Annotated in this window: 47 protein-coding genes and 11 pseudogenes (1 of these 58 running past the window's edge); 37 read left to right on the top strand and 21 right to left on the bottom strand. The window is 58.9% G+C overall.

The features are described from left to right. The 29 genes and pseudogenes from B4968_RS11155 to B4968_RS11015 form a co-directional block, all read left to right on the top strand. Positions 1 to 439 (top strand): annotated as a pseudogene (locus B4968_RS11155) (AMP-binding protein) (it extends 1,089 nt beyond the left edge of the window). 1 nt (position 440) lies between these two features. Beyond that, positions 441 to 1,316, top strand: a complete 876-nt coding sequence (locus B4968_RS11150; RefSeq protein ID WP_083099094.1) for a hypothetical protein — start codon at positions 441 to 443, stop codon at positions 1,314 to 1,316. A 1-nt stretch (position 1,317) separates the two neighbouring features. Then, positions 1,318 to 2,921 (top strand): annotated as a pseudogene (locus B4968_RS11145) (carboxyl transferase domain-containing protein). Between the two features lie 86 nt (positions 2,922 to 3,007). Further along, the gene (locus tag B4968_RS11140; RefSeq protein WP_083099092.1) at positions 3,008 to 4,942 is read left to right on the top strand and encodes an acetyl-CoA carboxylase biotin carboxylase subunit; all 1,935 of its coding nucleotides are present in this window, start codon (positions 3,008 to 3,010) and stop codon (positions 4,940 to 4,942) included. A gap of 82 nt (positions 4,943 to 5,024) precedes the next feature. Further along, the gene (locus tag B4968_RS11135) at positions 5,025 to 5,876 is read left to right on the top strand and encodes a hydroxymethylglutaryl-CoA lyase (RefSeq protein WP_083099090.1); all 852 of its coding nucleotides are present in this window, start codon (positions 5,025 to 5,027) and stop codon (positions 5,874 to 5,876) included. Between the two features lie 92 nt (positions 5,877 to 5,968). Then, positions 5,969 to 6,751 (top strand): crotonase/enoyl-CoA hydratase family protein, encoded by a 783-nt coding sequence (locus tag B4968_RS11130; RefSeq protein ID WP_083099153.1) that lies wholly within the window; start codon positions 5,969 to 5,971, stop codon positions 6,749 to 6,751. 272 nt (positions 6,752 to 7,023) lie between these two features. Continuing rightward, complete coding sequence (locus B4968_RS11125) at positions 7,024 to 7,389, top strand: NADH-quinone oxidoreductase subunit A (protein ID WP_083099088.1); 366 nt, start codon at positions 7,024 to 7,026, stop codon at positions 7,387 to 7,389. Beyond that, a complete protein-coding gene (locus tag B4968_RS11120) occupies positions 7,380 to 7,913 on the top strand; it encodes a NuoB/complex I 20 kDa subunit family protein (protein ID WP_083099086.1) in 534 nt (177 codons plus the stop codon). Before B4968_RS11125 ends, B4968_RS11120 begins: the two co-directional genes overlap by 10 nt. 23 nt (positions 7,914 to 7,936) lie before the next feature. Next, positions 7,937 to 8,542 carry an NADH-quinone oxidoreductase subunit C gene (locus tag B4968_RS11115; protein WP_083099084.1) on the top strand — a complete coding sequence of 202 codons (606 nt, stop codon included), beginning with the start codon at positions 7,937 to 7,939 and terminating at the stop codon, positions 8,540 to 8,542. Further along, positions 8,542 to 9,751: pseudogene (locus tag B4968_RS11110) on the top strand (NADH-quinone oxidoreductase subunit D). The gene B4968_RS11115 and the pseudogene B4968_RS11110 overlap by 1 nt, the downstream one beginning before the upstream one ends. Beyond that, positions 9,751 to 11,005, top strand: a pseudogene (locus B4968_RS11105) (NADH-quinone oxidoreductase subunit E). The pseudogenes B4968_RS11110 and B4968_RS11105 overlap by 1 nt, the downstream one beginning before the upstream one ends. A 55-nt stretch (positions 11,006 to 11,060) precedes the next feature. Then, complete coding sequence (locus B4968_RS11100) at positions 11,061 to 11,300, top strand: DUF5337 domain-containing protein (RefSeq protein WP_083099082.1); 240 nt, start codon at positions 11,061 to 11,063, stop codon at positions 11,298 to 11,300. A gap of 6 nt (positions 11,301 to 11,306) precedes the next feature. Beyond that, a pseudogene (gene nuoF, locus B4968_RS11095) lies at positions 11,307 to 12,604 on the top strand (NADH-quinone oxidoreductase subunit NuoF). After that, positions 12,601 to 12,972: a hypothetical protein gene (locus B4968_RS11090; RefSeq protein ID WP_420916507.1), complete on the top strand. Its 372-nt coding sequence runs from the start codon at positions 12,601 to 12,603 to the stop codon at positions 12,970 to 12,972. The pseudogene nuoF and the gene B4968_RS11090 overlap by 4 nt, the downstream one beginning before the upstream one ends. 98 nt (positions 12,973 to 13,070) lie before the next feature. Further along, positions 13,071 to 13,484 carry a DUF5333 domain-containing protein gene (locus B4968_RS11085; RefSeq protein WP_083099080.1) on the top strand — a complete coding sequence of 138 codons (414 nt, stop codon included), beginning with the start codon at positions 13,071 to 13,073 and terminating at the stop codon, positions 13,482 to 13,484. Between the two features lie 3 nt (positions 13,485 to 13,487). Continuing rightward, a pseudogene (gene nuoG / locus B4968_RS11080) lies at positions 13,488 to 15,506 on the top strand (NADH-quinone oxidoreductase subunit NuoG). After that, entirely contained in the window at positions 15,503 to 15,889 is a 387-nt protein-coding gene (locus tag B4968_RS11075; protein WP_083099078.1) for a YNQ4 family lipoprotein, read from the top strand. Before nuoG ends, B4968_RS11075 begins: the two are co-directional and overlap by 4 nt. A gap of 6 nt (positions 15,890 to 15,895) precedes the next feature. Further along, positions 15,896 to 16,933, top strand: a complete 1,038-nt coding sequence (gene nuoH, locus B4968_RS11070; protein ID WP_083099076.1) for an NADH-quinone oxidoreductase subunit NuoH — start codon at positions 15,896 to 15,898, stop codon at positions 16,931 to 16,933. A gap of 3 nt (positions 16,934 to 16,936) precedes the next feature. Beyond that, the gene (locus B4968_RS11065; protein ID WP_139792748.1) at positions 16,937 to 17,656 is read left to right on the top strand and encodes a hypothetical protein; all 720 of its coding nucleotides are present in this window, start codon (positions 16,937 to 16,939) and stop codon (positions 17,654 to 17,656) included. Between the two features lie 76 nt (positions 17,657 to 17,732). Next, positions 17,733 to 18,146, top strand: coding sequence for an NADH-quinone oxidoreductase subunit NuoI (nuoI, locus tag B4968_RS11060; RefSeq protein WP_241525688.1), 414 nt, complete (start codon positions 17,733 to 17,735; stop codon positions 18,144 to 18,146). Continuing rightward, positions 18,143 to 18,574 (top strand): carboxymuconolactone decarboxylase family protein, encoded by a 432-nt coding sequence (locus B4968_RS11055; protein ID WP_083099072.1) that lies wholly within the window; start codon positions 18,143 to 18,145, stop codon positions 18,572 to 18,574. Before nuoI ends, B4968_RS11055 begins: the two co-directional genes overlap by 4 nt. Further along, positions 18,571 to 19,173, top strand: coding sequence for an NADH-quinone oxidoreductase subunit J (locus B4968_RS11050; protein ID WP_083099070.1), 603 nt, complete (start codon positions 18,571 to 18,573; stop codon positions 19,171 to 19,173). Before B4968_RS11055 ends, B4968_RS11050 begins: the two co-directional genes overlap by 4 nt. A gap of 2 nt (positions 19,174 to 19,175) precedes the next feature. Beyond that, on the top strand, positions 19,176 to 19,481 hold the full coding sequence (gene nuoK, locus B4968_RS11045; protein WP_009808916.1) for an NADH-quinone oxidoreductase subunit NuoK: 306 nt from the start codon (positions 19,176 to 19,178) through the stop codon (positions 19,479 to 19,481). Positions 19,482 to 19,487: 6 nt separating this feature from the next. Beyond that, positions 19,488 to 21,583 (top strand): annotated as a pseudogene (gene nuoL, locus B4968_RS11040) (NADH-quinone oxidoreductase subunit L). Next, positions 21,583 to 23,130, top strand: coding sequence for an NADH-quinone oxidoreductase subunit M (locus B4968_RS11035; protein ID WP_083099068.1), 1,548 nt, complete (start codon positions 21,583 to 21,585; stop codon positions 23,128 to 23,130). Before nuoL ends, B4968_RS11035 begins: the two are co-directional and overlap by 1 nt. A gap of 14 nt (positions 23,131 to 23,144) precedes the next feature. After that, the gene (gene nuoN, locus B4968_RS11030; RefSeq protein WP_083099066.1) at positions 23,145 to 24,584 is read left to right on the top strand and encodes an NADH-quinone oxidoreductase subunit NuoN; all 1,440 of its coding nucleotides are present in this window, start codon (positions 23,145 to 23,147) and stop codon (positions 24,582 to 24,584) included. Positions 24,585 to 24,654: 70 nt separating this feature from the next. Further along, positions 24,655 to 25,405 (top strand): annotated as a pseudogene (locus tag B4968_RS11025) (biotin--[acetyl-CoA-carboxylase] ligase). A gap of 15 nt (positions 25,406 to 25,420) precedes the next feature. Further along, on the top strand, positions 25,421 to 26,203 hold the full coding sequence (locus tag B4968_RS11020; protein WP_083099064.1) for a type III pantothenate kinase: 783 nt from the start codon (positions 25,421 to 25,423) through the stop codon (positions 26,201 to 26,203). Next, a complete protein-coding gene (locus B4968_RS11015; RefSeq protein WP_083099062.1) occupies positions 26,200 to 27,870 on the top strand; it encodes a ribonuclease J in 1,671 nt (556 codons plus the stop codon). The genes B4968_RS11020 and B4968_RS11015 overlap by 4 nt, the downstream gene beginning before the upstream one ends. 119 nt (positions 27,871 to 27,989) lie before the next feature. Here B4968_RS11015 and B4968_RS23500 read toward each other — a convergent pair whose 3' ends face one another. The 5 genes and pseudogenes from B4968_RS23500 to B4968_RS10995 form a co-directional block, all read right to left on the bottom strand. Further along, positions 27,990 to 28,166 (bottom strand): RSP_7527 family protein, encoded by a 177-nt coding sequence (locus B4968_RS23500; protein WP_161492579.1) that lies wholly within the window; start codon positions 28,164 to 28,166, stop codon positions 27,990 to 27,992. A 270-nt stretch (positions 28,167 to 28,436) separates the two neighbouring features. Continuing rightward, complete coding sequence (locus tag B4968_RS11010) at positions 28,437 to 30,086, bottom strand: DEAD/DEAH box helicase (RefSeq protein ID WP_083099060.1); 1,650 nt, start codon at positions 30,084 to 30,086, stop codon at positions 28,437 to 28,439. Positions 30,087 to 30,291: 205 nt separating this feature from the next. After that, a complete protein-coding gene (locus tag B4968_RS11005) occupies positions 30,292 to 31,278 on the bottom strand; it encodes a glycosyltransferase family 2 protein (protein WP_241525687.1) in 987 nt (328 codons plus the stop codon). A 172-nt stretch (positions 31,279 to 31,450) separates the two neighbouring features. Next, positions 31,451 to 33,058, bottom strand: coding sequence for a peptide chain release factor 3 (locus B4968_RS11000; RefSeq protein WP_083099058.1), 1,608 nt, complete (start codon positions 33,056 to 33,058; stop codon positions 31,451 to 31,453). A 133-nt stretch (positions 33,059 to 33,191) separates the two neighbouring features. Then, positions 33,192 to 34,225, bottom strand: a pseudogene (locus B4968_RS10995) (Hint domain-containing protein). A 342-nt stretch (positions 34,226 to 34,567) separates the two neighbouring features. On the opposite strand from B4968_RS10995, the gene B4968_RS10990 reads away from it, so the two are divergent. From B4968_RS10990 to B4968_RS10975, 4 genes are all read left to right on the top strand, one after another. Beyond that, a complete protein-coding gene (locus B4968_RS10990; protein ID WP_083099056.1) occupies positions 34,568 to 35,347 on the top strand; it encodes an SDR family oxidoreductase in 780 nt (259 codons plus the stop codon). A gap of 91 nt (positions 35,348 to 35,438) precedes the next feature. Then, positions 35,439 to 36,557: a YhaZ family DNA alkylation repair protein gene (locus B4968_RS10985; protein ID WP_083099054.1), complete on the top strand. Its 1,119-nt coding sequence runs from the start codon at positions 35,439 to 35,441 to the stop codon at positions 36,555 to 36,557. A 245-nt stretch (positions 36,558 to 36,802) separates the two neighbouring features. Beyond that, positions 36,803 to 37,852 (top strand): methyltransferase domain-containing protein, encoded by a 1,050-nt coding sequence (locus B4968_RS10980; RefSeq protein WP_083099052.1) that lies wholly within the window; start codon positions 36,803 to 36,805, stop codon positions 37,850 to 37,852. Positions 37,853 to 37,927: 75 nt separating this feature from the next. Then, a complete protein-coding gene (locus B4968_RS10975) occupies positions 37,928 to 39,040 on the top strand; it encodes an ABC transporter ATP-binding protein (protein ID WP_083099050.1) in 1,113 nt (370 codons plus the stop codon). Between the two features lie 73 nt (positions 39,041 to 39,113). On the opposite strand, the gene B4968_RS10970 is transcribed toward B4968_RS10975, so the two are convergent. Next, positions 39,114 to 39,794 (bottom strand): helix-turn-helix transcriptional regulator, encoded by a 681-nt coding sequence (locus tag B4968_RS10970; protein WP_083099048.1) that lies wholly within the window; start codon positions 39,792 to 39,794, stop codon positions 39,114 to 39,116. Positions 39,795 to 39,840: 46 nt separating this feature from the next. Further along, positions 39,841 to 40,152, bottom strand: a complete 312-nt coding sequence (locus B4968_RS10965) for a hypothetical protein (RefSeq protein WP_083099046.1) — start codon at positions 40,150 to 40,152, stop codon at positions 39,841 to 39,843. Between the two features lie 221 nt (positions 40,153 to 40,373). Between B4968_RS10965 and B4968_RS10960 the strand changes: the two genes are divergently transcribed. The 4 genes from B4968_RS10960 to B4968_RS10945 all read left to right on the top strand — a co-directional run bounded on the left by B4968_RS10960 (position 40,374) and on the right by B4968_RS10945 (position 43,047). Continuing rightward, positions 40,374 to 40,601, top strand: a complete 228-nt coding sequence (locus B4968_RS10960; RefSeq protein ID WP_083099044.1) for a twin-arginine translocase TatA/TatE family subunit — start codon at positions 40,374 to 40,376, stop codon at positions 40,599 to 40,601. A gap of 6 nt (positions 40,602 to 40,607) precedes the next feature. Continuing rightward, complete coding sequence (gene tatB, locus B4968_RS10955; protein ID WP_083099042.1) at positions 40,608 to 41,111, top strand: Sec-independent protein translocase protein TatB; 504 nt, start codon at positions 40,608 to 40,610, stop codon at positions 41,109 to 41,111. Continuing rightward, positions 41,108 to 42,043: a twin-arginine translocase subunit TatC gene (gene tatC, locus B4968_RS10950; RefSeq protein ID WP_083099040.1), complete on the top strand. Its 936-nt coding sequence runs from the start codon at positions 41,108 to 41,110 to the stop codon at positions 42,041 to 42,043. The genes tatB and tatC overlap by 4 nt, the downstream gene beginning before the upstream one ends. A 161-nt stretch (positions 42,044 to 42,204) precedes the next feature. After that, positions 42,205 to 43,047 carry an ATP-binding protein gene (locus B4968_RS10945; RefSeq protein ID WP_083099039.1) on the top strand — a complete coding sequence of 281 codons (843 nt, stop codon included), beginning with the start codon at positions 42,205 to 42,207 and terminating at the stop codon, positions 43,045 to 43,047. 112 nt (positions 43,048 to 43,159) lie between these two features. Here the strand turns inward: B4968_RS10945 and B4968_RS10940 are convergent, their stop codons facing one another. The 14 genes and pseudogenes from B4968_RS10940 to alr form a co-directional block, all read right to left on the bottom strand. Continuing rightward, positions 43,160 to 44,377: a peptidoglycan DD-metalloendopeptidase family protein gene (locus B4968_RS10940; RefSeq protein WP_083099037.1), complete on the bottom strand. Its 1,218-nt coding sequence runs from the start codon at positions 44,375 to 44,377 to the stop codon at positions 43,160 to 43,162. Between the two features lie 133 nt (positions 44,378 to 44,510). After that, positions 44,511 to 45,157 (bottom strand): annotated as a pseudogene (locus B4968_RS10935) (protein-L-isoaspartate(D-aspartate) O-methyltransferase). Next, positions 45,154 to 45,936: a 5'/3'-nucleotidase SurE gene (gene surE / locus B4968_RS10930; RefSeq protein ID WP_083099035.1), complete on the bottom strand. Its 783-nt coding sequence runs from the start codon at positions 45,934 to 45,936 to the stop codon at positions 45,154 to 45,156. Before surE ends, B4968_RS10935 begins: the two are co-directional and overlap by 4 nt. A 411-nt stretch (positions 45,937 to 46,347) precedes the next feature. After that, complete coding sequence (locus B4968_RS10925) at positions 46,348 to 46,992, bottom strand: SDR family NAD(P)-dependent oxidoreductase (protein WP_083099033.1); 645 nt, start codon at positions 46,990 to 46,992, stop codon at positions 46,348 to 46,350. Between the two features lie 171 nt (positions 46,993 to 47,163). Further along, complete coding sequence (locus B4968_RS10920; protein ID WP_083099031.1) at positions 47,164 to 47,436, bottom strand: hypothetical protein; 273 nt, start codon at positions 47,434 to 47,436, stop codon at positions 47,164 to 47,166. Positions 47,437 to 47,884: 448 nt separating this feature from the next. After that, positions 47,885 to 48,427 carry a DUF2199 domain-containing protein gene (locus tag B4968_RS10915; protein WP_083099147.1) on the bottom strand — a complete coding sequence of 181 codons (543 nt, stop codon included), beginning with the start codon at positions 48,425 to 48,427 and terminating at the stop codon, positions 47,885 to 47,887. Between the two features lie 226 nt (positions 48,428 to 48,653). Beyond that, the gene (gene purF, locus B4968_RS10910; RefSeq protein WP_083099029.1) at positions 48,654 to 50,174 is read right to left on the bottom strand and encodes an amidophosphoribosyltransferase; all 1,521 of its coding nucleotides are present in this window, start codon (positions 50,172 to 50,174) and stop codon (positions 48,654 to 48,656) included. A gap of 309 nt (positions 50,175 to 50,483) precedes the next feature. Further along, a complete protein-coding gene (locus B4968_RS10905; protein WP_083099027.1) occupies positions 50,484 to 51,164 on the bottom strand; it encodes a Hint domain-containing protein in 681 nt (226 codons plus the stop codon). A 394-nt stretch (positions 51,165 to 51,558) separates the two neighbouring features. Then, on the bottom strand, positions 51,559 to 52,113 hold the full coding sequence (locus tag B4968_RS10900) for a CvpA family protein (RefSeq protein ID WP_083099025.1): 555 nt from the start codon (positions 52,111 to 52,113) through the stop codon (positions 51,559 to 51,561). 39 nt (positions 52,114 to 52,152) lie between these two features. Next, positions 52,153 to 53,520: a DNA repair protein RadA gene (gene radA, locus B4968_RS10895; protein WP_083099145.1), complete on the bottom strand. Its 1,368-nt coding sequence runs from the start codon at positions 53,518 to 53,520 to the stop codon at positions 52,153 to 52,155. 299 nt (positions 53,521 to 53,819) lie between these two features. Continuing rightward, positions 53,820 to 54,269, bottom strand: a complete 450-nt coding sequence (locus tag B4968_RS10890) for a paraquat-inducible protein A (RefSeq protein WP_083099023.1) — start codon at positions 54,267 to 54,269, stop codon at positions 53,820 to 53,822. 592 nt (positions 54,270 to 54,861) lie between these two features. Then, positions 54,862 to 55,608, bottom strand: coding sequence for an ABC transporter ATP-binding protein (locus tag B4968_RS10880; RefSeq protein WP_083099019.1), 747 nt, complete (start codon positions 55,606 to 55,608; stop codon positions 54,862 to 54,864). Positions 55,609 to 55,646: 38 nt separating this feature from the next. Next, entirely contained in the window at positions 55,647 to 56,429 is a 783-nt protein-coding gene (locus B4968_RS10875; protein WP_083099016.1) for an MlaE family ABC transporter permease, read from the bottom strand. Beyond that, positions 56,426 to 57,462 (bottom strand): annotated as a pseudogene (gene alr, locus B4968_RS10870) (alanine racemase). Before alr ends, B4968_RS10875 begins: the two are co-directional and overlap by 4 nt. Positions 57,463 to 57,671 lie beyond the last annotated feature (209 nt).

The following is a 57,671-nucleotide window of genomic DNA, read 5'->3' as shown; positions in this document are numbered from 1 at the left end:
TCGATGATGCTGGAATACTGGAGGCGTCCCGGCCGAGACCGAGGCCAAGTTTCTCGGTGACTGGCTGGTCACCGGTGATCGCGGCATCTGGGAGGGCGACTTTCTGCGTTTTGTTGGCCGTGAGGACGATGTCATCACCTCGGCGGGCTATCGCATCGGCCCGGCCGAAATCGAAGACTGCCTGATGACGCACCCTGCGGTCGCAACCGTCGGTGTTGTGGGCAAGCCAGATCCATTGCGCACCGAAATCGTCAAGGCCTATGTGGTTGTGAAGCCTGAAGTGTCCGTCACGGAACAAGAGCTACAGTCCCATGTCAAAGACCGGCTTGCCCAGTATTCTTACCCTCGAGAAATTACCTTTGTTGAGGCCTTGCCGATGACAGTGACCGGCAAGGTGATCCGCAAAGAGCTCAAGGCGCGGGCAGCGGGGGAGGGGTAAAATGCCGACGCATTTTCATCGATATTCGAAACTCGAACTGGAGGCAGAGCGACGTTTCCTTCGGTCCTTTGACCCTTACTTTTTTGTTCGTACGCTGCTGCAATTCCAGAACCCACTGGGCACAGAGTTCTTGGATGAGTTGTTCGAACGAGACGATGACGCGGACTATCGTGAATTTCTAACTGACCATTCCGACCGTTTTGAGGCCACCAGAGGTGCGGCTGCGAGGTATTTCAGATATCTTAACAGCGAAACATTTGTCGTGTTGCTCTGTTCGGGGCACCCGCTAGGGCCAACTCCGAAAGCCTTATCTCACCTATACCCATCTGAGCTTGAAGACCTGGTTCAGCAACTCGCGCAGGCTTCGGTACCTCGGACTACTTATTTTGCAGGCGAGGAGCTATCGGCGAGTTTCGAAGAGTGGTTCGCGTCAATGATGGCGTTGGATTCTCAGTTCCCTGAGGTGGCCGACTATAGAGAGCTTTTTGTTGCCGAGGCGCAGTTACTTGCCAACAGACAGGTAGTGAACTCGTTCAAACACGGAAGAGCCTTACAGCCTGTCGTCGGAAATGCTTTGAAAATCACGCGAGAGGCAAGTGATGACAGCATTCTGCAATCCATGACTTCTGCAGTTCAATGGATTCACATGCCTAAGGGCAGGAAATCTGAAGACGACAAGATTCTGGAACACGGCTTTGAGGAAACGGACTATCGAGCAGATTTAAGATCTGTCGTTCAAGTTGCGCATGTTATGGACTTGATTTGCCGAATGCGCCTCCAATTGCTCAATGGTTCTAATTCATTGGACGTCTTTCTTCCTCACGTTGCGAAGAGCGCCCGAAAACCACAACGCATTGTAATCAAGGTGACAAGCTAAGATGAAACTTCAATCCAAGGCAATGCCTTCCTCCGAAGGCTTCAAACAGAACCGCGCGGCGCATCTTGAGGCGCTGGATCAGATCGACGCGGTGGCAGAGGCCGCGCGACTGGGTGGTGGTGAGAAATCCCGTGCCCGCCACGAGAGCCGTGGCAAAATGCTGCCGCGCCGCCGGGTGGCAAACCTGCTGGATCCGGGCTCCCCCTTCCTCGAGGTCTGTGCAACGGCACCCCACAATATGTATGACGGCGCAGCCCCTGCCGCTGGCGTGATCGCGGGCATTGGCCGGGTGCATGGCCAAGAGGTCATGGTGGTTTGCAATGATGCGACGGTAAAGGGTGGCACCTATTTCCCGATGACGGTGAAAAAACACCTGCGCGCCCAAGAGATTGCCGAAGAGAACCACTTGCCTTGTATCTATCTGGTGGACTCTGGTGGCGCCAACCTGCCGCAACAGGATGAGGTCTTTCCGGATCGCGACCACTTTGGCCGTATCTTCTACAACCAGGCGCGCATGTCCGCCAAGGGCATCCCGCAGATCGCTGTTGTCATGGGCAGCTGCACCGCTGGCGGCGCCTATGTGCCGGCGATGTCTGATGTCACGATTATCGTTAAGGAAAGGGCACCATCTTCCTTGCAGGCCCCCCCCTGGTGAAGGCGGCCACGGGAGAAGTGGTCTCGGCCGAGGATCTCGGTGGCGGTGATGTGCATACGCGTCTGTCTGGTGTGGCGGACTACCTTGCCGAAGACGACACCCATGCGCTGGCTCTAGCCCGGCGCGCGGTGCAGTCGCTCAATATCTCCAAACCACAGACGGTGAACTGGGCCTCTCCAGAAGAGCCCGCCTATCACCCCGAAGAGATCCTTGGTGTTGTGCCCGGCGATCTGCGCACGCCTTATGACATTCGCGAAGTCATTGCGCGTCTGGTGGATGGCTCGCGCTTTGATGAGTTCAAGCCGCGCTACGGCGAGACGCTTGTCACCGGCTTTGCCCATGTCAAAGGCTGCCCCGTCGGCATTGTCGCCAACAACGGCGTGTTGTTCTCTGAGGCGGCCCAAAAGGGCGCGCATTTTGTCGAACTGTGTTCGCAGCGCAAAATCCCGCTGGTGTTTTTGCAAAATATCACCGGCTTTATGGTGGGGCGCAAATATGAGAACGAAGGCATCGCCCGTCACGGCGCCAAGATGGTCCCAGGCGTGGCCTCAACCAATGTGCCAAAGATCACCATGCTGGTGGGCGGCTCCTTTGGGGCGGGCAACTACGGCATGGCCGGGCGGGCGTATCAGCCGCGCTTCCTGTGGTCCTGGCCCAACAGCCGGATCTCTGTCATGGGCGGCGAGCAGGCCGCAGGCGTGCTGGCCACGGTGAAACGTGACGCCATTGAACGCCAGTGCGGGAACTGGTCGGTCGAAGAAGAAGCCCAGTTCAAGCAGCCCACCATCGATATGTTCGAAGAGCAAAGCCACCCGCTCTATGCCTCGGCACGCCTCTGGGATGATGGCATCATTGATCCGCGCAAAAGCCGTGATGTGCTGGCCCTGTCTCTCCGGGCTGCTCTGAACGCTCCGATCGAGGAGACCCGCTTTGGCGTCTTTCGCATGTAACACCCGCCCTTTCATCTTGCCTAAAATACCTCGGGGGTCCGGGGGCAGAGCCCTCGGTCCGACGTTCCAGACAAAGGACCATTCCCATGTTTGATAAAATCCTTATTGCCAACCGGGGCGAGATCGCTTGCCGTGTGATGGAAACTGCCCGTGCTTTGGGCGTAAAAACTGTCGCGGTGTACTCAAGCGCTGACCGGAGCGCCAAACATGTCGCCATGGCAGATGAGTCCTATCCTATTGGCCATGGTCCAGCGCCGGCAGACAGCTATCTGTTGGGCGATGAAATCATTGCCGTGGCCAAGAGCAGCGGCGCGCAGGCCATCCACCCCGGCTATGGCTTTTTGTCGGAGAACCCGGAATTTGTTGATGCGGTTGAGGCAGCTGGTCTGGCGTTTATCGGCCCTTCGGCTGATGCGATCCGCAAAATGGGCCTCAAGGACGCCGCCAAGGTTCTGATGGAGGCTGCTGGTGTGCCAGTGGTGCCCGGCTATCACGGCGCTAACCAGGACAGCGACCATTTGTGGGGCGCAGCTGATGCCATTGGCTATCCTGTGCTGATCAAGGCGGTGGCCGGTGGCGGTGGCAAGGGCATGCGTTTGGTTGAGCGGTCCGAAGATTTCACCGAAGCACTCGCCAGTGCTCAAAGCGAAGCCACCACTTCTTTTGGCAATCCGGATGTCCTGATCGAGAAATACATCCAGCAACCCCGCCATATTGAGATTCAGGTGTTTGGTGATGGCTCGAGGGCGGTACATTTGTTTGAGCGCGACTGCTCGTTGCAGCGCCGCCACCAAAAGGTGATCGAAGAGGCGCCGGCACCGGGCATGACGCAGGATATGCGTCAGGCCATGGGCGAGGCTGGCGTGCGCGCCGCCGAGGCCATTGGCTATAAGGGGGCAGGCACGGTCGAATTCATCGTCGACGGCGCCAAGGGTCTGCGCGCCGATGGTTTTTGGTTCATGGAGATGAACACCCGCCTGCAGGTAGAGCACCCGGTAACCGAGCTGATCACCAGCGTTGATCTGGTGGAATGGCAGCTGCGGGTTGCCTCGGGCGAGAGCCTGCCCGCCCAGCAAGACGACCTCAGCATCACCGGTCATGCCTTTGAGGCGCGGCTTTATGCTGAAGATGTGCCAAAGGGTTTTTTGCCCGCCACCGGCACGCTCACCCATCTGCAGTTCCCGGCCAGCTGTCGCGCCGACAGTGGGGTGCGCGCTGGCGACACCATCAGCCCCTGGTATGATCCGATGATCTCCAAGGCGATTGTGCATGGCGCAACCCGCGAAATCGCGCTGTCACGGCTGTCACAGGCGCTTGCTGCCACCCAGGTAGGCGGCACCGTCACCAACCTTGCCTTCCTTGGGGCGCTGGCAGCCCATAAGGGCTTTGCCAACGGTGTGGTGGACACAGGGCTGATTGCCCGCGATCTCGACGCGTTGGTCGCAGCCCCCGAGGTGCAGCCGCACCACCGGGTTGCCGCGGCCATGCAGGCGCTGGATCTCATTGAGGCAGATTGGGACACGGGCTTTACCCTTTGGGGTGATCTGCATCGCTCGGTGCATTTGCGGCATCAGGGCGAAGAGTTTGAAGCCATGGTTGCGGTTGACGGCCCGGATCGCCAGATCTGGACCATTGGCGAGACTGAGGTTGTTGCGGCCCCCGCTTGCAGCACCTGGGATCTGGGCGGCCATAGCCTGCCCACAGTGTCGCAAGCGGGGGCCAGCATCACCGTCTATGATAGCTATGGGCTTGGCTTTGAGCTGGTAGATCCGCTTGACCGGGACGCCACAGCCGGGGGTGATCTGAACGTCATTCTGGCGCCAATGCCGGGCCTGGTGAAGGCAGTCTTTGCCAAGGCTGGCGATGCGGTGAAGGAGGGCGACCGTCTTGCCATTCTGGAGGCGATGAAGATGGAACACGCATTGCTCGCGGCGCGCGACGGTGTGGTGGCCGAGGTGCTGGCCGCTGACGGTGATCAGGTGGAGGCCGGCGCGGCTCTTGTCCGCCTGGAAGAGGTGTAGCGGTTCTGACTGAGCGGCGCGCCTTGCGGGGCGCGCTGGTCAATTTAGGTATTTAGAGCAAGATGAAAGAGGGGCCAGGGGCATGACACAGGCTGTTGAGATCTTTGAGATGGGTCCGCGCGACGGGCTGCAGAACGAGACGCGTGAGATCCCGGTGACAGAGAAGATCGCTCTGGTGGACTGCCTCTCAAAGGCGGGGTTTCGCCGCATCGAGGTGGCCAGTTTTGTGTCCCCTAAGTGGGTGCCACAGATGGCGGGCAGCGCCGAGGTTTTGGCAGGGATCAGCCGGGCGGCGGGCGTGTCCTATGCAGCCCTGACACCAAATATGCGCGGCTATAGCGATGCGGTTGCCGCCAAAGCGGATGAAATCGCGATCTTTGCCTCCGCCTCGGAAGGGTTTTCCAAGGCGAACATCAACGCAAGCATTGCTGAAAGCATCGAGCGGTTCAAACCAATCCTGCAGGCGGCAGCTTTGATCAACCTGCCGGTGCGTGGCTATGTCTCCTGCGTGACTCACTGTCCCTTTGACGGGGCAACTGATCCCGAGCAGGTGGCCTTGGTGGCGGAAACTCTGCACCTTATGGGCTGTTATGAGGTCTCTCTTGGCGACACCATTGGGCAGGGAAGGCCTGAAACGATCAGCAAAATGCTATCTGCCGTAACGAAACGGGTGCCGGTAGCGCAACTGGCCGGCCACTATCATGACACGGCGGGGCGGGCGCTGGTGAACATCGAGGCCTCGCTGCAGCAGGGCGTGCGGGGGTTTGATGCGGCTGTTGGGGGGTTGGGCGGCTGCCCCTACGCACCGGGTGCGGCAGGCAATGTTGCGACCGAAGCGGTGCACGACCACCTGACCGCTCTTGGCTATGAGACCGGGCTGGATCGCGCGGTTTTGGGCCGGGCTGCAGAGATGGCCAGGGCGATGCGCGGCTGAAACACATCCGGCGCGGGGCCGCTCCATTGGTGTGGGGCGCCTGCGTCACTGAGCTGGACCCGCAGAGGTCTGGCGAAATTGGGAGAGCAGAGATGTTTGAAATGATCGAAATTGAAACCGACGCCCGCGGTGTGGCCACCCTGCGGCTGAATCGCCCTGAAAAGCACAATGCCATGCCTGGCGAGATGCTGGTGGAGCTGAAACAGGCAGCAAGGCAGCTGGCCGCAGATGATGATGTGCGCGTGGTGGTGTTGACCGGCGCCGGTAAGAGCTTTTGTGCCGGCGGTGATCTCACCTGGATGCAAAAGCAAATGGCTGCCGACAGCGCCAGCCGTGGGGCCGAGGCGCGGGTGCTGGCCGAAGCCCTGATGCTGCTCAACACGCTGCCAAAGCCGTTGATTGGCGCCATCCAGGGCAATGCCTTTGGCGGCGGTGTTGGCCTGGCATCGGTCTGCGATGTGGCGATTGGTGCGGATCATCTGAAAATGGGGCTGACAGAGACTAGGCTGGGGTTGATCCCGGCCACCATTGGTCCCTATGTGGTTGCTCGCATGGGGGAATCCCGTGCGCGCCGGGTGTTCATGTCAGCGCGTCTCTTTGGGGCGGCAGAAGCGGTTGAACTGGGCCTTTTGGCCAAATGCGTGCCGGCCGCGGATCTGGCGGCGGCGGTCGAGGCCGAGGTTGTCCCCTACCTGAGCTGTGCGCCGCGCGCCGTTGCTGCCGCCAAAAAGCTGACCCGCGATCTGGGCCCTCGTCTGGATGATGCGGTGATCGATATGACCATTCAGGCTCTGGTTGATTGCTGGGAAGGCGACGAGGCTCCGGAAGGAATCGGTGCCTTCTTTGCCAAGCGAAAGCCGCGTTGGCAGGGCTGAGTTAACCAATATTTTGCATGTCGTTTTTTGTGCTAGTTTAACAAGGCGCCACGAAAATACGTGGCGCCTTTCCTTATGGAAATAATAAGAAATTAACTCCTCCCGGTCCAAATGGCGTGAAGTGATGCCGCAGGGTCGCGACTTGTGCAGAAAGCCTCTTTCTTAGCCATTGGTTTGGTTGACGATAGGGGGGGGCAGGAGTAGACACATGCGCAAGTCAACACGCCAATTGACGGCGCGCGAGAATCCGCGCGCTCGGAAAGGAGCCACTCGTGGAAGAGATGTTGCGGGAATATCTCCCGATTATGGTGTTTCTGGTCGTTGCGGTCGGCCTGGGAATTGTTCTTATATTGGCGGCGCTTGTGCTCGGCGTTCGCAATCCGGACCCAGAAAAAGTCAGCGCCTATGAGTGCGGTTTCAATGCCTTTGATGACGCCCGTATGAAATTCGATGTGCGGTTCTACCTGGTGTCGATTCTTTTCATCATTTTTGATCTGGAAATTGCCTTCCTCTTTCCCTGGGCCGTTGGTTTCAAGGATATGAGCGACACTGGCTTTTGGTCGATGATGGTGTTTCTCGCGGTTCTGACCATTGGCTTTGCCTATGAGTGGAAAAAGGGAGCTCTGGAATGGGAGTGATGACCGGAGCCAACACCGCTGGGATCGACAATGAGGTTGCCACCCAGGCCCTGAATGCCGAGCTGCAGGACAAAGGGTTTCTGCTCACCTCAAGTGAAGACATCATCAACTGGGCCCGTACTGGCAGCCTGCACTGGATGACCTTTGGTCTGGCCTGTTGCGCGGTTGAAATGATGCATACCTCGATGCCGCGCTACGATGCCGAACGGTTTGGTATCGCGCCGCGTGCCTCTCCGCGTCAGTCGGATGTGATGATTGTGGCGGGGACTTTGACCAACAAAAAGGCGCCCGCCCTGCGCAAGGTCTACGACCAGATGCCCGAGCCGCGCTATGTGATCTCGATGGGCTCCTGCGCCAATGGCGGTGGCTACTACCACTACAGCTATTCGGTTGTGCGTGGCTGTGACCGCATTGTTCCGGTGGATATCTATGTGCCGGGTTGCCCGCCCACAGCTGAAGCTCTGCTTTATGGGCTGATGCAGCTGCAGCGCAAAATCCGCCGTACCGGCACCCTGGTGCGCTAAGCGATCTGGCTGGAGAGACATAAATGACTGAAGCATTGCAAGAACTTGGCACTCAGATCGCAGCCAAACGGCCGGACTGTGTTTTGTCCTGGGCTATCGCCTTTGATGAGCTGACCGTTGATGTGGCCCCGGCCGATATTGTCGGTCTGGTTGAGTTTCTGAGGGCCGACAATACCTGCAAGTTCTCCTCACTGGTGGACATCACGGCGGTAGATTACCCCGAACGTGGTAAACGGCTTGATGCGGTCTACCACTTCCTGTCGATGTATCAAAATCACCGCATCCGCCTGCGGGTTTCCATTCGCCAAGACGATATGGGGCCTTCGATTGTTGATGTGCACCCTTCGGCCAACTGGTTTGAGCGGGAAATCTTTGACATGTTCGGCATCCTGTTCTCAGGCCACCCGGATCTGCGCCGTATTCTTACGGATTATGGCTTTCGCGGCTATCCGCTTCGCAAGGACTTTCCGACCACGGGCTATACCGAGGTGCGCTATGACGAGGCCGAAAAGCGCGTTGTCTATGAGCCGGTGAACCTGGTGCAGGAATACCGCCAGTTTGACTTCATGTCTCCCTGGGAGGGGGCCGAATACATCCTTCCCGGCGATGAAAAAGAGGGGGCGAAATGATGGACGGTGCAAAATTTGACGACGCCGTAACCGGCGAACAGAACATCCGCAACTTTAACATCAACTTTGGCCCGCAGCACCCGGCGGCGCACGGTGTTTTGCGCTTGGTTCTCGAACTCGACGGCGAGATTGTTGAACGGTGTGACCCGCACATCGTCCTGCTGGACCGTGGCACCGAAAAGCTGATGGAAAGCCGCACCTATCTGCAGAACCTGCCCTATTTTGACCGGCTCGACTATGTGGCGCCGATGAACCAGGAACACGCCTGGTGTCTCGCCATTGAAAAGCTCACCGGTGTTGAGGTGCCCCGTCGCGGCTCGCTCATTCGGGTGCTGTATTCCGAGATCGGCCGTATTCTGAACCACCTGCTGAGCGTGACCACACAGGCCATGGATGTGGGCGCGCTGACGCCGCCGCTCTGGGGCTTTGAGGAACGTGAAAAGCTGATGTGCTTTTATGAGCGCGCCTGTGGCGCACGGCTGCACGCGGCCTATTTCCGCCCGGGTGGTGTGCATCAGGACATTCCTGATGATCTGCTGGATGATATCGACCTCTGGGCGATGGAGTTCCCCAGGGTGCTGGCGGATATTGACGGGTTGCTGACCGAAAACCGCATTTTCAAGCAACGGAACTGCGACATTGGCGTGGTGTCCGAGCAAGAGATCCTGGACTATGGCTTCTCTGGTGTCATGGTACGCGGCTCAGGCATGGCCTGGGATCTGCGCCGTGCGCAGCCCTATGAATGCTATGATGAGTTCGGGTTTCAGATCCCTGTTGGCAAGAACGGCGACTGCTATGACCGCTATCTGGTGCGGATGGAAGAGATGCGCCAGTCGCTGTCGATCATCCGTCAGGCCATTGGCAAGCTGCGCGAAGCCACCGGTGATGTGATGGCGCGCGGTAAGCTGAGCCCGCCAAAACGGGGGGACATGAAGACCTCGATGGAAAGCCTGATCCACCACTTCAAACTTTACACCGAAGGCCCATGGGCCCGCCGGTGAGGTCTACGCCGCCGTTGAGGCTCCCAAGGGGGAATTTGGCGTCTATCTGGTGGCGGACGGGTCGAACAAACCTTACCGCAGCAAGATCCGCGCCCCTGGCTTCCTGCACCTTCAGGCCATGGACCACGTTGCAAAAGGCCACCAGCTGGCTGACGTCGCTGCCATCATCGGCACCATGGACGTCGTATTTGGAGAGATTGACCGCTAATGCTTCGTCGCCTTCATTCCGAACAACCGGAAAGCTTTGCTTTCACGCCTGCGAACCAGACATGGGCCGAGGCGCAACTGACCAAATTCCCCGAAGGCCGTCAGGCCTCGGCGGTGATCCCGCTGTTGTGGCGTGCGCAGGAACAGGAAGGCTGGGTCAGCAAACCGGCGATTGAATATATCGCAGACATGCTGGACATGGCCTATATCCGCGTGCTCGAGGTGACCTCGTTTTACTTTATGTTCCAGATGCAGCCGACCGGATCGGTGGCGCATGTTCAGGTCTGTGGCACGCTGTCGTGCATGATTTGCGGTGCCGAAGATCTGATCGCTGTCTGCAAGGACAAGATCGCGCCAAAGCCGCATATGCTGTCAGCGGACGGCAAATTCAGCTGGGAAGAGGTCGAATGCCTGGGCGCCTGCGCCAACGCACCGATGGCTCAGATCGGCAAAGACTATTTTGAGGATCTGACGGCTGTGGGCTTTGCCCAGATGCTTGACGATCTTGCTGCCGGAAAAGCCGTTGTTCCGGGGCCACAAAATGGTCGCTACGCGGCAGAGCCCAAATCGGGCCTGACCTCGCTGACTGAATATGACAGCGGCAAGCCGCAGTATAATGTCTCGGCGCAGCTGGCGACGGATATTGGCGACAGCGTCAAGCGTATTCAGGGCGATGAGGTGCCTCTGTTGACGCCTTGGATCGGCAAAGACGGTGTGGTTGCGGGACGCGCAGCTGCGGCTCAGCCACCAAAGGCCCCTGATGCGCCCAAACCGGCAGCGAAACAGGCCGAAGAGGCCAAAAAGGCAGCTCCGGCGGCGAAAGCGCCAGCGAAAAAGGCCCCAGCCAAAAAAGCGCCTGCAAAGGCAGCAGAAACAAAGGCACCTGCAAAGGCCGCAGCACCGGCAAAGGCAGCACCGGCAAAACCCGCTGCTGAAAAAGCCGCACCCGTCGCGGATGTGGCTGAGGCTGCACCAGAGGTGCTGAAAGAGGCGCGCGGTGGTCTGCCGGATGATTTGAAACTGCTGAAGGGCGTTGGTCCAAAGCTGGAGCAGACCCTGAACGATCTGGGCTTTTTCCACTTTGACCAGATCGCAGCCTGGGGCGAGGCCGAAGTGGCCTGGGTTGATAGCCGCCTGACCTTTAAAGGGCGTATCAAACGGGACGGCTGGATCGACCAGGCGGCCAAACTGGCGGCGGGTGACCGAGACTGAATTTGCCAAGAAGGCCAAAAAAGACGGCCGCTACGACGACTAATAACCACCGTTGCCCGCGCTATTGTGGCCGGGCAGGGACTGACTTGAGGACTTGAATGAGCGCGGATCTGGATAGGGCAATCGCAGCAAAGGGGCGGCACATCTCATTGGTGATTGCCGGAACCATGCTGGCCTGGTTGGCCCTGACGATGATCATTGGCCCGGCAATCAATTTGCCCGGCCGCTATGCGCTTCTGTTTGATTTTGCCGCGCTTGCGGGGCTGATCTATGCGGCGGTCAACATAATGCAACTCTGGCGCATGCGTCAGGCCAGTAAAAATGAAAACCAAGGGTAGGCAGACATGCTGAAGGACCAGGACCGGATCTTTACCAACCTATACGGTATGCATGAGCGCACCCTGAAAGGTGCTCAAATGCGCGGCCATTGGGATGGCACCTCGGGGCTCATCACCAAGGGCCGCGACTGGATCATCCAGACCATGAAGGATTCTGGCCTGCGTGGCCGGGGTGGTGCGGGTTTCCCCACCGGCCTCAAATGGTCTTTCATGCCGAAAGAAAGCGATGGTCGCCCCTCATATCTGGTGATCAATGCCGATGAATCCGAGCCGGGCACCTGTAAAGACCGCGAAATCATGCGTCATGATCCGCATACGCTGATCGAGGGCGCGCTGATCGCAAGTTTCGCGATGCAGGCGCATACCTGCTATATCTATCTGCGCGGCGAATATATCCGTGAACGCGAGGCGCTGCAGGCGGCGATTGACGAGTGCTATGACAAGGGCCTGCTGGGCAAGAACGCCGCCGGATCTGGCTGGGATTTTGACGTTTTCCTGCACCACGGTGCCGGTGCCTATATCTGCGGTGAAGAAACCGCCCTGCTCGAAAGCCTCGAAGGCAAAAAGGGCATGCCCCGGATGAAGCCGCCCTTTCCGGCGGGGGCCGGGCTTTATGGCTGCCCGACAACCGTGAACAACGTGGAATCCATCGCCGTTGTACCGACCATCCTGCGCCGCGGTGCTGACTGGTTTGCGGGCTTTGGTCGTCCCAACAATGCGGGCACCAAACTGTTTGCCATTTCAGGCCACGTCAACAACCCCTGCGTGGTTGAAGAGGCGATGAGCATCCCGTTCGAAGAGCTGATCGAAAAACACTGCGGTGGCATTCGCGGCGGCTGGGATAACCTGCTGGCGGTGATCCCCGGTGGCTCCTCGGTGCCCTGTGTGCGCGGTGAGAACATGCGCGACGCAATCATGGATTTCGACTACCTGCGCGGTGAGCTGGGCTCGGGCCTCGGCACCGCTGCGGTGATCGTGATGGACAAACAGACGGATATCATCAAGGCGATCTGGCGTCTGGCCAAGTTCTACAAACACGAGAGCTGTGGTCAATGTACGCCCTGCCGTGAAGGCACCGGCTGGATGATGCGGGTGATGGAGCGCCTGGTCAGGGGCGAGGCGGATCTGGAAGAGATCGACATGCTGTGGGATGTGACCAAACAGGTCGAAGGCCATACCATCTGCGCCTTGGGCGATGCCGCAGCCTGGCCCATTCAGGGCTTGATCCGTAACTTCCGCGATGAATCGAAGACCGTATCAAGGCGCAAAAAAACGGACGTACAAGCGGGATGGCCGCGAAATGAAGCAGTTACGCGGAAATATGACGCGAGAAAATCTCAAGATGACAGCGCTTGCCTTTGCATGTGCTGGCGTTTTGGCTGGCTGTGGCGAAAGCCGCAAAGACCTGCCGGTCTTTGACGGCGTGCCGTTTCGCACCGATGCATCTGCTGTCGACAAAAAGGTCTCGCGGGCGCTCTTTGAGGCAGAGGTCTATGATGCGCGCTCCTCACTGGATGGCGCGCGCGAGGCGGTCCGCTATGCCGGGACCAAATACTGTATCGCAAACTACGGCTCGTCCAAAATCGACTGGGCCATCGATATCGAAGACCCTGAGACCCCACTGCCACTGGATGAGGACACTATGGTGCTGCAGGGAACATGTAATCCGTGAGCGCAATTTTGGCATATCCCGGCCCATGGGCGCAGTCGTTATTGCATAACACTGTGACACTAGGCTGTTCTGGCTTCTCCAAACCTGTGGAGAGACCGATGAAAAATGCGTGGATTGCCTTTCTGGCTGCGGTTGCAGCCTTGCTCCTTCCTCTGTCTGCGGCAGCGGCCAAGCCGTCGTTGCGCGAGGTGCCTGAAATCGAAGAGCCGCTGTTTGCCGTCGCCATGGCCAAAGAGGTTGCCGACCATTGTGACAGTCTTGCGGCCCGGTTTCTAAAAGGCGTGGGAGAGCTGCGGCGGCTGCGGTCGCGTGCAAACGCGCTTGGCTATGCGGATAGTGAAATTCGGGCCTATATTCAGTCCGACGTTGAAAAGGCCCGTATGCGGGCCAGGGGTGAACGCCAGCTCATCGCGAGCGGCGTCTCCTATCAAGATTCAGAAACATTCTGCGCGTTTGGTCGTGCGGAAATCAAAAAAAACAGCGCGATCGGCGTGTTACTGAGGGCGAAATAGACCATGTCTGACCTCCGCAAGATCAACATTGACGGAACCGAGATTGAGGTGGATGGGGCAATGACCCTGATCCAGGCCTGTGAAGAGGCCGGGGTGGAAATCCCACGTTTCTGCTATCACGAGCGCCTGTCCATCGCTGGAAATTGCCGCATGTGCCTTGTCGAAGTCGTTGGTGGCCCGCCAAAACCTGCCGCCTCCTGTGCGATGCAGGTACGCGATCTGCGTCCCGGTCCCGAGGGCCAGGCGCCAAAGGTAAAGACCAATTCGCCCATGGTCAAAAAGGCCCGCGAAGGCGTGATGGAGTTCATGCTGATCAACCATCCGCTGGACTGTCCCATCTGCGATCAGGGCGGCGAATGCGACCTGCAGGATCAGGCCATGGCCTATGGCATTGATGCCTCGCGTTTCCGCGAGCCAAAGCGGGCGGTGGACGATCTGAACCTTGGCCCGCTGGTGTCGACGGCGATGACACGTTGTATCAGCTGCACCCGTTGCGTGCGTTTCACCTCCGAGGTGGCGGGCAGTTCGCAAATGGGCCAGACCGGCCGTGGCGAAGACGCCGAGATCACCAGCTATCTCAATGAGACATTGGACAGCAATCTGCAGGGCAATATCATCGACCTTTGCCCGGTCGGCGCGCTGACGTCAAAACCCTATGCCTTTAGCGCCCGCCCCTGGGAGCTGAACAAGACCGAGACCATCGATGTGATGGATGCGCTTGGCGCCAATATCCGGGTGGATACCAAGGGGCGTGAAGTGATGCGCATCCTGCCACGCAACAATGACGGCGTGAATGAGGAATGGATTTCCGACAAAACCCGCTTTGTCTGGGACGGGCTGCGCCGCCAGCGCCTTGATCGCCCCTATGTGCGCATCGATGGCAATCTAAAGCCAGCCACATGGCCGGAAGCGCTGAGCGCTGCCGCGACGGCGATGCAGGGCAAAAAGACCGCAGGTCTGATCGGCGATCTGGTTCCGGTCGAGGCGGCCTTTGCGCTGAAACAGATGGTTGAGGCCCAGGGTGGTCAGGTTGAATGTCGCACTGATAAGGCGCGTCTGCAAATGGGCAACCGGGCCGCTTATGTGGGCACCGCCACAATCGAAGACATCGACAGTGCCAAGGCCATCATGTTGATCGGAACCGATCCGCGTAGCGAGTCTCCGGTGCTGAACGCGCGTCTGCGCCGAGCCTGGATCAATGGGGCGAATATTGGCCTGATCGGCCAGCCGGTTGATCTCACCTATGACTACAGCCACCTCGGCACGGATCGCGCCGCATTGGAGGCTTTGCACGCGGGCGACCATTCCGGTGCTTTGGACAAGGAAACGCTGGTCATTCTGGGGCAGGGCGCGCTGCGGGAGGCCGATGGCCTGGCCGTTCTGGCCCATGCGCAGAAGTATGCTGCCGAGACCGGCTCGAAACTGATGGTGCTGCACACCGCCGCCTCACGTGTTGGCGCGATGGATATCGGGGCCGCCTGTGAAGGCGGGCTGGAGGCTGTGATCGAGGGCGCCGAGGTGATCTAGAACCTGGGCGCGGATGAGGTCGAAATTGGCGGCGACGCCTTTGTGATCTATCAGGGCAGCCACGGCGATCGCGGCGCGCACCGCGCTGATGTGATCCTCGCCGTGGCTGCCTATACCGAAGAAAATGGCTTGTTCGTCAATACCGAAGGCCGCCCACAGCTGAGCTTCCGGGCGGGGTTTGCGCCTGGCGAGGCCAAGGAAAACTGGGCGATCCTGCGCGCACTCAGCGCTGAGCTGGATGTGACGCTTGGCTATGACTCGCTGGCGCAGCTGCGTCAGGCGCTGATCAAAGAGGTGCCACATCTGGCGCGCGTCGATCAGGTTGTTGAGAACACAGGCGACGCCCTTGATCTTGGCCCTCTGGGCAAGGCGGCTTTCTTGCCTGCAGTAAATGATTTTTATCTGACCAACCCGATTGCGCGGGCATCACAATTGATGGCTGAGCTGTCGGCAAATGCAAAGGCCCGCCGGGCCGAAAAGATTGCGGCTGAGTGATACGCTTTGCACTCATATCGTCTCTGCTGTTGGGGGCCTGTGCGCAGGTTCCCGGTGGCTCGGCAGACCGGTTTACCCCTGGCTACAATGGGGTGCAGACCAGTCTGCTAGAGGGCGATCTGGCGCAGTTTCGTGTTGTCATGTCCGGCGCCCGGTCGGGGGCGGATGGGGATGACTTTGCCGTATGTGCGTGCGCACAATATGCGCTGATCCGGGGATATGGGTTTGCGCGTCATGTGCGCACAAAAATGAAACAAGAGGGTGGCAATCAGATAGCCGATGCTGTCTACACGATATCGCCCTCCCTACCGCGCGGATTGCGCACCATCGACGCTGAAGTCGTGGTCGCAAACTGCGAGGCAAACGGAATACCTACGGTGTGAGGACCTATGGCTGAATTCTTTAACACCCCAGGCGGCATTGCTGTACTGATACTGGCGCAAGTGCTTGCTGTGGTTGCATTTGTTATGATCTCCCTTTTGTTCCTCGTTTATGGGGATCGCAAGATTTGGGCGGCTGTGCAGATGCGCCGTGGTCCCAATGTTGTTGGGGTCTTTGGCATTCTGCAATCTGTGGCGGATGCGCTGAAATACGTGGTAAAAGAGGTGGTGATCCCGGCTGGTGCCGATCGCACCGTCTTTATCATGGCGCCGCTGACCTCCTTTGTTCTGGCAATGGTGGCCTGGGCTGTGATCCCGTTTAATGATGGCTGGGTTCTCTCAAACATCAACGTGGCCATCCTCTATGTTTTTGCGGTCTCTTCGCTCGAGGTTTACGGCGTCATCATGGGCGGCTGGGCTTCGAACTCGAAGTACCCCTTCCTCGGGGCGCTGCGCTCTGCGGCGCAGATGATCTCTTATGAGGTCTCGATTGGTCTGATCATCGTCGGTGTTATTATCTCGACCGGCAGCATGAACTTTGGCGATATCGTGCGCGCACAGGATGGCGATCTCGGGCTGCTGAACTGGTACTGGATCCCGCATTTCCCGATGGTCTTCCTGTTCTTCATCTCCTGCCTTGCGGAAACCAACCGTCCGCCGTTCGATTTGCCAGAGGCTGAATCTGAACTGGTGGCGGGCTATCAGGTGGAATATTCGGCAACGCCCTTCCTGCTGTTCATGGCGGGTGAATACATCTCGATCTTCCTGATGTGTGCGCTGACCTCGCTGCTGTTCTTTGGCGGCTGGCTGTCGCCAATCCCAGGCCTGCCGGATGGTGTGCTGTGGATGGTCGGCAAGATGGCCTTCTTCTTCTTCCTCTTTGCAATGGTGAAAGCCATCACCCCGCGCTACCGCTATGACCAGCTGATGCGCCTTGGCTGGAAGGTCTTTTTGCCCTTCTCGCTGTTCTGGGTGGTCTTTGTCGCCTTTGCTGCAAAATTTGACTGGTTCTGGGGCATCTTTGCCCGCTGGACCGTGGGAGGCTGAGGAATGAACCCGATCAGTGCATTTTTCGCATTGCTAGTCGCTGTTTCAGGGGGAACAGTTGCTCAAGCTGCGCAATCCCCAATGGAACAGTTCAATAAAGCACTTGCGGCGCATTGTTCGGATGAATCCACAAGGGCTCAGGCGGCACTGTCATTACCAAATGCCTCAAAGGCCTTGCCCATCACCGGCATCAGTGCAGATGTACCGAGATGGGATGCGCTTTGGGGGGAAACTGCGGAATTTTTTTCCGGTGGTTCTGATTTGGGCGAGTATTCGTTTGAAGAACGCGAATTTTGGGCTGCTGTCTATACCTTCAGCAATGGGGGGGAGCTTGCCATACCACAGCTTGCAATGAAAAAAATACGACAGGGTAAGTGGCCCAAACCGGACTTTATTGAAATGAGCCTTGCAATGGGGGAACTCGCTGAGTGTGCCTTGCTTCAGCTTGATCAAGATGCTCAAGCAGAGTTTGGAAAAAACTCTGAAGACAGAAACTGTGCAGCGGCACATGGAGCCGCAATAATTTCCCATTATCAGAGGCTGAACTCTGACCCATCGGAGCTGACTATAAATGATCAAACAGAACTGGTGACACGAGCGAATTTTGCGCCGACAAGACGTCAAGTGCTTGCCTTTATGCCTTTGATTTTCATGGGTTTTTTTGAAGGATCCAAGGCAAAGCTCGTAGAGCGAAATATCTGTAAAGGGGAGGAGTCGGAGTGACTCAAATCGATTACACCCGCGCCGCCAAATACTTCCTGCTGCAGGATTTCTGGGTCGGTTTTAAACTGGGGCTGAAATACTTTTTTGCCCCCAAGGCAACCATCAACTACCCCCACGAGAAGGGCCCGCTAAGCCCGCGTTTTCGTGGAGACACGCGCTGCGTCGCTATCCCAATGGCGAAGAGCGCTGCATTGCCTGCAAGCTGTGTGAAGCGGTCTGCCCGGCGCCGGCGATCACCATTGACGCGGAGCCCCGCGAAGATGGCAGCCGCCGCACCACGCGTTATGACCTCGACATGACCAAATGCATCTATTGCGGTTTCTGCCAGGAAGCCTGCCCGGTGGATGCCATTGTTGAGGGACCAAATTTTGAGTTCGCTACTGAAAACCGCGAAGAGCTGTTTTACGACAAGGAAAAACTCTTGTCGAACGGCGACCGTTGGGAAGCAGAAATTGCCCGCAACCTAGAACTGGATGCACCCTACCGATGAGCGATGCAAAGAACCCCTTTGAGGCCATGATGGCACAGGCCCAGGCGCAGTATCAGGACATGTTCAAATCCATGAACCCGGATCTGGCAGCTGGTCTGGATCCGATGACCATGAAAGGGTTCGAGGCCCTCTGGCCGACGATGCCAAAAGAGGCGATGGAAATGATGTTTGGCAAGACCATCAACAAGGATGGTCTTGATGCCAAAACCCGGCTTTTGCTGACGCTGGCCGGGCTGACATGCCAGGGCGCACAGGCCGATACAGCCCTGCGTCAAACCGTGCGCCACGCCGTTGAGGCGGGTGCGAAGAAACAAGAGATCGTTGAGACGATCGGACAGATGTCGGTCTTTGCCGGCATCCCGGCCATGAACCGGGCGCTTGAGTTGGCGCAAGAGGTCATGGGCGACAAAAGGGACGATGAGACATGAGCGTTTTTGCCTTCTACCTCTTCGCCATCAGCGCCATCACGGGCGGGTTGTTCACGGTGATCAGCCGTCAGCCTGTGCATTCGGTGCTGTGGCTGATCCTGGCCTTTATCTCTTCGGCCGGGTTGTTTGTGCTGCTGGGGGCGGAATTCGTCGCCATGTTGCTGGTCATCGTCTACGTGGGCGCGGTCGCGGTCTTGTTCCTGTTCGTGGTGATGATGCTGGATGTGGACTTTGCCGCCCTCAAGGCCGAGATGGCACAGTATATGCCGCTGGCGCTGTTGATTGGCCTGGTTATCCTGATGCAATTTGTCATGGCCTTTGGGTCATGGGAGACGGCGCATGGTGCCGCCGCGCAACTGGCGCAGCCGATCCCAACGGATCAGCACAACACCGAGGCCCTGGGCCTTATCATTTATGACCAATACTTCCTGCTGTTCCAGCTGTCGGGTCTGATCCTGCTGGTCGCCATGATTGGCGCCATCACGCTGACCCTGCGCCATCGTAAAGATGTCAAACGCCAGAACGTCATGCTGCAGATGTCGCGTGATCCGGCCAAGGCAATGGAACTCAAGGACGTCAAACCGGGGCAGGGGCTATAACAATGATCGGTATTGAACATTATCTCACTGTGGCCGCGACCCTTTTTGTCATTGGCATCTTCGGGCTGTTTTTGAACCGCAAGAACGTGATTATCCTGCTGATGAGCATCGAGCTGATGCTGCTGGCGGTGAATATCAACCTTGTGGCCTTTTCCAGCTTCCTCGGGGATCTGGTGGGACAGGTCTTTACCCTGTTTGTGCTGACCGTCGCCGCCGCCGAGGCCGCAATTGGTCTGGCGATCCTCGTCTGCTTCTTCCGTAACCGTGGCACGATCGCGGTGGAAGACATCAATATGATGAAGGGCTAAAGCATCATGGAAACCATCCTCCTCTTTGCCCCTCTCGTGGGCGCGCTGATTTGCGGCTTTGGCCACAAATTCATCGGCGAAAAAGCAGCCATGATGACAGCCACAGGCCTGTTGTTCCTGTCGGCGCTGCTTTCCTGGATTGTCTTTATCAGCTTTGATGGCGTCACCCGTTCGATCGAGATCCTGACCTGGGTCCAGAGCGGCAGCCTGGATACCTCCTGGGGGATCCGCCTTGACCGTCTGACCGCGCTGATGCTGATCGTCGTGACCTCGGTCTCCTCGTTGGTGCATCTCTATTCCTTTGGCTACATGGATCACGACCCACAGTGGAAAGAGGGCGAGAGCTACAAGCCGCGCTTCTTTGCATATCTGTCGTTCTTTACCTTTGCCATGCTGATGCTGGTGACCTCTGACAACCTGTTGCAGATGTTCTTTGGCTGGGAAGGTGTGGGCGTTGCCTCCTATCTGCTGATCGGCTTTTACTACCGTAAGCCAAGCGCCAATGCCGCGGCGATGAAGGCCTTTATCGTCAACCGGGTTGGGGATTTTGGCTTTGCGCTGGGGATCTTTGGTCTGTTCCTCATGACAGACTCGATCAGTTTCTCAGAGATCTTTTCCGCCATCCCAACCGAGGTTGCCGGTCACACGATTTCCTTCCTCTGGGCGGAATGGGACGCGGCAAACCTGCTGGCGGTTTGGCTGTTCATTGGTGCGATGGGTAAATCTTCGCAGCTGATCCTGCACACCTGGCTGCCCGACGCGATGGAAGGCCCGACGCCTGTGTCGGCGCTTATCCACGCCGCGACCATGGTCACCGCCGGTGTCTTTTGGTCTGCCGCATGTCGCCGCTGATGGAGTTTGCGCCGCAGGCTACCATGTTCATCACAGTGATCGGGGCCTCCACCGCCTTTTTTGCAGCCACCGTGGGGCTGGTTCAGACCGACATCAAACGCGTCATTGCCTATTCGACCTGTTCGCAACTGGGCTACATGTTCGTGGCCGCTGGCGTCGGGATGTATTCCGCTGCGATGTTCCACCTGTTCACGCATGCCTTCTTTAAGGCGATGCTGTTTTTGGGCGCCGGCTCGGTGATCCACGCGATGCATCACGAGCAGGACATGAATAACTACGGCGGCTTGCGTAAAAAGATCCCCTACGCCTACTGGGCGATGATGATCGGCACGCTGGCGAGCACCGGTGTTGGCATTCCGCTGACGCACATCGGCTTTGCCGGCTTCCTGTCAAAGGATGCGATCATCGAAAGTGCCTATGCAGGCGGGTCGATGTTCGGCTTCTGGGCGCTGGTGGTTGCCGCCTTCATGACGTCATTCTATAGCTGGCGCCTGATGTTCCTGACCTTCTTTGGCAAGCCACGTGGTGACAAGCACACCCATGACCACGCGCATGAAAGCCCAATGACCATGCTGATCCCGCTTGGCGTTCTGGCGCTGGGGGCGGTCTTCTCGGGCATGATCTGGTACGGCAGCTTCTTTGGCCACGCCGATCAGGTTGGCAAATTCTACGGCATTCCTGTTGCGGAAGCTGGGGCTGATGCCCATGGCGAAGCCACGGATGAGCACGGCGAAGAGGCAGGCCACGGTGACGCTGCCGCCAAAGCAGAGCATCACTATGTCTTTGCTGGCAAACCCGGGCGAGGGGGCACTTTACTTTGCGCCTGACAACCACGTGCTGGAAGACGCGCATGCAGCACCCTGGCAGGTAAAGACGGCGCCGTTTTTTGCAATGCTTGGTGGTCTGATACTGGCGGTCCTGTTCTACATCGTGAACCCCAGCCTGCCGGGTCGTTTGGCTACCACCTTTCAGCCGCTGTATCTGTTCCTCAAGAACAAGTGGTACTTTGACGAGCTGTATGACGCGATCTTTGTCAAACCAGCCCTGGCGCTAGGCCGCGTCCTGTGGAAGCGCGGCGATGGCAATGTCATTGATGGTTTCCTCAATGGCGTCGCCATGGGCATTGTGCCCTTCTTCACCAAACTTGCGGTCGCGCACAGTCCGGTTTCATCTTTACCTATGCCTTCTGGATGGTACTGGGCATTGCGGCCCTCGTCACCTGGATGTCGATCGGCGGAGGAGCCCACTGATGGACAACCTGCTTTCTATTGTGACCTTTATCCCCGCCGGGGCGGCTGCTGTCATGGCGCTGCTGATGCGGGGTGAGGATGCCTCAGCGCAGCGCAACGCCAAATGGCTGGCGCTGCTGGCCACTTCGATCACCTTTTTGGTCAGCCTGGGGATCTACACACAGTTTGACCCTGCCAATACCGGCTTTCAGTTCCTTGAGGAACGTGAGTGGGTCTTTGGTCTGCAGTATAAAATGGGCGTTGATGGCATCTCGGTGCTGTTTGTGATGCTCACCACCTTTGTGATGCCGCTGACCATTCTGGCCAGCTGGAACGTCACGAACCGCGTCAAAGAATACATGATCGCCTTCCTGCTGCTGGAAACCCTGATGCTGGGCGTCTTTATGGCGCTGGATCTGGTGCTGTTTTACATGTTCTTTGAGGCTGGCCTCATTCCGATGTTCCTGATCATTGGCATCTGGGGTGGCAAAGAGCGCATCTACGCTTCGTTCAAGTTCTTCCTCTATACGTTCCTGGGCTCGGTTCTGATGCTGGTGGCGATGGTGGCGATGTATGCCGATGCCGGGACCACCGATATTGAAACTCTGCTGACCCACAGCTTCTCAGCTGCGAGCTTTGATGTGCTGGGCATTCATGTGGTTGGCGGTATGCAAACCCTGATGTTCCTGGCCTTCTTTGCCTCCTTCGCGGTGAAGATGCCGATGTGGCCGGTGCACACCTGGCTGCCGGATGCCCACGTGCAGGCGCCGACGGCGGGCTCTGTTGTGCTGGCTGCGATCTTGTTGAAAATGGGCGGCTACGGCTTTTTGCGGTTCTCATTGCCGATGTTCCCTGTCGGCACCGACGTTATGACCGATCTGGTCCTGTGGATGTCGGCGATTGCCGTGGTCTATACCTCGCTGGTGGCGATGGTGCAGGAAGACATGAAAAAGCTGATCGCCTATTCCTCCGTGGCGCATATGGGTTTTGTCACCATGGGGATTTTTGCTGCTAATCAGCAGGGCATTGACGGCGCCATCTTCCAGATGCTGAGCCACGGTTTTATCTCCGCCGCACTCTTTCTCTGTGTCGGTGTGATCTATGACCGTATGCATACCCGCGACATTGACGCCTACGGTGGCCTTGTTGTGCGCATGCCCGCCTATGCGCTGGTCTTTATGCTCTTCACCATGGCCAATGTCGGCCTGCCGGGCACCTCTGGTTTTGTTGGCGAGTTCCTCACCCTGATGGGCGCCTTCCAGAAAAACACCTGGGTTGCTGCGGTTGCGGCCTCGGGCGTGATCTTCTCGGCCTGCTATGCGCTGTGGCTCTATCGGCGGGTGGTGTTTGGCGATCTGATCAAGGCTAGCCTGAAAACAATCGAGGATATGAATACCCGCGAGCGGCTGATCTTTGCGCCGCTGATTTTCATGACCATTCTGTTGGGCGTCTACCCCTCACTGATCACCGATATCATCAGTCCCTCGACTGAAGCGCTGATCGCCAACTTTAACCAGTCTCTGGCTGCTGCGGATCTGTCTGCGGCACCCCAGACTGCGTCGCACTAAGGGAGCATGGGCAGATGATCCAAGCTGATCTCTCCGTAATCCTGCCAGAGATTATCCTGGCACTTTACGCAATGGCGGCGCTTTTGGGCGCGGTCTACACCGGCAAGGATAAGCTGGCATCGACGCTGGTCTGGTCAACGGCAGGGCTGATGGCTGTGCTGGGGGCCTGGATTGGTTTCAATGGCAGTGGCACCCATGCAGCCTTTGGTGGCATGTTTGTCGATGACGGCTTTGCCCGCTTTGCCAAGGTCACCATTTTGCTCTCGGCCGCGGCAGTCCTGGTCATGGGCCAGGAATACATGTTGCGTCGCGGCATGCTGCGCTTTGAATATCCCATCCTGGTGGCGCTCAGCGCGGTTGGCATGATGGTGATGGTTTCTGCGGGCGATCTGATGTCGCTTTATATGGGGTTGGAGCTGCAGTCGCTGGCGCTCTATGTTGTGGCCTCTATGCGGCGTGACAGCATCAAATCCACCGAGGCCGGGCTCAAGTACTTTGTGCTGGGCGCGCTTTCCTCGGGCCTGCTGCTCTATGGGGCATCGCTGGTCTATGGCTTTGCCGGAACCACAAAATTTGCGGGCATCATTCAGGTGGCTCAGCACGGTGAGGTCTCGATTGGGCTGCTGTTTGGTCTGGTTCTCTTGATTTCAGGTCTTGCCTTTAAGGTCTCGGCTGTGCCCTTCCACATGTGGACACCGGACGTCTATGAAGGCGCGCCGACGCCTGTCACCGCCTTCTTTGCCACCGCGCCAAAAATTGCCGCCATGGGGCTGTTTGCCCGGGTCATGCATGACGCCTTCGGCAATGCCGTGGCGGACTGGAGCCAGGTGATTGCGCTCTTGTCGCTGTTGTCGATGTTTGTGGGCGCCGTTGCTGCCATTGGCCAGCGCGACATCAAACGTCTGATGGCCTATTCTTCGATTGCTCATATGGGCTTTGCGCTGATGGGGCTGGCCTCGGGCACCCAACTGGGGGTTGAGGCCATGCTGGTCTATATGGCGATCTATGTGTCGATGAATATCGGCACCTTTGCCTTTATCCTGATGCTGCAAAAAGATGGTCGGCCAATCACCGACATCGGCGCGCTCAATCAGTACGCACGCCGCGAACCCGGCAAGGCGCTGGCGATGCTGATCCTGTTGTTCTCGCTGGCTGGGGTGCCGCCAATGCTGGGCTTCTTTGGCAAGTTCTATGTGCTGCGCGCCGCCTATGATGCCGGTCTGGCCTGGTTGGCGATTGCCGGTGTTGTGGCCTCGGTCATCGGCGCCTTCTACTACCTGCGGATTGTCTACTACATGTACTTTGGTGAGGAGGGCGAGGATCTGGATCGTGCGACATCACCAGTGCTTTGGGTCTTTCTCATGGGATCGGCTGCAGTGATGGTCTTTGGCATTATCAATATGTTTGGTGTTGACGGGGCTGCGGCCGCAGCCGCCGCGACACTGGTCAACTGAACGGTTAGACATTACGAACAAGAGGCCTGGTCCAGTGGACCGGGCCTTTTTGTCTTGAAGGGAACAGACAATGACGGATTGGCCCGACGGCTACGGCAAGCGCATCCTCGACGAAGTGGACAGCACGCGGGATGAGGCCGCCCGGATTGCAGCGGATCTCGCTGGCCCGGAATGGATCCTGGCAAAGCGCCCAGACCAAAGGACGCGGCCGGCGCGGGCGGGACTGGAAAGAGCCAGCTGGCAATTTCGCCGCCACTCTGGTGATGCGCCCCACTGAGCCGCCACAGGTTGTGGCCCTGCGCAGCTTTGTGGCTGCACTCGCCGTCTATGACGCCTGTGAGGCGCTGACAGGCCGAACCACAGGTCTGGCGCTGAAATGGCCCAATGATGTTTTGTTGAACGGCGGCAAACTGTCGGGGATCTTGCTGGAGAGCGCCGGAGGTGGCGAGGGTGTTGCCTATCTCTCCATTGGCATCGGGGTCAACCTGGTCGAAACGCCGATGAAGGAATGGCTGGAACCCGGTGCTGTCTGGCCGGTGTCTTTGCTGTCTGAAACCGGTGTACAGGTCAGCCCGGAGATGTTTCTCACCGAACTGGCGGCGGCCTATGCCCGCTTTGAGCTGCAGTTCACCACCTACGGGTTTGAGCCCATCCGCACCGCCTGGCTGGCCCGCGCCGCCAAGCTGGGCGAGGTGATTACGGCACGTACCACCCATTCTGAGACAGAAGGCACCTTCGAGACGGTAGACGCGGAGGGCAACCTTGTCCTAAACAGCGCCAAAGGCCGGGTGAACATCCCCGCTGCTGACATCTTTTTCTAACCGTAAGGGCACCGAATGCTTCTGGCTGTTGATTGTGGCAATACCAATACCGTCTTCTCGATCTGGGATGGCGAGAAATTTGTTGGCACCTGGCGCACGGCGACGGATTGGCGGCGCACGGCCGATCAGTATTTTGTCTGGCTCAACACGCTGATCCAGGCGCAGGGCATCAAGGCGGATATCACGGATGTGATCATCTCCTCAACGGTGCCGCGGGTGGTGTTCAACCTGCGGGTTCTGGCAGATCGGTACTATAACACACGTCCCCTGGTCGTCGGCAAAGCGGACTGCTTGCTGCCTGTTGCGGTCAGGGTGGATGGGGGTACGGCAGTGGGGCCGGACCGGTTGGTGAATACGGTTGCCGGGTTTGATCACTATGGTGGCAATCTGGTGATGGTCGATTTTGGTACCGCCACGACCTTTGATGTGGTGGCCGAGGATGGCGCCTATGTCGGCGGTGTGATCGCGCCAGGGGTAAATCTTAGCTTAGAGGCGCTGCATCAGGCTGCAGCGGCACTTCCGCATGTGGACATTTCCAAGCCGGAGCGTGTAATTGGCACCAATACGGTGGCCTGCATGCAATCGGGCGTGTTCTGGGGCTATGTGGGACTCGTCCGCGAGATCTGCGCCCAGATCAAAGCCGAGCGGGATGTCCCGATGAAAATTATATCAACAGGCGGGCTGGCGCCTCTTTTCCAGCAAGCTGCTGATCTGTTCGACGCATATGAGGATGATCTCACTATGCACGGTCTCCAGATCATTCATAAATATAACAAGGATAACGGTACTCCTGAATGAGCACTGATGAACGATTGATCTACCTTCCCCTCGGTGGGGCAGGCGAAATTGGCATGAATGCCTATGTCTACGGCTATGGCCGCCCCGGAAAAGAACGTCTGATCCTGGTGGATCTGGGTGTTGCCTTCCCGGATATGGACAGCACCCCCGGCATTGACCTGATCATGCCCGACATCACCTGGCTGCGCGAACGCGTCGGCCAGCTGGAAGGCATCATCATTACCCACGGTCACGAAGACCACATTGGGGCTGTGTCGCTGCTCTATAGCCAGCTGAACGTGCCAATCTATGCGCGCGCCTTCACGGCCAATCTGGCCCGTCGCAAGATGGAAGAGCGCGGCCATGATCCTTTGGTTGTCAAAACCATTGGCGCCTGGCCCGAAGTGACCAAGATGGGTCCCTTTACCGTAGGCGTCGCCCCGATGGCGCATTCGATCCCCGAAAGCGGTGGCCTGGTGATCGACAGCCCGGCGGGCCGCGTTGTGCACACCGGTGATTTCAAACTGGACCGGACCCCTCTGGTGGGCGAGGCTTTTGACCCCGAAATGTGGGCTGAGATCGCCGAACCCGGCATCAGGGCTTTGATCTGTGATTCCACCAATGTGTTTTCCAAAACACCTGGTCGCTCAGAGTCAGATCTGCCGGATGAGATCACCCGGCTGATCGGAGAAGCCAAGGGCATGGTTGCGGCCACCACCTTTGCCTCTAACGTGGCGCGGGTGAAAACCCTGGCGGATGCCGGAACCCGGGCCGGGCGCTCAGTTGTGCTGCTGGGCCGCGCTATGCTGCGCATGGTTGAGGCCGCCACCCAGACCGGCGTTTTAACCGATTTCCCCAAAGTCTACTCTCCCGAAGAAGCCCGTGATATTCCACGCAACAACCTGATGTTGATTACCACTGGCAGCCAGGGGGAGCGGCGTGCTGCTTCGGCACAGATGGCGCGCGGAAAATATCGCGGCCTGGAGCTGAAAGAGGGCGATCTGTTCCTGTATTCTTCAAAGACGATTCCAGGTAACGAGCGCGGTGTTATCCGCATCATCAACCAGTTCTCTGAGCGCGGCGTTGATGTTGTTGATGACAGCTCAGGGCTGTATCACGTTTCGGGCCACGCCAATGGGCCAGATCTGGAAGCGCTGCACGCGCTGCTGAAGCCCGATATGCTGGTGCCTATGCATGGCGAGCACCGTCGCCTGCGTCAGCATGCCCGTCTGGGCGAAGCCAAGGGTATTCCCAGCATTGTCGCGGTCAATGGCATGATGCTGAACCTCTCTGGCAAGCGCCCCTCTGTTGCGGAATATATCGACACTGGCCGTACCTATCTGGATGGCTCGGTCAAGATTGGCGCCATGGAGGGAGTTGTGCGGGATCGTATCCGCATGGCGCTGAACGGTGTTTTGGTTGTGACCCGGATCCTGGATGAGCAAGACGAGCCACTGGGCGAGCCCTGGTGCGATATCAAAGGCCTGGCTGAGACCGGGGCCTCGAATGCGGCGCTGACCGAGGTTCTGGAAGAGGATCTCAACCAGTTCCTGATGCGCGCAGGCGCCAAGACCCTCAAGGATGACGACAAGCTTGAAGGTGAGTTGCGCCGGATTGCCCGTCAGACCTGCCAGAATGAAATTGGTAAAAAGCCCGAGGTCACAGTGGTGATCAGCCGGATGCGCTAAGCACCGATTGCCTATAAACGAAAAAAACGCCCCGGCAGGATCTGCCGGGGCGTTTTTCGTGAGTGGTGGGCATTTTAAATAGGGTCGTACGTCGGGAAAAATTCGGTCTTTGCGGCGCCTTATGCGGCGCGGGTGCGATGCAGCAGTGCAGCAATTTTCAGGGGCAGGGCAAGCAGGCCACGGCCCAAAGCGCGCATCATATCAGCCATCGCCTGCGTGCGCATTTCATGCGCGCGGGCTTCAATGGCTTGAATTTCAGAGTAGGTGAGGGAAACGGGCTGGTACTCGGTCATCATATTCTCGGTCTATGGCGTATTTCGGATGAGGCTGATGTAGTGACGTTCCTGTGTCATTGCATCGGACAAATTGGCATTGCCGTCATGCTGCAGGCGCAAAGGTGCATGCTGCGCGTGCAAGATGCAGGCTGGCGCGGTCAGCTAGACATGACACAGCCGCCCTTAACGAGTGTTCATTTTGACGGCTGCGCACAACGAAAAACGACCGCACCACAACAGGGCACGGTCGTTCAAAGTCTTTGCCTAAAGGCGACGGAGCTATCCGGCGCGTTATCCGGCGCGCCGCTCGTCAAAGGAGAGGGCGATAAAGCTGGGCATATGGTCGCCCATGCCGACAACCGTGCGATCATCGCGACGACCAGACTGTTGTTTGCCGCCGCGTCCACGTTGGGGCTTGGAGCCAGAGTTCGCTTGCGCCTGCGGCTCCTCTGCTGCCTTGCCAGTGGCCTTTGCTGGACCCTTGCGGCCGCGTGAGCGGCTGTCTGACTTGTCGCCATCCGATTTGCGCGCTGCAGTCTTGTTATTCTCAGCCTTCTGAGGCTCAGATTTACTGCCTTCAGACTTACTCGCTTCAGTCTTGCGGGCTTCGGGCTTACGGGCTTCGGGCTTGCTCACCTCGGATGGGGTCGCGTCAACCCGATCAGCTTTTTTCGGCGTCTCTTCTACCACGGCTACGTCGGCCGTAACGGCAGTGGGCTTGCTCCGCGAAGAGCTTCTTTCCGGCTTTTCAGAGGCCTTCTTGGGCGCAGCGCGCTTGGCAGGCTCTGCCTTTTTTACCGGGTTCTCTAGCCGTACAATTTCCTTTTGCAGCAGGCTTTCGACGGCAGTGAGGGCTTTTTCATCGCGGCCAGAGCAAATGGTGATCGCCTTGCCTTCGCGTCCCGCACGACCGGTGCGGCCGATACGGTGCACATAGTCCTCGGGGTGCCCGGGGACATCAAAGTTGAACACATGGCTGACGCTTGGCACGTCCAAACCGCGGGCCGCCACGTCAGAGGCCACCAGAATGCGCAGATCGCCGCCCCGGAAGCCATCGAGAGTCCTGGTGCGCTGGCTCTGGTCGAGGTCGCCATGAATAGGCGCCGCGTCATAGCCGTATTTTTTCAGCGATTTTGCAACAATATCCACATCCGTTTTCCGGTTGCAGAAGATGATCGCATTGGTCAGCTTGTCACCTTCCAGATCAATCAGAGCCCGCAGCGCGGTACGCTTCTCGCTGGCTTCACGATCCTTGCGCGAGGCTTTGAACAGAACAACATTCTGTTCGATTGTCTCAGAGGCGCTTGCCTGCCGCGCCACTTCGATTCGCTCAGGAGCGGAGAGGAACGTATTGGTGATCCGTTCGATTTCTGGCGTCATGGTGGCCGAAAAGAACAGGGTCTGGCGGGTAAAGGGCGTGAGCGAGAAAATACGCTCAATATCCGGAATAAAGCCCATGTCGAGCATCCGGTCGGCCTCATCAACCACCATGATCTGCACACCCGTGAGCAGCAGTTTGCCGCGCTCGAAATGGTCCAGCAGACGGCCTGGGGTCGCAATCAGAACATCAACGCCCTTGTCGATCAGCTGGTCTTGCTCTTTAAAACTGACCCCGCCAATCAAAAGCGCCTTCGTGAGCTTTAAGTGTTTGGTATAGGTGTCAAAATTCTCAGCCACCTGGGCTGCCAGCTCACGGGTTGGGCACAGAACAAGGCTGCGCGGCATGCGGGCACGGGCGCGGCCACGTGCCAGCAATGTGATCATTGGCAGGGTGAATGAGGCGGTTTTGCCCGTGCCTGTTTGGGCAATGCCAAGCACATCACGACCCTCAAGGGCGGGCGGAATAGCGCCTGCCTGGATCGGGGTTGGGGTTTCATAACCGGCCTCTTCAATCGCTTTGAGGACCTTGGGGTTGAGATTCAGATCGGAAAATTTTGTCATATGCGTCCGTTTTAGCGGACACTGATTTGGCCCGCGCGTGTTTTACAAAGCTGGGTCCGCACAGAGGTGCGGTGCTACAACGTTCAGCTTTTGCCGGGACATACCAAAATCTAGCTTGATCGTCAATTAATGGGTGCGCTACGGGGCTTGAAACAGCGCGAATGCGCCCAACTCTTCGAGGTTGGGTGTTTTGCGCCACTCTGGTTCAGGTCTCTTGCGCAAACTGCGGAAAATGCTTCATTCGGGCAGATGCAATCTGCAAGGCGCGAACACGCAACAAGCCCTCTTTTTCCAGGCGGTCGCGCAGCGCAGGGCTGTCGTTGCAGATCTCGTCATAAAAGGCCCGCAGCCCGTCTGTTCCTTCCTCATCTTCAATTGCTTTCATGAGGTCATGCAGGGTGATGCCGCCCTTGTCGCGGGGGCGCGCAGTTTTTAGCGGCTCGCGGTAAGAGCCGCTCTCCAGACGAAAACGGTAATGGGCCAGCCAGTGCTGCCAATCCGGCGCATGAAAATGACAGAGATCGACCTGAGGCAGCTCTTGCAGGCCGGGGTTCTCGATGTCGCCGCCTGAACCCGTGGCCGTGCTTTGAAAAAGGTTGTGGATCCGCAAGGTGATGTCGGGCAAACCCGTGCGCACAAACAGCTTTCCCTGCACATGGCTGAGAAATCCACCGTTCAAATGTTCACCGTATCGGGGATAGAGCCGTCCCACGATGGCGCCGCGATCAGGCCCGTTGGGAACATAGCCCTTAAAGGCGGTGCCGTCGCCTGCGAGGGCTTCAATCGGGCGGGCGCGGGCGCAGAGGCTGGTATCTGGCAGGCCATGCAGCACTTGCGCAATTGGACTGCTGGCCCAGAGGAATTCGTCGACATCAATATGCGCCAGCCAGTCGATGTCACCGGCCTGTCGGCGATAGGCGCGGGTTGCATTGAGGCTTTGCCGGACCTGGTGTTTTTCCGGCTTTCCACCTTTGCGGCGGCGCTGCCAGGAGGCGTCATCACAGTCAAATACCCGGATCTTTGGATGTGCCTTGAGCAGCGGGCGGGCTGCGGGGCAGGGGGCGTCCAGATAGAGGAACAGGCGGTGGGCGCCGGCCTCAAGGTGATAGGCGGCAAAGTTGAGGATCGACTCAGCCGGGGCCTTGATCGTGCTGACAATGCCCCATTTTGCTTTGCCATTTTGTATTGCCACGGTCTGCTCCGCCTGTGCTGGTTTCTGGGTCTGGCAGGATAATGCGCCGGCCTCTGCGATATAGTCCAGAGGCGGCGCGCCGACTGAACGGCGCGCCTGTCAGGAGGTCAGTGCCAGCAGGTCAGTGACAGGAGGTCAGTAACAGGAGGTCTAGTTTCGGCGCCATTGCGGCTTAGACCATCATTTCCTTGGTCGCTGTCAGTTTTAGATCAGGATAGTCCCGCTCGACACGGTCGATATCCCACTGCAGCCGGGTCAGATAAACGATGTCGCCATCGTGGTCATAGGCGATGTGCTGTTTGTTGGTGTTCACAAACTTTTCCAGCGCCTGCTTGTCGCCACTGACCCAACGGGCCGAGGTGAACTGCGAAGTGTCAAAGCGCACCGGCAGGCCGTATTCCAGCTCGATCCGGCTGGCCAGCACTTCAAACTGCAAAGCCCCCACAACACCAACAATAAAGCCAGAGCCGATCGAGGGTTTGAACACCTTGGCGGCCCCTTCTTCGGCAAATTGCATCAGCGCCTTTTCCAGGTGCTTGGCCTTTAGGGGGTCGCCCGCCCGCACGCCCTGCAACAACTCCGGTGCAAAGGACGGGATGCCCGCCACGCGCAGCGCTTCGCCTTCGGTCAGGGTATCGCCAATGCGCAGCTGGCCATGGTTGGGAATGCCGATGATATCGCCGGCCCAGGCCTCTTCGGCCAATTCGCGATCCGAGGCCAGAAACAGCACCGGGTTGGAAATCGCCATGGGCTTTTTGGTGCGCACATGGGTGAGCTTCATGCCGCGTTTGAAATGCCCGCTTGCCATACGCACAAAGGCCACCCTGTCGCGGTGCTTGGGGTCCATATTGGCCTGCACCTTAAAGACAAAGCCCGCGACTTTTTTCTCTTCGGGCGCAATGTTGCGCGGCTGCGCCTTTTGCACCTGTGGTTCGGGGCCGTATTTACCAATACCGTCCATCAGCTCTTTGACGCCAAAGGAGTTGATGGCCGAGCCAAACCAGATCGGGGTCATATGGCCTTCGAGTACCGCCTGCGGGTCCAGCTTTGGTAACAATTCGCGCGCCATCTCGACCTCTTCGAGCAGCTTATCCAGCAGATGCGCGGGCACATGTTCGGCCAGTTTGGGGTCATCCAGCCCCTCGATGGCGATGCTTTCGGCCACCTTGTTACGATCAGCCCGGTCCATCAGTTCCAGCCGGTCGCGCAGCATGTCATAGCAGCCGACAAAATCGCGCCCCACCCCAATGGGCCAGGAGGCTGGCGTCACGTCGATGGCCAGGTTTTCCTGGATCTCGTCAATGATCTCAAAGGTGTCGCGGCTTTCGCGGTCCATCTTGTTACAGAAGGTCAGGATCGGCAGATCCCGCAGGCGGCAGACTTCAAACAGCTTCTGCGTCTGGCTCTCCACCCCTTTGGCGCCATCAATCACCATGACGGCCGCATCGACTGCGGTCAGGGTGCGATAGGTGTCTTCGGAAAAATCCGAGTGACCGGGGGTATCCACCAGATTGAAGCGGAAACCGTCAAAATCAAACGACATGGCCGAGGCCGAGACGGAAATGCCGCGATCCTTTTCCATCTGCATAAAGTCAGACCTTGTGCGCCGGGCTTCGCCTTTGGCGCGCACTTGTCCCGCCATCTGAATCGCACCACCATAGAGCAGGAACTTTTCAGTCAGCGTGGTTTTGCCCGCATCCGGATGCGAAATGATCGCAAAGGTGCGGCGCCGCGCGATCTCGGGCGGCAGGTCTGGGCGGTTTGATGCGGTATCCAACATGGCGCGCGTATAGGTTGGATTGCCGGGTGAGGCAAGATAAAGCCCCCCTGCACGGGAGAAAGTCACATTGCGCAAGCCCGCCGTGGCTGCGGGGGGGGGCTGCGGCGGCTGGGGCCGTGTTGCGCTGATTGCCCTATCTGAGCGAAGACCGTCGCAGAATTGCTACCGCATCCGGATGATTCAGCAGCGCTTTTTGCACCTCCAGCCCATGGCTGTCGCGGCGCTGCCCTGCGGTGTGGCTGGACCCCAGACGGCTGAGCAGCTCATCCGGCAGGGCAGGTTGGGTCAGGGCGTCAAGAAACAGCGATTCTGCGGCAATGCCTTCGGCGTAGACGATATGGTGGCGGTCAAACAGCAGCTGAAAATAGTCGACAAAGCCGCCGTCCTGCACCACGACTGTGTCACCGTTGACCAGATCCCGCGCTCGCACCAGCAGCTCGGGGCAGCCGGTGCCCAGCTCGTCATGGCGTTGTAGACCAGCAGGCGATGATCAGGGCTGACCAGCAGGTCGGCGGCATTGTTCAACGCCCCCGCGCGGATCAATACAGGCGCCATGCGTCCCACCGCCCGCGAGGTGCTTTCTCCGATCCAGCGCAGCTGTTGCACGCCTTCATCACGGGTCAAAATCCGGTCTCCCGGGCGCAGGTCTTCGATGGGTTTTTGCGCCCCTGTGGCCATGGTGATCCGGGTGCCGCGGGTAAAGGACACACAGGCCATCTGCGCCAGCTTGCGCCGGGCGGGCTGCTGCTCTGCACGCACCAGCGTATAGCTTTGCTGGATGCTGAGCGGTGCCATCGGCAACAGGTAAATCGCGGCGATCAGACCGGCGTTGTCGACCTCGACCATGACGAGAGCTTCGATATTGTCACCGGACTGCGGCATCAGGGTGAGGCAGCAGTCGAGATGCAGTTGGGCGCCTATCGTGCCCAGATCGGTGTTCTCTGCGACATAAAAACTGCCATCCGAGCGGCTGGCCAGGGCGAGCCGTTGTGGCTGTGCCGGGGGCGATAGCTGGTAGATGTCATCCAGCATCAGCTCATCCAGCACACCAAGAGTGTCGCCCATGTTGGCGCCAATCTCGACCTGAAACTGTTCCGCCGGGTAGGCGGGGATGGATTGAATGGCGCGATCTGTTGCTATCACTAAAGAGCCCCCAAGGCTGATCATTGGTTTGGCACGGACGGGATGCTGGGTTTGCAAAATCCCCTGAGACAGATGTTACAGAGGAATTATGGCACGATACCGACAATTACGAGCAGAAATCCTGACAAAGTGTAAATTTGCCCCAGCGGCCCCGCTGAAAAAGCGGCCTCTGCAGGCTGGTCGTCAGGGGCTCCGGGGCCGGGGTCACGGGCCAGAACCACGGACTGGGGCCGGACCGGGACCCGTGTGCGGCATTGCGGGCAGCGATTGGGTTTTCGGGGCTGGCCATTGTGTTCGGGGCTGGCCATTGCGGCAGGCGCAGTGCACTCTTGGGCAAACGCATAAAAGACGCAGAGGAGAAGATGGATGGATCTAGGGATCGCAGGGAAACGCGCTTTGGTATGTGCCAGCAGCAAAGGTTTGGGTCTCGGCTGCGCCGAGGCTCTGGCCGAAGCCGGTGTGAATCTGGTGATGAATGCGCGCGGCGAAGCGGCGCTGTTGGAGGTGGCTCAGAAGATTCGCGAAACCTATGGCGTAGAGGTCGAGACGGTTGTGGCGGATGTGACCACGGTTGAGGGCCAGGAAAAACTGCTCGCAGCGGCGCAGGGCGTGGATATTCTGGTCAACAACGCGGGCGGGCCGCCTCCGGGCATGTGGTCCGACTGGGAGCGTGACGATTTCATCAAGGCGTCCAGCGCCAATATGCTGGCTCCGATTGCCCTGATGAAGGCCTTGCTGCCGGGGATGATGGCGCGTGGCTGGGGCCGCGTGGTCAATATTACCTCGCAATCCGTGAAGGCGCCTATTGCTGTTCTGGGCCTGTCCAATTCGGCGCGCGCCGGTCTTACCGGGTATGTGGCAGGCACCTCGCGGCAGGTTGCAGGCAGTGGTGTCACCATCAACAACCTGTTGCCCGGCATTCATGCCACCGACCGGGCCGTGTCGCTCGACAGTGGCGTCAGCAGCCAACAGGGGATCAGCATGGAAGAGGCGCAGGCCCAACGTGCCGCAACCATTCCCGCCAAACGCTATGGCACCCGGAGTGAATTTGGCGCTGCCTGTGCCTTCCTTTGTTCGCAGCACGCAGGGTTTATTGTGGGCCAAAACATTCTTTTGGATGGTGGGGCCCCCAATATGACGCTCTAGCCAGCCGCAGGTTTGCTACTGTCTTGCTACATGCTTGCTGCGGGGCGAACGGGCATTTTATCAAAACACTCTCGTTATTCGGAGCGCGCCTATGGCCAGCGGCTATTCCCTGAAAGACCAATTGTTCAATCTTGAGAAGACCCGCTATCTGGCGGGTCTTTTTGCCAGTGCCGCGCCCGATTTTCAGGCCGGCCGTTTTGAAGCAGACGTAATGGCTGGGCTGTTGCCGCTGGAGCTGAAGGCCCGCATCAACTGGATCGCCGAGGTGCTGGGACAGCACCTGCAGGGCCCCTTGCCCGAGGTGGCGCCGATCCTGCTAAAGGCGCTGCCGCCGCCGCTGGATCCTGCAAAAAGCGATGACGATTTTGGCGATTTCATCTTTGCCCCCCTGGGTGAATTTGTGGTGGCGCGCGGGCTGGAACGGCACCCCGAGCTGGCGCTTGATCTGCTGGCCGAACTGACACAGCGCTTTTCGATGGAATGGGCGATCCGGCCCTTTCTGAACCAGCATCAGGCCGTGACGCTAACGCGCATGCAGGACTGGATGCGCCACCCAAGCTACCATGTGCGCCGCCTGGTGAGCGAGGGCACGCGGCCGCGTTTGCCCTGGGGGCAGGGCGTTAGCCTGGCGCTGACAGACCCACTGCCGTTGCTTGATCATCTGCACAGCGATCCAACGCGCTACGTGACACGCTCGGTTGCCAATCACCTGAATGACATTGCCAAGAAAGACCCGGATCTGGTTCTGGATCGCCTTGAGCGCTGGCAGGCGTTGGGCGCCCAACAGCGTGATGAGCTGACCTGGCTGACCACGCATGCCTGCCGGGGGCTGGTTAAAGCGGGCCATGGCAGAGCCCTGCGTTTGCTTGGATTTGACCCGGATGCCGAGGTCGCAGTAAAACTAACGCTAAAGGCTGGGAATGTCCGAATTGGAGAGTCTCTTGAGTTTGGAGTTGAGGTAACTTGCACGAATGACCTGCCTGTAATTGTCGACTATATTATTATCTTTCATCGGCCTGCGGGCAAAAGTTCACAAAAGGTTTTCAAGATGAAGAAATCTCAAATTAAGGGCGGAAAGTTGAAAATTGACAAGCGTCATATGCTGAAAGGTGACGCCACGACCTTCAAATTGCACCCCGGAACGCATCAGCTGCAGATCCTGGTCAATGGGAAGGTGCATGCGCAGAACAGTTTTGAGCTGCTGGCCTGACTGAGATTTCGCCGTCCGGGCAGGGCCGCTGAATTGCGGCAAAACAGAGTGCTGCACCACAAGGCGCGCGCACATTTCTTCACGGCTTCGTTAGCAGCGCTTGTGCCGCCTTGTAGCGCTGGGCCTGACGGGGTAGCCCCATCTTGCGGGCTACCCCGATCTGTAGTGGCCTGCCTGCAGGCGCCTGCGCCGAGCCGCGAAACCGATCCAGTTGTCCCAGTCCCACCCCTTTGGAGAGCCGCCCTATGACCCATGAAGCCGTGCAGAACTACTATGGAGAGGTGCTTCAGGGCAGCGAGGATTTGCAGACCAATGCCTGCTGCACGCCAGACGATATTCCGGATCATGTCAAGGCGGTGCTGTCGCAGATCCATGACGAGGTTTTGATGCGCTACTACGGCTGCGGGCTGATTGCCCCGGAGGCGCTGGAGGGGGCACGGATTTTGGATCTGGGCTGTGGCGCCGGGCGCGATGTCTATGCGCTGTCGCAGATGGTCGGGCCAAAGGGCCGCGTTGTTGGGGTCGACATGACACCGGCGCAGCTCGACGTGGCCCGGCGGCATCAGCAGTTTCATGTCGAGGCCTTTGGGCATGAGGTGTCGAACGTGGAATTCCATCATGGCTACATCGAAAAACTGGAAGAGCTGGATCTGGAGCCGGGCTCCTTTGATGTCATCGTCTCCAACTGCGTGATCAACCTGGCCACCGATAAGGCCGCTGTGTTGCGGGGGGCGTATCATCTGCTGAAAGAGGGCGGCGAGATGTATTTCTCTGACGTCTACGCGGATCGCCGGGTTCCGGCTGAGATGGCGCGTGATGAGGTGCTCTATGGCGAGTGCCTGTCTGGCGCTCTGTATTGGAATGATTTCCTCACCCTGGCCAAAGGGGCCGGTTTTCACGACCCGCGTATGGTGACATCGCGGCCGCTGACCATTGAGAACCCGAAACTTGAAGCCCGGGTCGCGCCGCTGAAATTCCTCTCTGCGACCTACCGGCTGTTCAAGCTGCCAGCGCTTGAGGCCGCCTGCGAGGACTACGGCCAGGCGGTGGTCTACAAAGGCACGATTCCACATGCGCCACATGGGCTGCGGCTGGATGATCATCATGTGATCGAGACCGGCAAGGTCTTTGCCGTCTGTGGCAATACCTGGATGATGCTGCAGGATAGCCGTCTGGCGGCGCATTTCGACTTCATTGGTGATTTCTCTAATCACTACGGCATATTTGCGGGCTGCGGCGGCAACTCTCCCTTCAACGGGCTTGAACAGGACGGGGCATGGGCGGGCTGCTGCTGAGGACTTGCGCGGCGGCAGTGGGGTTGGTATTTGCCGCAGGAGCCGATGGTCCAGTCGGAAAGCTTGCGAGGCCGAATGAGCATAGGAACCCCCCCGCCGTCCCTGCGTGAGGCCATAGCCCCGCCACGTCTCGAAATCCGCAATATCAAACGATATTTTGTTGGGCGTGCCGTGGTGGATGATGTCTCGTTGCAGATTCAGGCCGGGCAGGTGACCTGCCTGCTGGGGCCTTCGGGCTGCGGTAAATCCACCACGCTGCGGATGATTGCCGGCGTCGAGATGCAGGACAGTGGTGAGATCTATGTCGACGGTCAGCTGATCTGCGACACGGTGTTTCGTGTGCCGCCAGAGCGGCGCCATATCGGGCTGATGTTTCAGGATTTTGCCCTGTTTCCGCATCTGAGCGTGGCGGATAATGTCGCCTTTGGCCTGAAAGGCAGCAAGGACGAGAAACGCATCCGCGTAGAGGAGCTTTTGCAAAAGGTCTCGCTGACGCAGTTCATCGACGAGTTTCCGCATCAGCTGTCAGGCGGCGAACAGCAGCGCGTGGCCCTGGCCCGTGCCCTGGCGCCGCGTCCGCGCATTATGCTGATGGATGAACCCTTTTCGGGTCTTGATAACCGCCTGCGGGATGGCATTCGCGACGAAACACTCACGCTGCTGAAAGAAGAAGACGCGGCGGTGCTTTTGGTCACCCATGAGCCGGAAGAGGCCATGCGGATGGCTGACGAGATCGCGCTGATGCGGGATGGGAAGATCGTGCAGCAGGGCGCGCCCTACAACGTCTATACGCGGCCGCACGACAAGGCCGCTGTGGCGTTTTTTAGCGATATCAATGTGTTGCAGTCACAGGTGAATGGCGCGCTGGCCGAGACCCCCTTCGGTCAGTTCCTGGCGCCGGGCATCGCGGACCGCACTGATGTCGAGATCGTTTTTCGCCCGCAACATGTCCGGATTGATTTTGACCGGGGCGGAAAAGGACCACTGCCGACGGCCACAGATGGCGTGCCCTCACGCGCTGTGGTCAAGCGGGCGCGCTATCTGGGCCATGAAAGCCTGGTGGAGTTCCAGATGGACTATGATGGCTCGATCCTGAAGGTGACCGTGCCGCGGGTGTTTTTGCCCGAAGTCGGCCGCGTCATGTGGCTGACCGTGCCGCGCAACCGGTGTTTCGTCTTTCCGGCCTGACCTGAACCTAAACAGGGCCTGACTGGCCATTCACTGGCGACCGGCAGGACTGCGCTAAAGGGGCAGGCAATCGTTAGCTCTTGTTTGCGTAAGGGTCGTAGTCCGCCAGGGTTTTTCCTGCCTCATCTGTGAACAGCTCGGGCAGGGCGCGCACCGCCTCGATCAGATCAACCCGAAAGACGCGAAAGGCGCCGCGCGTCTCGCACCAGGCGGTGAGGGTCCAGACACGGCCCCAGTACTCCATATGCAAAGGCCGGATGATGCGATCCGTCAGCGTGCCATCCAGGCGGCGATACTGCATCGCGAGCTTTTGGCGCGCCTCTATAGCGGACCGTAAGGGGGGCATATGGGCAAAGCCCCGCGCCGCATCGGCAAAAGGGGAGACCGCGAACTTCCAGGCATCGGCCTCAGCGATGGTGGCCACCGGCAGCACCGCATCTACCTTGGCGGCAAGGGACTGCGCCGCCGCCTTTAGATCGGCATCAGCCGCTTCGGCAACAATGGCCATGCCCAGGTTCAGCGCTTCCAGCTCTTCGGGGGTCAGCGTCAGAGGCGGCAGGGTGATTTGCTCGCGCACCAGATAGCCAACGCCGCGCTCTCCTTCCACCGGCACGCCAGAGGCCACCAGAGTGTCCATGTCGCGGTAGATGGTGCGGCTGGAAACCTCCAGCCGGGCAGCAATGTCCTTTGCGCGATGGAGTTTCCCATCGCGCAGGATCTGAATGATCTCAAAAAGGCGGTCTGTGCGGCGCATGGGGCTACCCTTGGCGCACAGACGGGGGCCGCGTCAAGACAGCTCCCTAGCTGGGGGCCATGGTCCAGTGAATGGTCTCGTGACGAATAGAGACCGTATCCGGCGCGATTGCCGCCATCAGGGCCGGGGCAAAATCCTGTTTTCCAAAACTTTCAGCGACCTGCAGCGCGGTCTGCATGTCTTGCCAGATCACCGTGTCGGTCCAGCTGCCGTCCGCACCGCTGCTGAGGCGGCGAAAGACAAAGCCGGGATTGGCGCGCACAAAGGCCTCGCTGGCCTTGCTGAGGTCGAGGAACTGCGCGGGGCTGACGCCTGCATTCAATCTGAAGGTAACGGTCTCGGCGACGTGGTTGGTCATATCAATCTCCTGTGTGTTGATAGGGCGGTCCTATCAGGGGGCAACTGACATAAACCTGTCAGTTGGATCGCGCGCCGGGCGGAAAAGCCTGTTTTTGCCTCCGTTCTGGCAACAGAGAGCCTCTGTCGGTCTTTGCTCTGGCGCGGTGGCGACTTACACCCGATGACAGAGAATAGTGAGCCGGTGCACCGCGCATTGGCTGAAGTGAAGGGGAGACTCACATGCTCAACAATATCGGCCTTCCTGGCCTGCTGCTTATCGCCGTCGTCGTTTTGGTTCTGTTTGGTCGCGGCAAGATCAGCTCGCTCATGGGCGAAGTCGGCAAAGGCATCACATCCTTCAAAAAAGGCGTAAGCGAAGGCACCGCTGAGCTGGAAGAAGACGCCGCAGCTGACGCCAAGGACGTGACACCAGCCGCCAAGACAGCGCCCGAAAAAGACAAGGCGTAAGCGCTGATGTTTGATCTTGGGCTAACCGAACTCTTGGTTATTGGCGTTGTGGCGCTGATTGTTGTCGGGCCCAAGGACCTGCCAGTGATGTTTCGCAACGTCGGCCGTTTCGTGGGCAAGGCCAAGGGCATGGCGCGTGAATTCAGCTCTGCGATGAACGACGCGGCCGACGAAAGCGGCGTGCGTGACGTGGCCAAGGGGCTTAAGGCTGCGACCAATCCTGTCAGCACGGCAATGGACGGGGTCAAAGAGGCGGCACAGGACATGGCCAAATCGATTGATCCAACCTCGTACAAGCCAGAATCTGAGACGGGAAAAATGGCCGTGGAACGCGCGCTTGAGGCCAAAAAGATTCAGGCCTCAACGGCACGCGCTGCAGCCGAGCGCAAGGCACGTGAAGCCGCGGAGGCGCTTGAGCATGCTCAGGCTGCCGAGGCTGCGGTGGACACTGCGCCAGAGCAGCCAAACGGTGCAGATGCGCCGTCTGAGGGAAGTGAGACCAAAACATGAGCCAGACAGAAGATGTCGAGGATTCGACCGCGCCATTGATCGAACACCTGGCTGAGCTGCGCACCCGTCTGATCCGGGCGGTAATGGCCTTTGCGGTGGGGGTCATCCTGGCCTTTATCGTGGCCGAGCCGATCCTGCAGTTTCTGGTAAAACCGATTGAGGAAACCCTGCGGGCGCTGGGTGACCCCTCTCCGACGCTGCAATATACCTCACCGCAGGAATATCTGTTCACACTGTTCCGCATCTCCATGGTCTTTGGCTTTGCGCTGTCCTTTCCGATGATCGGCTATCAGCTGTGGCGCTTTGTGGCACCCGGGCTCTACAAAACAGAGAAGGGGGCATTTTTGCCCTTTCTCGTGGCCTCGCCCTTTATGTTTCTTTTGGGTGCCTCCTTTGCGCAGCTGGTGGTGACGCCGCTGGCGATGCAGTTCTTCCTTGGCTTTGCCGATGTCAGCTCGATCTTTGCAAATCTGCTGTCGCAGGCGACCGGGGACGTGCCAAGCGATATCGCGGTGGATATGGCCGTGGTGCCCGAGACCGCTGATGGCGTGCGGATCACCTTCTTTGGCAAGGTGAACGAGAGCCTCGATATCACGCTCAAATTCATCATGGCCTTTGGGATGTGTTTCCAGCTGCCGGTTCTGCTGACCCTGATGGGCAAGGCGGGATTGGTGAGTGCAGATGGTCTGGGAGCCATGCGGAAATACGCGGTTGTTGCCATTTTGCTGCTGGCGGCCTTGGTGACCCCTCCGGATGTGATCACCCAGTTGATCCTCTTTGTTGTGGTCTATGGTCTTTATGAGATCTCGATCTTCCTGGTCCGCCGGGTCGAGACCAAACGCGAAGAGAAGTTGCGCGAAGAGGGCTATTACGACGATGAGGATGAAGACCCTCTGATGGCCGAGTTCGATGAGGACGAGGACGTCAAGTAACTCTGTGAGAATGAGAATACAAAAAAACGGGCGCGTCCAGAAGGGCGCGCCCGCTTTGGTTTCTGAAATAGGTGCGGCTTTGAGACCCTGCCTGCTTGCGTACCCTTGCCGGCTCTGCCGGAACGTGTTTGAAATCGGCGACCTAACGACGGAGAGCCCTGATGGACCAGATCCTTTTGACCCGTATCGCCGAAGCTCTGGAGCGGATGTCTCCAGCACCCTTGGCCGCGCCGGACTTTGCGGCGGCTTCTGCCTTTGTCTGGCATGTCGCCCCTGACCGTCTGGAGCCGGTGGCCGAGGTTAGTCGCATTGATCTGGACCTGCTGGTCGGCATTGAACGCGCGCGCGATACCCTGCTGGAAAACACCCGGCGGTTTGCCCATGGTGACGCGGCCAATAACGCATTGTTGTGGGGCGCGCGGGGCATGGGGAAATCCAGTCTGGTCAAGGCAATCCATGGCGCTCTTTTGGCTGATCATCCCGATTTGAAACTGGTGGAGCTGCAGCGCGAGGATCTGCCCTCGGTGACGCGTCTGCTGAACCACCTGCGTCAGGCGCCCTATCGCTTTATTCTGTTTTGCGATGATCTGTCGTTCAGCCATGATGATCAGCACTACAAAAGCCTCAAGGCGGTGCTGGATGGCGGCATTGAAGGGCGGCCCGAAAACGTGGTGTTCTTTGCCACCTCCAACCGTCGTCACCTGATGCCGCGCGACATGATCGAAAACGAGCGCTCCAGTGCCATCAACCCCTCCGAGGCGGTTGAGGAAAAGGTCTCTCTCAGCGACCGGTTCGGGCTGTGGCTGGGCTTTCATCCCTGTGATCAGGATGCGTATCTGTCGATGATAGCAGGCTACTGCCAGGCCCATGGTGTGACGGTCGACCCAGAGGTGTTGCGCGCCGAGGCGATCGAGTGGCAAGCCACCCGTGGGTCGCGCTCTGGACGCGTCGCATGGCAGTTCTTTACCGCTATGGCGGGCCGACTCGGCGTGGCGCTGCGCTAACACCTCAGGCGCGCGCGTTAGGGGCAGAGGCACTGCGTCTCTGTCCGTTCGCGCGCCTTCTCACACGCTGTCTGGCGGACGCATAGTCACGCGATGCACCTGAGCGCGCGCCTTAGTTCAGATAGGGCAGCGGATCCAGGCTGTCATAGCCATTGCGGACCTCAAAATGCAGGGTGGCACCAGCGGTGTCCTGCAATGTGCCAATAACCTGACCGCGCTTGACCTTGTCGCCTTTGGCGACAGAGATTTTGTCAATATTGGCGTAGATGGTCAAAAGCTTGGGGTCATGGCGAATGACGACAATGGGAATGTTTTGGGAATCCTTGGTAATCGCCGCAATGGTGCCGGCTTCGGCTGCTTTGACCGAGGCGCCAGCCGCTGCCGCAATATCAATGCCGTCATTGCGCCCCTTGGAATAGGTTTTTACGATCTTGCCCTGGACCGGGTAGGCCATCGCGGCCTGACTGGGGCGGCTTGGTGCGGGAACATCCACCGTTGGCAGGTTTGCGGGCGCAACACTTGCCGGCGCCAGGTTTTCCTGTGGCAGCGGTTTGGTGGCGCTTGGCGGTGTCGGGGTGGCGCTGCCCTGCCCAGGTGCGGTTGTCGCCTGGGCGTCAGGCGCGCTGCGGGCAGCCTTTTGATCCTTGAGCGGGATCAGCAACTGCTGGCCTTCGCGGATGGCAAAATCACTGCCCAGCCCGTTCCATTCCGCCAGCGATTTCACCGGCACCTGATAGAGGCGGGAAATGGTATAGGCGGTCTCGCCGCGTTTCACTTTATGGCGAAGAGGCTCTGGTCCGTTCTGAACCGGCGCAGGCCGCGGTTTTGGAGACGATTGGATCGTGGTGGTGGTAACAGAACCGGGGTTGGGCGAGGTCGCGGGAGCGGCCTCAATGGCGTTTCCGGCCAGGGCCGCAATATCAACAGCTCCGGGGGAGGCGGTGGTGGCAACGGCAGGCAGACTGTCGGGGGCGCGTCGGGGCAGGACAAGAACCTCGCCTTTGCGCAGGCTGTCCCCAGGCTGCATGCCGTTGAATTTGGCCACCTCAGTGATGGGCAGGCCAATGCGGCTTGCAAGGTCAGAGACGGTGTCGCCGCGCTCAGCCACGGCCACCTGGTAGGAGGGATAGGTGATCAGGCCGCGCGCATCAGGGGCGGGGCGATTTGTCGTCGCCGTCTGGGCGGCCGCGGTGGTGTTGAAGCCGCCAATCTGGCCCCGCAGGTCATAGTCCAGCGGCCCTTCGCAACCTGCCAGCAGGGCGAGCATGGGGACAGTGGCCAGCGCCATCCGAGCGCGTGCGGATCGTAGCTTTGGGCTGCCTGTGGTCATGCTGTCCTCATTCTTTGTCGTGTTTTGCTACCACCGGGCTTTGTGCCGGTCTAGGGCCTCATGTGCTGACAAATTGGCTGTCGTCAATGGTTTTTTACCCACCATGGCACAATCGGCGCGCCTTTGCCGGATTTCAGGTTTCTTTGCCCAAACCTTCAAGCAGCGGCACAAAACGGATTGGGCGCAGCTCATCGTAGTCCAGCCCATCATCGCTTTTGCGGACCCGGATAAGCGTCTGAACCGTGTCGGACTGGCCTACGGGGACCACCATGATGCCGCCGGGTTTTAACTGTGCCAGCAAGGGGCCCGGCGGGTCTTCGGCCGCTGCGGTGACAATGATGCGGTCAAACGGCGCCTGATCCGGCAGCCCGAAGCTGCCATCGCCAACCAGAGAGGTGATATTGGGCAATTGCAGGGCTTTTAAAACCAGCCGCGCTTCCGCACCAAACGGGCATGGCGGTCGATTGTGTAGACGCGGCGGGCAAGTTTTGCCAGAATTGCGGCCTGATAGCCTGACCCGGTGCCAACCTCGAGCGCGGTGTCGCGCGGTGAGATCTGCAGCGCCTGCGTCATCAGCCCGACAACAGAGGGCTGCGAAATGGTCTGACCACAGGCAATGGGCAGCGGTGTGTCCTCATAGGCGCGCTGCGCAAAGATGCCGCGGACAAAAAGACCACGGTCAATCTGTTCCATGGCCTCCAGAACGTGGCTATCCGTCACCCCGCGCGAGCGCAGGGCGAAAAGAAACTGCATCTTGGTTTCCGGGTCGGGACCGCTCATTCGATTACTTTGAACCCGTCGAGCATGTCATGTGCGGTAAGATCCGCCCGCATCGGCGTCACCGAGATATAGCCATCCAGATTGACGCTGGCGTCCGAGTTGGGCGCGGTGTGGACGTGCTGGTCGCCGCCCCGGATCCAGAGATAGCGGCGCCCGTTGGGCGACAGCTGCTCTTCGGCAGAGAAATGAGTGCCACGCCGGAAGCCCTGGCGCACCACGCGACTGCCTTTGACGGCCTCGGCGGGGACGGGGGGGAAGTTGATGTTGTAAAACAGCCGGTAGTCTTTCTCGGCCTTGGGGGCGGCGGCGAGAATTTTACGCACAACCTCGGCCCCGTGGTGCGCTGAAGCCTCGAAGGGGGTGTCGAGATCTTTGTTGTGGGGGCCGAAATACTGCGACAGCGCCATAGCAGGCAGCCCCTGCAGAGCGGCCTCCATCGCGCCACCCAGGGTGCCGGAATACAGGGCATTTTCTGCAGAGTTGTTGCCCCGGTTCACGCCCGACAGCACAAGATCGGGGGGCGCGCCTTTCATCGCAACATGCAGACCGGCCAGAATGCAGTCGGCAGGCGAGCCCTCGGCGGCAAAACGTCTGGGACCCAGCTGGCTGAGCATGGAGGGGCGGGTATAGCTGATGCAATGTGCGACGCCGGACTGCTCAAAGGCAGGGGCGACGGTCCAGACTTCGCCATCCGGCCCCGCCAGGTCCTGAGCAATCTGTTCGAGCACGACAAGGCCGGGTGCACTGATGCCGTCGTCGTTTGTGATGAGAATGCGCATGAAATCCCCTGGCTGTTGTTTGGATCTGAATAGGCACTGGCGGCAAAGGGGGCAAGTGTTTCGACCAACGTGCAGACGCAATCACGGGCCGGTGGGGGTAGCTGTGCCACAGATTGAGGCGCCAGAGTTGATCTGGCGACCAGGCCTGATTTGGGCGTCAGGCCTGATTTGGGGTCCAGACCGGATTGGTATTGCGTCGCGACAACAGGTGCCCGTTCGACAAGACAGGGGTGCAGGCGTGTTTCAGGAGTGAAACAAGCAGCAGGGGGGGCTCCCGCGCGGATCAAAGCCTCTTTGAGGCGTCGATCCCCTTGGGCCCGGCAGGCTGCGCCTGCGGGTATGCCCCAAGCTGTCCGCAACAAGAGAAAGGATGGGGTGGCTGTCTGCCTTAGTATCGGGAGGCTGCCTGCCCTAGTTCAGAATTTCTGACAGCAGGCGGCTGGCCTCGGCATGGATGTCCGTAAGGGGGCTGCGGTCTTCGCCGGGAAAGAAACGGGCGCGCAGGGCGGTTGGCATGGGATTGGGCTGCAGTATCTGCACGCTTGGGCCGGTTTTGACCGTTTCAGCCTGCCAACTGTGCGCCAGTGCCATCTGGGCCGCCTTACTGGCGCCATAGGCTCCAAAGAATTTCTCTCCAGCGCGGGGGTCGTCGAAAAACACGGCCCGGCCAGTCTGCCCCAACAGGGGCGCGACATAGGGGATCAGAACCGAGGGCGCCGTTGCATTGATGGCAAGAGATTTGCTCCAGTCTTTTGGCGCAACTGACGTCGCCGGACTGAGCGGGGCCGCATGGATCGCTGTATGCAGCCAAAGATCGAGATGCCCCCAGCGATCATGAATACCCCGGCAAAGGGTGGCCATGGCCTCCGGAACGGTGATGTCCATCGGTGCCAGGGTGGCAGAGCCTCCAGCCGCCTGAATGCGATCATCGAGGTCTTCCAGCGCGCCGGTTGTCCGCGCGACGGCAATGATGTGGTGCGTCGGAGCAAGGGCTTCGGCAAGGGCAGCACCCAGGCCGCGCGATGCACCGGTGATAAGAGCGATTTTCTGTGTCATGGGCTGCCTTTTGATCCGCTTGGCCGAAGGGGTCAAGTCTCCATCTTATCGCCGCGGCGCGTGACCTATGATGGTCGTCTCCTGTGCCTGCTGAAAAGACCCCCCGCAAAGGTGTGAAAAGCAGTGCATTCTTTCGCCTGCTGGTGGCCAGAAATGTGCAGGCTGAGAGTGTTAGCTGCCGGGCATTTCCAACTTTTGCGTGCGACCAGATTTCTCCAGCACGAGGCCAGTGGCGTCGATGCCGAGAACCTTGCCATTGGCGACTCGGCTGCCGGGTCGCACGGTTTTTACGCGGCCGCTGGGCAGGCGCACCATGGCGCTGAGGTCGCCTTTTGAGCCAAACAGCCCAAGCAGGCTGAGGCTGTTTTGCGGCAGGGCGCTGGATTGAGTGGCCTTGCGGGCCACAAGGTCTGAGGTTCCGGAGGCAGCAGTACTGTTTGTCATAGATTTGGGAGTCCATACCGTCAGCTGCACAGGGCAGCGTGTCGGGGTAATAAGGGGAAAGGGCAGGTGCGCGGGGGCGCTGTGATCTGAGGTTTGGTGGGTTAAGACTGTCTTTTCTTGTGGGTGCAGCAGCCCGCACAGCCGGGCCGTCGTTTGCGCATTTCGTGGATCTGAACACTCAGCTCAGTATTTAGGCCTGCAGGCAGGCCTCTGGTCTGTAGCTGGCTCCGCTTGCGGGCCAGGGGCGCAGATAGCCCCCTTGGGGCCGACTTACGAGCCCGGTTGGCAACCAGTTGCTGTGTGGTGGATGGGATCGGCGGAACCTTGCAGGCAGGCGTGGAAAAAGGCGGGGGAATTTTGCTGCCTTCCGAATAATGCGGCTGCTTTGGGCGGCTGTTTTGGAAAGGGTCAGACCAAAGGCGGCAGGGCGGCGCTGTGACAGCCGTAGTCAGGAATCATACACCAGCGAGGCGAGATCATGACCATAGGCATGCAGCAGCTCAAACAGCTCTTCCAGTTGGGCGCCTGAATTTTGCAGGGCGGCCAGCGGATGGTTTGGCTCAGAGATCTGCAGTTCGGGATACTGCCCTTCAGGACGCATGTGCAGCATGCAGGCAACGGGGGTGCCATCTTCGGGCGGAATCGCGTTGGAGAGCCAGGCGGGGCGACTGCCCAGGCTTTCGGTTTCCTGCATGTCCAGCAGATCAAGATAGGCGTCAAAGTCCTCGACCCCGAGATTGGCCCAGGTGCCCAGAATGAACTCTTCGCCTTCACTGCCGGTCACGGGGATTGCCAGCACCGCGCGGATGAACCGCAGATCACCAAGACGGCAAAAGTCATCTGTCAGCACATCGCCGGATTGCGCCAGAATGGCGGAGTTATCCTGAACGACCAGATCCTCAGAGCCAATGTCAGGACGGTCACAGCTGAGGCTGAGCAGCTGCGAAAAAGTCGCGCCGCAACAGCGACATTGGCGCGAGGAGGTCAGCATACGGGCGAGATGGGCATCCAAGGGGCGGATCTTTCGAGGGGCCCGCGGGCGGGCTGCAAAAACAAAGGAAAGGCGCCGACCTGTTGGATTAGCGCCTCTCCCGAATGACGTTGGGGCTGCTCTTAGCCTGCTTGCGCCGCGAATTCAAACCCCTGATGGAGCCGCTTGAAGGCGAGGGGCGAAAGGCAGGAAAGGAAATGCGCCCAGTACGGCAGACCAGATGAGATCAGGTGGCGAGTTTCATGCTGTTCCAGGATTCTCCGGGGGCCGGCAGGTCTTTGATTTTCTCGCTGACCCGGCCACTGGTTTCCAGCGAGTCCAGATAGTCTGCACTGACGCTGCCGGTGACATATTTGCCGTCAAAGCAGGAGCAATCAAAAGCATCAATATCGGTGTTGCCTTCTTTTGCAGCCCAGACCAGATCCTCAAGGCGCTGATAAATAAGCGCATCAGCACCGAGCTCTTCGCAGATTTCGTCGGTGTTGCGACCATCCGCGATCAGCTCATGTTTGGTCGGCATGTCGATGCCATAGACATTGGGGTATTTCACCGGTGGCGAGGCACTGGCGATATAGACCTTTTTGGCGCCGGCATCGCGACACATCTGAACGATCTTCTGGATGGTATTGCCGCGCACGATGGAATCATCAATCAAAAGCAGATTGAGCCCCTGCATCTCCAGCGGAATGGCGTTCAGCTTTCGGCGCACCGATTTCTGCCGCTCGGCCTGACCGGGCATAATGAAGGTCCGGCCGATGTAGCGATTCTTTACCAGGCCTTCGCGGTAGCGGATGCCCAGCGAGTTTGCCACTTCCAGCGCAACGGGACGGGCAGAATCAGGCACAGGAATGACGCTGTCTATCCCAAGATTGGCCTCGCTGATCTGCTGAGCCAGTGTCTGGCCCATACGCAGCTGGGTCTTGTAGACCGAGATCCCATCCAGCATCGAGTCCGGGCGGGCCAGATAGACATATTCAAAAATACAGGGTGTCAGCTTGCCCTCGACTGCCTGAAAGCTGTGCATGTTGCCGTCAAGGTCGATGAGAATCGCCTCGCCCGGGTTCACGTCCCGTAGTTTTTCAAAGCCGTTGATGCCAAAGGCCACGTCCTCAGAGGCAAAGGCATAGTCGTCGCCCTCCCCCTTTGCGTCGCGCTGAGCGATGGACAGGGGGCGGATGCCATGGGGGTCGCGAAAGGCGAGCATGCCAACACCGGCAACCAGACAGATCACCGAATAGGCGCTCTGAATGCGCTCCATGGTCATCTTTACCCCGGCAAAAAGGTTGCGGATGGGGTCTTTGGTTCCGTTGACTTTGATGCTGTCAGATATCTTGTCCGCCAGCACGTTCAGCAGGATTTCGGAATCCGATGTGGTGCGCAAATGACGGCTGTATTTGGCCGTTACCTTGTCGCGTTGCTCGGCCGTGTTTGTGATATTTCCGTTGTGTACCAGATAGATGCCATATGGGGCATTCACAAAGAACGGCTGCGCTTCTGAGGCGCTGAGAGAGCCTGCAGTCGGGTAGCGTACATGACCGATGCCAACCTTGCCGCGCAGGGTGTCTGCGTCCGTGGCGTTGAAAACATCCTTGACCAGCCCGTTGGCTTTGCGTTCACGAAAGAACTCGCCAGTATAGGTGACAATGCCTGAGGCGTCCTGGCCGCGATGTTGCAACATCAGCAACCCATCGTAAAGTTCCGCAAAGACCTCGTCCTGTCGGCTTGCGATCCCCAAAATCCCGCACATTGAATGGCTCCAATTTCACTGTAGCGTTGCTGTTCGGTTGCTGCAGATCCGCTGACCTTGCCGCGGCTCTGCAGGGGCTTCCTAGCTTGGATGGCCAGCAGAATACAGAAGAAAGCAGGGTTTTTGCTGCGTCATTTTTTGTTCTGACGTCGCAGTTGAATATTGTGCGCTCTTTACGGGCAGGGTTTCTGCTTTGGCGCACTGTCCGGGTTGCAAATGCATCTTTTGCGTGCGGGTGGGCGTGTGAGCGGGCGCGTTGGGGCAAATGGCGGCAGGCCTCTTGGCCTTGGGGCGCGCAAAAGGCTGGGATCAGGCGGCGGCTTTAGGAGTAGCCAAAAGCTCTTTCAGGAGGTCGGGATAACGGGCGTTCTCAAGCGCAAGGCCGGTCAGCGCCAGGGCCCGACCTTCTTCGCTTGCCAGGATCTGCCGGGTCTCAGACAGGGAAAGCTCTTTGAAGGCACCATCGGGTCCGCCCGTTCCGGCCTGCATCAGCATACCGCTTTCGGCCCAGGTCAGCTCTTCTTCGGCACATTCAATGTGGATGCGGCCCAGACGTTCGGGGCTGAGAGCCTTGATGCCTTTGTGACCAGCCAGTGAAATCAGGTTCACCAGAACCAAAGGCAGGCCAAAGAGGCGTTCAACCGCGTCCAGCTCCAGAGCGACCATTTGGTCTGCGGGCAGCTCAAGGTCGCAATCATTGCCAAGGGCACCGGCAGGCACGTGCATCAGAGTGGTCACGCGTGGCACCGCATGGCGCACCACTTCGACTTCCTGACATCCACCATCAAAGGTGTAGACCATATCGCCTGGCTTTACGTCACGGGCCTGGATAAAGCCGCGATCGGTTTCCACCAGCGTTTCTGGCAGGAACCCACCGGTTCGGCTGCGTTGAGGCGCTTGGACCAAAGGCTCTGGGCGCAGCATAGGGAAGTCCAACAGAAGGCCCACCGGCTGATAATCGGCGAAAGTGTTGAAATGATCCAGCAGCATGGTGTCGTCCTTCTGAGCGAAAGTGCCTGTTCGTCTGTGTTGAGCCTATGTGGCCTCCGAATTGGGACGGAAATGGGGCAGGGGTGCGGCCAATTTCGATCTTGGGCCGTTTTTTGGCGACAAAATGCGATTTTTCTCAGGATTGTTAACCTTTGGCCGCTGCTGGTTGAGGATTTTTTAAGAATCTGCCCCGGAATCAAAGTCTCTCAATGAGATCTGGAAAAAGTGATTCTTATTGGTTAACAAAAACTTAATGGTTAACAGGGGATGTTAACCTATCAGGAGCCAGTCTGTGGATAAACCTGTGAAGCCTTTGCTGAACCATAGAAAAAGGGCACCGATAAGGCGCCCTTTCTAAATCGTGTCAGATTTACCTTGGTAAACAAATAATCGCTTAGGATCCGCAGGAGCCTATCAGCGCCTCATATTGTTGTGTCACCCAGCCCAAGGCCTGTTCTGGATTGCGATCTTCGACCTTGCCAATCAGCCGTTCAAACACCACCGAAGAGCGGCTTTCGTCAACGATTGTAAAATTCTGGCCGGTCATCACCACATTATAGAGGAAGAAGGCAATCGCCACGAGCAGGATGCCCCGCAGCACGCCAAAAAAGAAGCCGGCCCCCTGGTCGAGGCCGCCCAGAGCGGAGCGCTGCACCAGTGAGGAAAACAGCGGGGTAAAGAACGAGACGACAATCAGCGCCAGAGCAAAGACTGCGGCAAAGGCGGCGATGATCGACAACTCGCAACTGTCAGAGATAAATTCGCCTATCACAGGGATTTCTGCCATCAGCGGCTCCACCTGTGGTGCGAACATAAAAGCGAGGATGCCTGCTGCGATCCAGCCAGCAATGGCCATGGCCTCGCGGACAAAGCCGCGCGAATAGGCCAGAAGCGCCGATAATACGATGACCAGGGCTACGACCCCGTCAATAATTGTGAAACCTTCCATGTCCCTCGCCCGTTAGCCTGCGATAAAATTTAGGCAAATCTAGCCGGCTCCAAAGAACTCACCAACAAAACCTGCCAGATCGGAGGCTTGGCGCAGGCCAAGACCCTTGATCGAAACGGCTTTGCCCCCACTCGGGGCAATTGCAGAGGTGAAACCAAGTTTTTGCGCTTCTTTCAACCGGTTTTCGGTCTGTGGGGCCGGGCGAAGGGCTCCTGACAGCGATATTTCTCCAAAAACTGCTGTATCTGCCGGAAGTGCCACGTCTTCACGGGCGCTCAGCAGGGCGGCGGCGACCGCGAGGTCGGCGGCGGGCTCGGTGATTTTCATGCCGCCCGCCACGTTGAGATAGACATCCAGCCCGGCAAAAGGAATGCCGCAGCGCGCCTCGAGCACGGCGAGGATCATCGCCAGTCGCGAGCTGTCCCAGCCGACAACCGCGCGCCGGGGCTGCGAATGTGGCGAGGGGGCCACCAGCGCCTGCATCTCGACCAGCACCGGGCGGGTGCCCTCAATGCCGGCAAAAACCACGGATCCCGGCGAGGGCTCACCGCGGCCCGACAGGAACAGTGCCGAAGGGTTGGTGACCTCGGCAAGGCCCGCGCCGGTCATTTCAAAGACGCCAATCTCGTCAGAGGGGCCAAAGCGGTTTTTGACGGCCCGTAAAATACGGAACTGATGGCCGCGCTTGCCTTCAAAATAGAGAACGGTATCGACCATGTGTTCGACCACGCGGGGGCCGGCAATCTGGCCGTCCTTGGTGACATGGCCAACCATGATGATCGAAATCCCCTGACTTTTGGCAAAGGTCGTCAGCTCATGGGCGGCGGCGCGGACCTGGCTGACAGACCCCGGCGCGCTGTCGACATGGTCGGCCCACATGGTCTGGATCGAATCGATGATCGCCAGTTGCGGCTTTTCCGCCTCAAGCGTGGTGAGAATGTCGCGCAGGTTGGTTTCGGCGGCCAGTTTCACAGGCGCCTGTGCCAGCCCCAGACGCTGCGCCCGCATACGCACCTGCGCCGAGGCTTCCTCGCCGCTGACATAGATGGTTTTCACCCCAGCCTGCGCGAATTGCGCCGCGGCCTGCAGCAGCAGGGTGGATTTGCCGATGCCGGGATCACCGCCAACCAGAATGGCCGAGGCCGCAACCAGCCCGCCGCCCAGCACCCGGTCGAGCTCACCAACGCCACAGGTGGCGCGCGGCGGTGGCGTCTCTTCGGTGGAGAGATCCGACAGCGGGATGGTTTTGCCCCGCCGGATGCCGAGGGACTTTTTTGCGGGGCCTGCAGAGGAGAGACCTTTGTCTTCAACAATGCTGTTCCACTCGCCGCAGCCTTCGCAACGACCGGACCATTTTGAAAAACCGGCGCCACAGGCCGAACAGGAGAAGGACTTTGATTTTGCCATGGGGCAGCTCTGCCTGATGTTCAGGGTTTGTTCAAGGGGGCTGTCGCGGCAAAAAAGCAAAGGCTCCCGCCCCCTTGGCCTCCTCTGCTGCCGCAGAGCCAGCCGCAGGGTTGGGCCTGGCGCCGCTGGCGCGGCGCAACAGAAAAGAAAGCCAGGAAAGAAAGAGAAGATTTGGCTGAGAAGCGCTTCAGGGGCAGGACTGCCCTGAAAGCACGGGTGCAAGTATGACTGGCGCTTTGTTGCTGCAATCCTGGCCTAGCCTCCGTCCTGAGACAGGGCGCTGCTCTATGCGCGCAGCGTCATTGAGAGGCCGCAGCGCGCAGGTGGCGCTCTGTCAGCAAGCGGAGGATGATTGAGGCGATGATGCAGGCGCTGAACATGTAAAGACCCCAGGCGGTTTCAATCGTGGCGTAGCCGATGCTTTTGGCCAGGGTGATGTAGAGCGCGATGAGGAAGACATCGGCCATGGCGAGTTTGCCCAAGACATGCAGCACCGGCTGGGCGCGGGGGTCCAGCAGTCCCCATTGTACCAGCGCCAACCCGATGGTTTTGAGGTAGGGCGCGAAGATGGCAAAGAAAGTGACGATAAGCGCCAGCACCATGTCGCTGCTCCAGAGGCTTTGCAATCCGGTCACCACCGAGATTTCCGAAAGGCCAAAGATCGGCAAGAGGCCTGCCCGCATAAGGGGCGCAAACCAGGCTACGGGGTAGAGAATTAGTAGCGACAGAGTGAGAAGACGTAGAAACATGGGGATCCGGTGTTTTGTGGTTGCTCAGACTTGTGCTTTCTTCGACTTTTTTAAAAGGGGGAAACGTTGTGAGTGTCCATCAGCACGGCTGGTTTTGGCTCGGCCAGCGCCGTTCTGTCTCCAATCGAGGCTACTTGCCGTGGTCTGTGATAGGTTACTTGCCTTGGTCTGTCATGGTTTCCTTGGTGGGAGAATTTGAGGGCTGACCAGATGAACAGTATCAGTCGTAGCCATGTTCATGCAGCAGCAGACCAGCAAACAGATATGTTGTGACCAGGCAGAGAACCAAAGCGATTGAAGCATGCAGCCGGAAATACCCCAGTCGCACAACGTTTACCAAGAGGATGCAGACCGCAGCCGAAAACACGGGGGCAAGAGCGAATGAAATTCCCAGGAAAATGTACGGAAGACCGGGGCCGATTGTCAGAAACAGGCTGATCAGGATTGAAAAGAAGCACACCGTTGGAAGGGCCATCAGAAGTTGGCTCGTTCGATGAAGAGGTGTCTGGCCTTTAAGCCGACTTCCTAGAGAAATTGAGGCGAAGGCCCCGGCAAAAGGGCCGCAAAGAAGGATTAGAAACAGAAACCCCAATTATCGAACGGCTTCAATCGGCCCCTCGGCGCGACCGTGGATGAACTGATCCAGATAGGGATCACCGCTGTCATCCAAGTGTTCCACCGGACCCGTCCATTTGATCACGCCGTCGTGCAGCATGGCGATATTGTCGGCGATAGCGCGCACCGAGGTCATGTCGTGGGTGATGGTCATCGCGGTGGCGCCCATCTCGACCACGATCTCACGGATCAGATCGTTGATGACGCCCGCCATGATGGGATCAAGACCGGTGGTGGGCTCGTCAAAAAAGATGATTTCGGGCTCGGCGGCGATGGCGCGGGCAAGGCCGACGCGCTTTTGCATACCACCGGACAGCTCAGCCGGCAGTTGGTCTGCGACATCGGGTTTGAGGCCGACGCGGCGGAGTTTCTCGATGGCGATCGCGCGGGCTTCTTCAACCGGGCGTTTCAGAGCCCCCCGTAGCAGGCGAAAGGCGGCGTTTTGCCAGACGGGCAGCGAGTCAAACAGGGCACCGCCCTGAAATAGCATGCCAAAGCGCGCCAGAAAGGCATCGCGGTCCCCAGAGTTGGCGGGCTTGCCATCGACGTAGATTTCACCAGAGTCCGGCGTGATCAGGCCAAGCACGCTTTTGAGGGCGACGGATTTACCGGTGCCAGAGCCGCCAATGATCACCATCGAGCTGCCTTTGGGGATCTCAAGAGACATGCCGCGCAAAACCTTGTTGGTGCCAAAGGCCTTGTGGACGTTGTCCAGCTTGATCATAGGGTGGGATGTGTTGGACGGGGATGTTTTTGCCTGTGTCATAGCGAGAAGAACACCCCAGTCAGGATAAAGTTGGTGGCCAGGATCAACACGGCGGCGGCCTCGACCGAGGATTTGGTCGCGCTGCCAACGCCCTGGGCGCCGCGCCCCGATTGCATTCCGTAGTAGCAGCCCATGGTGGCGGCGATGGTGCCAAAGAACGCGCCTTTGACCAGCGAGGAAATCAGATCCAAGGGCTCAAGAAAATCAACGGTGTTTTTCAGGTAGGCGGCTGAGTTAAAGCCAAGGTTGTGCACCGAGACAGTGTAGCCGCCGGCAATGCCGATGATATCGCCGATGCCAACCAGAACCGGCACGGTGACCAGAGCTGCCAGCACCCGCGGAGCCACCAGATACTGCATTGGGTTGGTGGACAATGTCACCAGCGCGTCGATCTGCTCGGTGACTTTCATGGTGGCGATCTCGGCGGCAACCGATGAGGTGACGCGGGCGGCGACCATCAGCCCGACCAGAACCGGTCCAAGTTCGCGCACCATGCCAATGGCGACAATCTGCGGCACCACGGCTTCGGCGTTGAACCGCGCGCCACCGGCATAGACCTGCAGCGCCAGCGCGCCGCCGGTGAAAACGGCTGTCAGGGCAACCACGGGCAGCGACAGCCAGCCGATCTGCAACAGCGACAGGGCGAATTCGCGGGGATAATAGGGCGGGCGCAGCATATGGGTGAAGGTGCTGACAGCAAACAGCGCCACACGGCCAATGGCTGCGAGGGCTGCAAGTGCCACACGGCCCAGGCGGGCCAGAAGACTAAGCGGGTTCATCCCTGATATGTCCGTGCATAGCGATGGCCAAGCGAGGTGAGAATCTCATAGCCGATGGTGCCGGCCGCATTGGCGAGGTGATCGACGGTTTGCGCCTCATTGAGAAGAGACAGGCTTGCGGGGCCCTCCGCAAGAGCGGTGATGTCCACAGTGATCAAATCCATTGAGATGCGCCCGACAACCGGGCAGGTGGTGGTCCCGGCATAAAGCGAGATGCCGGTATTCATCAGCGCACGCTGCAACCCGTCGGCATAGCCGGCCGCCACAGTGGCAATGCGACTGGGCCTCTGCGCCACCCAGGTATTGCCGTAGCCGACGCTTTCGCCAACTTCAACATCGCGGGTCTGGATCACCGGCAGGTCAAGCTGCACCACCGGAAGCGCTTCGGTAAAGGGCGGCCGCCATAGAGGCCAACTCCGGGACGGCACAGGTCAAAGGGATAGTCGCGCCCCAGCAACATCCCGCCCGTTGCGGCAAGCGAGCGGGGCAGCTCAAGGCCATCGGTCATGTCGCGGAAGGTCTTGAGCTGCAGCGCGTTCATCGCATGTGCGGGCTCATCGCTGCAGGCCAGGTGCGACATCAGCAAAACCGGCCTTTGGCCCAGGGCAATGTCGCGAACGGCGCCCCATTCTGCGGGCTCCATGCCAAGGCGGTTCATGCCGCTATCCAGTTGCACGCCAAAGTCATGGCCCGGCAGCGCCTCAAAATGGCGCAGCATCTGGTCGAGGGAATTCAGCATCGGGGTCAGCTGGAAGTCTTTCAGCAGTTTGGCGTCACCCTCCATATGGCCGGAAAACACCGAAATACCGGGGCCGGGGCCGAGGGCACGGCGCAGCGCCACGCCTTCTTCGGCGGCGGCGACAAAGAAATTGCGTGCGCCGACCTTGGCCAGTGCCTTGGCCACCCGGGCCGCATCCAGCCCATAGCCATTTGCCTTGACTACAGCTGCGGTCTCGCAGTTGGTCATAGCGTTCAGATTTTGCCAGTTGGTCACCAGCGCATCGAGATTGATTGTCAGTTTAGCCGTGCTCATGCCCCGTTCTTGACATGCGCGGGGCGGGGGTCAAGTGAAATTCGCGGGGAAGTTTGCGCCTTGTGGCTGGTATTGGCTACATGTGGCTGGTTTGGATGCTTGAGCGGACGCTTGAGCCGAACGAACTGATTTAAGTCGGCAGTTGCGCCTTATGCAATGGCTGTTCCTTATGGCAGCACTGCGGTGTGGTTTCAACGGGTCGTCGCAAC

The organism is Pseudophaeobacter leonis, from assembly GCF_002087335.1.
In the GTDB taxonomy this organism is placed as follows: Bacteria; Pseudomonadota; Alphaproteobacteria; order Rhodobacterales; family Rhodobacteraceae; genus Pseudophaeobacter; species Pseudophaeobacter leonis.
The sequence above is the reverse complement of the archived record's forward strand: the minus strand, read 5'-3'. Positions and strand labels throughout refer to the sequence as shown.

Bases quoted from the DNA above. Each gene is read 5' to 3' on its own strand.
- B4968_RS11010 (WP_083099060.1), bottom strand. From the start codon at position 30,086: ATGACAAAATTTTCCGATCTGAATCTCAACCCCAAGGTCCTCAAAGCG.
- B4968_RS10970 (WP_083099048.1), bottom strand. From the start codon at position 39,794: ATGCGCCGCACAGACCGCCTTTTTGAGATCATTCAGATCCTGCGCGAT.
- nuoH (WP_083099076.1), top strand. From the start codon at position 15,896: ATGGCTGAATTCTTTAACACCCCAGGCGGCATTGCTGTACTGATACTG.
- surE (WP_083099035.1), bottom strand. From the start codon at position 45,936: ATGCGCATTCTCATCACAAACGACGACGGCATCAGTGCACCCGGCCTT.
- B4968_RS11115 (WP_083099084.1), top strand. From the start codon at position 7,937: ATGACTGAAGCATTGCAAGAACTTGGCACTCAGATCGCAGCCAAACGG.
- B4968_RS10920 (WP_083099031.1), bottom strand. From the start codon at position 47,436: ATGACAAACAGTACTGCTGCCTCCGGAACCTCAGACCTTGTGGCCCGC.
- B4968_RS10915 (WP_083099147.1), bottom strand. From the start codon at position 48,427: ATGCTGACCTCCTCGCGCCAATGTCGCTGTTGCGGCGCGACTTTTTCG.
- B4968_RS11130 (WP_083099153.1), top strand. From the start codon at position 5,969: ATGTTTGAAATGATCGAAATTGAAACCGACGCCCGCGGTGTGGCCACC.
- B4968_RS11120 (WP_083099086.1), top strand. From the start codon at position 7,380: ATGGGAGTGATGACCGGAGCCAACACCGCTGGGATCGACAATGAGGTT.
- tatC (WP_083099040.1), top strand. From the start codon at position 41,108: ATGAGCCAGACAGAAGATGTCGAGGATTCGACCGCGCCATTGATCGAA.
- B4968_RS10965 (WP_083099046.1), bottom strand. From the start codon at position 40,152: ATGACCAACCACGTCGCCGAGACCGTTACCTTCAGATTGAATGCAGGC.
- B4968_RS11055 (WP_083099072.1), top strand. From the start codon at position 18,143: ATGAGCGATGCAAAGAACCCCTTTGAGGCCATGATGGCACAGGCCCAG.
- B4968_RS10905 (WP_083099027.1), bottom strand. From the start codon at position 51,164: ATGCTGCTGGATCATTTCAACACTTTCGCCGATTATCAGCCGGTGGGC.
- tatB (WP_083099042.1), top strand. From the start codon at position 40,608: ATGTTTGATCTTGGGCTAACCGAACTCTTGGTTATTGGCGTTGTGGCG.
- B4968_RS10940 (WP_083099037.1), bottom strand. From the start codon at position 44,377: ATGACCACAGGCAGCCCAAAGCTACGATCCGCACGCGCTCGGATGGCG.
- B4968_RS11085 (WP_083099080.1), top strand. From the start codon at position 13,071: ATGAAAAATGCGTGGATTGCCTTTCTGGCTGCGGTTGCAGCCTTGCTC.
- B4968_RS10890 (WP_083099023.1), bottom strand. From the start codon at position 54,269: ATGTTTCTACGTCTTCTCACTCTGTCGCTACTAATTCTCTACCCCGTA.
- B4968_RS11050 (WP_083099070.1), top strand. From the start codon at position 18,571: ATGAGCGTTTTTGCCTTCTACCTCTTCGCCATCAGCGCCATCACGGGC.
- B4968_RS11015 (WP_083099062.1), top strand. From the start codon at position 26,200: ATGAGCACTGATGAACGATTGATCTACCTTCCCCTCGGTGGGGCAGGC.
- B4968_RS10975 (WP_083099050.1), top strand. From the start codon at position 37,928: ATGAGCATAGGAACCCCCCCGCCGTCCCTGCGTGAGGCCATAGCCCCG.
- B4968_RS11065 (WP_139792748.1), top strand. From the start codon at position 16,937: ATGAACCCGATCAGTGCATTTTTCGCATTGCTAGTCGCTGTTTCAGGG.
- B4968_RS11000 (WP_083099058.1), bottom strand. From the start codon at position 33,058: ATGTTGGATACCGCATCAAACCGCCCAGACCTGCCGCCCGAGATCGCG.
- B4968_RS11135 (WP_083099090.1), top strand. From the start codon at position 5,025: ATGACACAGGCTGTTGAGATCTTTGAGATGGGTCCGCGCGACGGGCTG.
- nuoN (WP_083099066.1), top strand. From the start codon at position 23,145: ATGATCCAAGCTGATCTCTCCGTAATCCTGCCAGAGATTATCCTGGCA.
- purF (WP_083099029.1), bottom strand. From the start codon at position 50,174: ATGTGCGGGATTTTGGGGATCGCAAGCCGACAGGACGAGGTCTTTGCG.
- B4968_RS10900 (WP_083099025.1), bottom strand. From the start codon at position 52,113: ATGGAAGGTTTCACAATTATTGACGGGGTCGTAGCCCTGGTCATCGTA.
- radA (WP_083099145.1), bottom strand. From the start codon at position 53,520: ATGGCAAAATCAAAGTCCTTCTCCTGTTCGGCCTGTGGCGCCGGTTTT.
- B4968_RS10880 (WP_083099019.1), bottom strand. From the start codon at position 55,608: ATGATCAAGCTGGACAACGTCCACAAGGCCTTTGGCACCAACAAGGTT.
- B4968_RS10960 (WP_083099044.1), top strand. From the start codon at position 40,374: ATGCTCAACAATATCGGCCTTCCTGGCCTGCTGCTTATCGCCGTCGTC.
- B4968_RS23500 (WP_161492579.1), bottom strand. From the start codon at position 28,166: ATGATGACCGAGTACCAGCCCGTTTCCCTCACCTACTCTGAAATTCAA.
- B4968_RS10980 (WP_083099052.1), top strand. From the start codon at position 36,803: ATGACCCATGAAGCCGTGCAGAACTACTATGGAGAGGTGCTTCAGGGC.
- B4968_RS11140 (WP_083099092.1), top strand. From the start codon at position 3,008: ATGTTTGATAAAATCCTTATTGCCAACCGGGGCGAGATCGCTTGCCGT.
- B4968_RS10875 (WP_083099016.1), bottom strand. From the start codon at position 56,429: ATGAACCCGCTTAGTCTTCTGGCCCGCCTGGGCCGTGTGGCACTTGCA.
- B4968_RS10990 (WP_083099056.1), top strand. From the start codon at position 34,568: ATGGATCTAGGGATCGCAGGGAAACGCGCTTTGGTATGTGCCAGCAGC.
- B4968_RS11090 (WP_420916507.1), top strand. From the start codon at position 12,601: ATGAAGCAGTTACGCGGAAATATGACGCGAGAAAATCTCAAGATGACA.
- B4968_RS11035 (WP_083099068.1), top strand. From the start codon at position 21,583: ATGGACAACCTGCTTTCTATTGTGACCTTTATCCCCGCCGGGGCGGCT.
- B4968_RS11150 (WP_083099094.1), top strand. From the start codon at position 441: ATGCCGACGCATTTTCATCGATATTCGAAACTCGAACTGGAGGCAGAG.
- B4968_RS10945 (WP_083099039.1), top strand. From the start codon at position 42,205: ATGGACCAGATCCTTTTGACCCGTATCGCCGAAGCTCTGGAGCGGATG.
- B4968_RS11100 (WP_083099082.1), top strand. From the start codon at position 11,061: ATGAGCGCGGATCTGGATAGGGCAATCGCAGCAAAGGGGCGGCACATC.
- nuoK (WP_009808916.1), top strand. From the start codon at position 19,176: ATGATCGGTATTGAACATTATCTCACTGTGGCCGCGACCCTTTTTGTC.
- B4968_RS10985 (WP_083099054.1), top strand. From the start codon at position 35,439: ATGGCCAGCGGCTATTCCCTGAAAGACCAATTGTTCAATCTTGAGAAG.
- B4968_RS10925 (WP_083099033.1), bottom strand. From the start codon at position 46,992: ATGACACAGAAAATCGCTCTTATCACCGGTGCATCGCGCGGCCTGGGT.
- B4968_RS11020 (WP_083099064.1), top strand. From the start codon at position 25,421: ATGCTTCTGGCTGTTGATTGTGGCAATACCAATACCGTCTTCTCGATC.